The sequence below is a fragment of the Niveibacterium sp. 24ML genome, assembly GCF_026586805.1.
Lineage (GTDB): Bacteria > Pseudomonadota > Gammaproteobacteria > Burkholderiales > Rhodocyclaceae > Niveibacterium.
In genome coordinates, this window is record NZ_JAPFHA010000008.1 from 1 (window position 1) to 54,570 (window position 54,570).

The 54,570-nt window shown below is 66.4% G+C and carries 54 protein-coding genes and 1 tRNA gene (1 of these 55 only partly in view); 34 read left to right on the forward strand and 21 right to left on the reverse strand.

Going from position 1 to position 54,570, the window contains the following annotated elements; all coding sequences use genetic code 11:
* Positions 1-153: 153 nt before the first annotated feature.
* Together OPU71_RS08690 and OPU71_RS08695 are read right to left on the reverse strand one after the other, a co-directional pair.
* The gene (locus OPU71_RS08690; protein WP_267727391.1) at positions 154-1,065 is read right to left on the reverse strand and encodes a GNAT family N-acetyltransferase; all 912 of its coding nucleotides are present in this window, start codon (positions 1,063-1,065) and stop codon (positions 154-156) included.
* Positions 1,066-1,221: 156 nt separating this feature from the next.
* On the reverse strand, positions 1,222-2,199 hold the full coding sequence (locus OPU71_RS08695) for a class I SAM-dependent methyltransferase (protein WP_267727393.1): 978 nt from the start codon (positions 2,197-2,199) through the stop codon (positions 1,222-1,224).
* A 283-nt stretch (positions 2,200-2,482) separates the two neighbouring features.
* Here OPU71_RS08695 and OPU71_RS08700 point away from each other — a divergent pair, with 283 nt between their 5' ends.
* Positions 2,483-2,782: a hypothetical protein gene (locus OPU71_RS08700; protein WP_267727395.1), complete on the forward strand. Its 300-nt coding sequence runs from the start codon at positions 2,483-2,485 to the stop codon at positions 2,780-2,782.
* 10 nt (positions 2,783-2,792) lie between these two features.
* On the opposite strand, the gene OPU71_RS08705 is transcribed toward OPU71_RS08700, so the two are convergent.
* Positions 2,793-3,689, reverse strand: a complete 897-nt coding sequence (locus tag OPU71_RS08705) for a LysR family transcriptional regulator (protein WP_267727397.1) — start codon at positions 3,687-3,689, stop codon at positions 2,793-2,795.
* Positions 3,690-3,825: 136 nt separating this feature from the next.
* Between OPU71_RS08705 and OPU71_RS08710 the strand changes: the two genes are divergently transcribed.
* The 5 genes from OPU71_RS08710 to OPU71_RS08730 all read left to right on the forward strand — a co-directional run bounded on the left by OPU71_RS08710 (position 3,826) and on the right by OPU71_RS08730 (position 8,301).
* Positions 3,826-4,689 carry an SDR family oxidoreductase gene (locus OPU71_RS08710; protein ID WP_267727399.1) on the forward strand — a complete coding sequence of 288 codons (864 nt, stop codon included), beginning with the start codon at positions 3,826-3,828 and terminating at the stop codon, positions 4,687-4,689.
* Between the two features lie 184 nt (positions 4,690-4,873).
* Positions 4,874-5,314 carry a Fur family transcriptional regulator gene (locus OPU71_RS08715; protein WP_267727401.1) on the forward strand — a complete coding sequence of 147 codons (441 nt, stop codon included), beginning with the start codon at positions 4,874-4,876 and terminating at the stop codon, positions 5,312-5,314.
* The gene (locus tag OPU71_RS08720) at positions 5,311-5,715 is read left to right on the forward strand and encodes a MerC domain-containing protein (RefSeq protein WP_267727403.1); all 405 of its coding nucleotides are present in this window, start codon (positions 5,311-5,313) and stop codon (positions 5,713-5,715) included. Before OPU71_RS08715 ends, OPU71_RS08720 begins: the two co-directional genes overlap by 4 nt.
* A gap of 72 nt (positions 5,716-5,787) precedes the next feature.
* Positions 5,788-6,102, forward strand: a complete 315-nt coding sequence (locus OPU71_RS08725; RefSeq protein WP_267727407.1) for a hypothetical protein — start codon at positions 5,788-5,790, stop codon at positions 6,100-6,102.
* A 102-nt stretch (positions 6,103-6,204) separates the two neighbouring features.
* Entirely contained in the window at positions 6,205-8,301 is a 2,097-nt protein-coding gene (locus OPU71_RS08730) for a TonB-dependent receptor (protein ID WP_267727409.1), read from the forward strand.
* A 57-nt stretch (positions 8,302-8,358) separates the two neighbouring features.
* Here the strand turns inward: OPU71_RS08730 and OPU71_RS08735 are convergent, their stop codons facing one another.
* On the reverse strand, positions 8,359-8,691 hold the full coding sequence (locus OPU71_RS08735) for a hypothetical protein (protein ID WP_267727411.1): 333 nt from the start codon (positions 8,689-8,691) through the stop codon (positions 8,359-8,361).
* 200 nt (positions 8,692-8,891) lie between these two features.
* Here OPU71_RS08735 and OPU71_RS08740 point away from each other — a divergent pair, with 200 nt between their 5' ends.
* Positions 8,892-10,502 carry a sensor domain-containing diguanylate cyclase gene (locus tag OPU71_RS08740; protein ID WP_267727413.1) on the forward strand — a complete coding sequence of 537 codons (1,611 nt, stop codon included), beginning with the start codon at positions 8,892-8,894 and terminating at the stop codon, positions 10,500-10,502.
* Positions 10,503-10,512: 10 nt separating this feature from the next.
* On the opposite strand, the gene OPU71_RS08745 is transcribed toward OPU71_RS08740, so the two are convergent.
* From OPU71_RS08745 to OPU71_RS08755, 3 genes are all read right to left on the reverse strand, one after another.
* A complete protein-coding gene (locus tag OPU71_RS08745) occupies positions 10,513-11,730 on the reverse strand; it encodes a TCR/Tet family MFS transporter (protein WP_267727415.1) in 1,218 nt (405 codons plus the stop codon).
* A gap of 57 nt (positions 11,731-11,787) precedes the next feature.
* Positions 11,788-13,080 (reverse strand): ferric reductase-like transmembrane domain-containing protein, encoded by a 1,293-nt coding sequence (locus OPU71_RS08750; RefSeq protein ID WP_267727417.1) that lies wholly within the window; start codon positions 13,078-13,080, stop codon positions 11,788-11,790.
* A gap of 88 nt (positions 13,081-13,168) precedes the next feature.
* Positions 13,169-15,553 (reverse strand): fatty acid cis/trans isomerase, encoded by a 2,385-nt coding sequence (locus OPU71_RS08755; RefSeq protein ID WP_267727419.1) that lies wholly within the window; start codon positions 15,551-15,553, stop codon positions 13,169-13,171.
* 118 nt (positions 15,554-15,671) lie between these two features.
* On the opposite strand from OPU71_RS08755, the gene OPU71_RS08760 reads away from it, so the two are divergent.
* The 8 genes from OPU71_RS08760 (at position 15,672) to OPU71_RS08795 (ending at position 22,531) form a co-directional block, all read left to right on the forward strand.
* Positions 15,672-16,100: a DUF971 domain-containing protein gene (locus OPU71_RS08760; RefSeq protein WP_267727421.1), complete on the forward strand. Its 429-nt coding sequence runs from the start codon at positions 15,672-15,674 to the stop codon at positions 16,098-16,100.
* Between the two features lie 10 nt (positions 16,101-16,110).
* Positions 16,111-16,848: a bifunctional demethylmenaquinone methyltransferase/2-methoxy-6-polyprenyl-1,4-benzoquinol methylase UbiE gene (gene ubiE, locus OPU71_RS08765; RefSeq protein WP_267727423.1), complete on the forward strand. Its 738-nt coding sequence runs from the start codon at positions 16,111-16,113 to the stop codon at positions 16,846-16,848.
* A gap of 77 nt (positions 16,849-16,925) precedes the next feature.
* Entirely contained in the window at positions 16,926-17,843 is a 918-nt protein-coding gene (locus OPU71_RS08770; protein ID WP_267727426.1) for a Tim44 domain-containing protein, read from the forward strand.
* Between the two features lie 5 nt (positions 17,844-17,848).
* The gene (locus OPU71_RS08775) at positions 17,849-18,448 is read left to right on the forward strand and encodes a ubiquinone biosynthesis accessory factor UbiJ (RefSeq protein ID WP_267727428.1); all 600 of its coding nucleotides are present in this window, start codon (positions 17,849-17,851) and stop codon (positions 18,446-18,448) included.
* A gap of 261 nt (positions 18,449-18,709) precedes the next feature.
* The gene (locus OPU71_RS08780) at positions 18,710-19,561 is read left to right on the forward strand and encodes a M23 family metallopeptidase (protein WP_267727430.1); all 852 of its coding nucleotides are present in this window, start codon (positions 18,710-18,712) and stop codon (positions 19,559-19,561) included.
* Positions 19,562-19,576: 15 nt separating this feature from the next.
* A complete protein-coding gene (locus OPU71_RS08785) occupies positions 19,577-19,939 on the forward strand; it encodes a hypothetical protein (protein ID WP_267727431.1) in 363 nt (120 codons plus the stop codon).
* Positions 19,940-19,974: 35 nt separating this feature from the next.
* A complete protein-coding gene (locus OPU71_RS08790; RefSeq protein WP_267727433.1) occupies positions 19,975-20,430 on the forward strand; it encodes a bactofilin family protein in 456 nt (151 codons plus the stop codon).
* 145 nt (positions 20,431-20,575) lie between these two features.
* Positions 20,576-22,531: a S9 family peptidase gene (locus OPU71_RS08795; protein ID WP_267727435.1), complete on the forward strand. Its 1,956-nt coding sequence runs from the start codon at positions 20,576-20,578 to the stop codon at positions 22,529-22,531.
* A gap of 82 nt (positions 22,532-22,613) precedes the next feature.
* On the opposite strand, the gene OPU71_RS08800 is transcribed toward OPU71_RS08795, so the two are convergent.
* A complete protein-coding gene (locus OPU71_RS08800; RefSeq protein WP_267727437.1) occupies positions 22,614-23,537 on the reverse strand; it encodes a hydrogen peroxide-inducible genes activator in 924 nt (307 codons plus the stop codon).
* 173 nt (positions 23,538-23,710) lie between these two features.
* Here OPU71_RS08800 and OPU71_RS08805 point away from each other — a divergent pair, with 173 nt between their 5' ends.
* Entirely contained in the window at positions 23,711-25,216 is a 1,506-nt protein-coding gene (locus OPU71_RS08805; RefSeq protein WP_267727439.1) for a DegQ family serine endoprotease, read from the forward strand.
* 169 nt (positions 25,217-25,385) lie between these two features.
* Positions 25,386-25,766 carry a hypothetical protein gene (locus OPU71_RS08810; RefSeq protein ID WP_267727441.1) on the forward strand — a complete coding sequence of 127 codons (381 nt, stop codon included), beginning with the start codon at positions 25,386-25,388 and terminating at the stop codon, positions 25,764-25,766.
* Between the two features lie 90 nt (positions 25,767-25,856).
* Here OPU71_RS08810 and OPU71_RS08815 read toward each other — a convergent pair whose 3' ends face one another.
* Complete coding sequence (locus tag OPU71_RS08815; RefSeq protein ID WP_267727443.1) at positions 25,857-26,060, reverse strand: hypothetical protein; 204 nt, start codon at positions 26,058-26,060, stop codon at positions 25,857-25,859.
* Positions 26,061-26,610: 550 nt separating this feature from the next.
* Between OPU71_RS08815 and OPU71_RS08820 the strand changes: the two genes are divergently transcribed.
* Both OPU71_RS08820 and OPU71_RS08825 read left to right on the forward strand, forming a co-directional pair.
* A complete protein-coding gene (locus OPU71_RS08820; protein WP_267727444.1) occupies positions 26,611-27,762 on the forward strand; it encodes a DUF748 domain-containing protein in 1,152 nt (383 codons plus the stop codon).
* A gap of 339 nt (positions 27,763-28,101) precedes the next feature.
* Positions 28,102-28,779: a CAP domain-containing protein gene (locus OPU71_RS08825; RefSeq protein ID WP_267727446.1), complete on the forward strand. Its 678-nt coding sequence runs from the start codon at positions 28,102-28,104 to the stop codon at positions 28,777-28,779.
* A gap of 38 nt (positions 28,780-28,817) precedes the next feature.
* Here the strand turns inward: OPU71_RS08825 and OPU71_RS08830 are convergent, their stop codons facing one another.
* On the reverse strand, positions 28,818-29,318 hold the full coding sequence (locus OPU71_RS08830) for a flavin reductase family protein (protein WP_267727448.1): 501 nt from the start codon (positions 29,316-29,318) through the stop codon (positions 28,818-28,820).
* A gap of 337 nt (positions 29,319-29,655) precedes the next feature.
* On the opposite strand from OPU71_RS08830, the gene OPU71_RS08835 reads away from it, so the two are divergent.
* Positions 29,656-30,369 (forward strand): pirin family protein, encoded by a 714-nt coding sequence (locus OPU71_RS08835; RefSeq protein WP_267727450.1) that lies wholly within the window; start codon positions 29,656-29,658, stop codon positions 30,367-30,369.
* Positions 30,370-30,418: 49 nt separating this feature from the next.
* On the opposite strand, the gene OPU71_RS08840 is transcribed toward OPU71_RS08835, so the two are convergent.
* Both OPU71_RS08840 and OPU71_RS08845 read right to left on the reverse strand, forming a co-directional pair.
* Positions 30,419-30,847: a c-type cytochrome gene (locus OPU71_RS08840; protein ID WP_267727452.1), complete on the reverse strand. Its 429-nt coding sequence runs from the start codon at positions 30,845-30,847 to the stop codon at positions 30,419-30,421.
* A 116-nt stretch (positions 30,848-30,963) separates the two neighbouring features.
* Positions 30,964-33,180 (reverse strand): patatin-like phospholipase family protein, encoded by a 2,217-nt coding sequence (locus OPU71_RS08845; protein ID WP_267727455.1) that lies wholly within the window; start codon positions 33,178-33,180, stop codon positions 30,964-30,966.
* Between the two features lie 189 nt (positions 33,181-33,369).
* Between OPU71_RS08845 and OPU71_RS08850 the strand changes: the two genes are divergently transcribed.
* Positions 33,370-33,446, forward strand: a tRNA-Arg gene (locus tag OPU71_RS08850).
* Between the two features lie 63 nt (positions 33,447-33,509).
* Here OPU71_RS08850 and OPU71_RS08855 read toward each other — a convergent pair.
* On the reverse strand, positions 33,510-35,717 hold the full coding sequence (locus OPU71_RS08855; protein WP_267727457.1) for a putative bifunctional diguanylate cyclase/phosphodiesterase: 2,208 nt from the start codon (positions 35,715-35,717) through the stop codon (positions 33,510-33,512).
* Between the two features lie 276 nt (positions 35,718-35,993).
* On the opposite strand from OPU71_RS08855, the gene OPU71_RS08860 reads away from it, so the two are divergent.
* Positions 35,994-36,632: an MBL fold metallo-hydrolase gene (locus OPU71_RS08860; protein ID WP_267727459.1), complete on the forward strand. Its 639-nt coding sequence runs from the start codon at positions 35,994-35,996 to the stop codon at positions 36,630-36,632.
* A gap of 9 nt (positions 36,633-36,641) precedes the next feature.
* Complete coding sequence (locus OPU71_RS08865; protein WP_267727461.1) at positions 36,642-37,331, forward strand: response regulator transcription factor; 690 nt, start codon at positions 36,642-36,644, stop codon at positions 37,329-37,331.
* Positions 37,332-37,388: 57 nt separating this feature from the next.
* Here the strand turns inward: OPU71_RS08865 and mscL are convergent, their stop codons facing one another.
* Entirely contained in the window at positions 37,389-37,808 is a 420-nt protein-coding gene (mscL, locus tag OPU71_RS08870; protein WP_267727463.1) for a large conductance mechanosensitive channel protein MscL, read from the reverse strand.
* A gap of 84 nt (positions 37,809-37,892) precedes the next feature.
* Here mscL and OPU71_RS08875 point away from each other — a divergent pair, with 84 nt between their 5' ends.
* Together OPU71_RS08875 and OPU71_RS08880 are read left to right on the forward strand one after the other, a co-directional pair.
* The gene (locus OPU71_RS08875) at positions 37,893-38,837 is read left to right on the forward strand and encodes a sensor histidine kinase (protein WP_267727466.1); all 945 of its coding nucleotides are present in this window, start codon (positions 37,893-37,895) and stop codon (positions 38,835-38,837) included.
* A gap of 14 nt (positions 38,838-38,851) precedes the next feature.
* A complete protein-coding gene (locus OPU71_RS08880; RefSeq protein ID WP_267727468.1) occupies positions 38,852-41,044 on the forward strand; it encodes an AsmA family protein in 2,193 nt (730 codons plus the stop codon).
* Between the two features lie 5 nt (positions 41,045-41,049).
* Here OPU71_RS08880 and OPU71_RS08885 read toward each other — a convergent pair whose 3' ends face one another.
* Positions 41,050-42,789 (reverse strand): ABC transporter transmembrane domain-containing protein, encoded by a 1,740-nt coding sequence (locus OPU71_RS08885; protein ID WP_267727470.1) that lies wholly within the window; start codon positions 42,787-42,789, stop codon positions 41,050-41,052.
* A gap of 408 nt (positions 42,790-43,197) precedes the next feature.
* On the opposite strand from OPU71_RS08885, the gene OPU71_RS08890 reads away from it, so the two are divergent.
* Positions 43,198-44,472 (forward strand): hypothetical protein, encoded by a 1,275-nt coding sequence (locus OPU71_RS08890; RefSeq protein WP_267727472.1) that lies wholly within the window; start codon positions 43,198-43,200, stop codon positions 44,470-44,472.
* Between the two features lie 178 nt (positions 44,473-44,650).
* Here the strand turns inward: OPU71_RS08890 and OPU71_RS08895 are convergent, their stop codons facing one another.
* On the reverse strand, positions 44,651-45,175 hold the full coding sequence (locus OPU71_RS08895) for a hypothetical protein (RefSeq protein WP_267727474.1): 525 nt from the start codon (positions 45,173-45,175) through the stop codon (positions 44,651-44,653).
* Between the two features lie 125 nt (positions 45,176-45,300).
* Between OPU71_RS08895 and OPU71_RS08900 the strand changes: the two genes are divergently transcribed.
* The 5 genes from OPU71_RS08900 (at position 45,301) to OPU71_RS08920 (ending at position 50,149) form a co-directional block, all read left to right on the forward strand.
* Positions 45,301-46,803 carry a YifB family Mg chelatase-like AAA ATPase gene (locus tag OPU71_RS08900; RefSeq protein WP_267727475.1) on the forward strand — a complete coding sequence of 501 codons (1,503 nt, stop codon included), beginning with the start codon at positions 45,301-45,303 and terminating at the stop codon, positions 46,801-46,803.
* 47 nt (positions 46,804-46,850) lie between these two features.
* The gene (locus OPU71_RS08905; RefSeq protein WP_267727477.1) at positions 46,851-47,249 is read left to right on the forward strand and encodes a hypothetical protein; all 399 of its coding nucleotides are present in this window, start codon (positions 46,851-46,853) and stop codon (positions 47,247-47,249) included.
* An 88-nt stretch (positions 47,250-47,337) separates the two neighbouring features.
* On the forward strand, positions 47,338-47,958 hold the full coding sequence (locus OPU71_RS08910) for a DJ-1/PfpI family protein (protein ID WP_267727479.1): 621 nt from the start codon (positions 47,338-47,340) through the stop codon (positions 47,956-47,958).
* Positions 47,959-47,986: 28 nt separating this feature from the next.
* Positions 47,987-49,159 carry a class I SAM-dependent methyltransferase gene (locus OPU71_RS08915; protein ID WP_267727481.1) on the forward strand — a complete coding sequence of 391 codons (1,173 nt, stop codon included), beginning with the start codon at positions 47,987-47,989 and terminating at the stop codon, positions 49,157-49,159.
* Between the two features lie 9 nt (positions 49,160-49,168).
* Positions 49,169-50,149: a DUF2804 domain-containing protein gene (locus OPU71_RS08920; protein WP_267727483.1), complete on the forward strand. Its 981-nt coding sequence runs from the start codon at positions 49,169-49,171 to the stop codon at positions 50,147-50,149.
* A gap of 16 nt (positions 50,150-50,165) precedes the next feature.
* Here OPU71_RS08920 and OPU71_RS08925 read toward each other — a convergent pair whose 3' ends face one another.
* The 4 genes from OPU71_RS08925 to OPU71_RS08940 all read right to left on the reverse strand — a co-directional run bounded on the left by OPU71_RS08925 (position 50,166) and on the right by OPU71_RS08940 (position 52,444).
* Positions 50,166-50,513 (reverse strand): hypothetical protein, encoded by a 348-nt coding sequence (locus OPU71_RS08925; protein ID WP_267727485.1) that lies wholly within the window; start codon positions 50,511-50,513, stop codon positions 50,166-50,168.
* Between the two features lie 28 nt (positions 50,514-50,541).
* A complete protein-coding gene (locus tag OPU71_RS08930; protein ID WP_267727487.1) occupies positions 50,542-50,739 on the reverse strand; it encodes a hypothetical protein in 198 nt (65 codons plus the stop codon).
* 281 nt (positions 50,740-51,020) lie between these two features.
* Complete coding sequence (locus OPU71_RS08935; protein ID WP_267727489.1) at positions 51,021-51,827, reverse strand: alpha/beta hydrolase; 807 nt, start codon at positions 51,825-51,827, stop codon at positions 51,021-51,023.
* Positions 51,824-52,444, reverse strand: a complete 621-nt coding sequence (locus OPU71_RS08940; RefSeq protein ID WP_267727491.1) for a glutathione S-transferase family protein — start codon at positions 52,442-52,444, stop codon at positions 51,824-51,826. Before OPU71_RS08940 ends, OPU71_RS08935 begins: the two co-directional genes overlap by 4 nt.
* Before the next feature lie 81 nt (positions 52,445-52,525).
* On the opposite strand from OPU71_RS08940, the gene OPU71_RS08945 reads away from it, so the two are divergent.
* The 3 genes from OPU71_RS08945 (at position 52,526) to hemE (ending at position 54,282) form a co-directional block, all read left to right on the forward strand.
* Positions 52,526-52,720 (forward strand): DUF2905 family protein, encoded by a 195-nt coding sequence (locus OPU71_RS08945; protein WP_267727493.1) that lies wholly within the window; start codon positions 52,526-52,528, stop codon positions 52,718-52,720.
* Complete coding sequence (locus OPU71_RS08950) at positions 52,720-53,127, forward strand: STY0301 family protein (RefSeq protein ID WP_267727495.1); 408 nt, start codon at positions 52,720-52,722, stop codon at positions 53,125-53,127. The genes OPU71_RS08945 and OPU71_RS08950 overlap by 1 nt, the downstream gene beginning before the upstream one ends.
* Positions 53,128-53,214: 87 nt before the next feature.
* The gene (gene hemE, locus OPU71_RS08955; RefSeq protein ID WP_267727497.1) at positions 53,215-54,282 is read left to right on the forward strand and encodes a uroporphyrinogen decarboxylase; all 1,068 of its coding nucleotides are present in this window, start codon (positions 53,215-53,217) and stop codon (positions 54,280-54,282) included.
* A gap of 62 nt (positions 54,283-54,344) precedes the next feature.
* On the opposite strand, the gene OPU71_RS08960 is transcribed toward hemE, so the two are convergent.
* Positions 54,345-54,570, reverse strand: the 3' end of a protein-coding gene (locus tag OPU71_RS08960; RefSeq protein WP_267727499.1) for an FHA domain-containing protein. The gene runs 668 nt beyond the window's last position; 226 of the gene's 894 nt are visible here — the last part of the coding sequence; its start codon lies beyond the right edge, outside the window; the stop codon is at positions 54,345-54,347.

Consider the following 54,570-nt stretch of genomic DNA (forward strand, 5'->3'; position numbering starts at 1 on the left):
AATTGGGAATCCAATTCCGGGATTGAAGTCATGGCAAACCAAATCCAGGAGGCGAGGGCTGGCGCGGCTTCTCAGCGATTTGCATCGGCCTGCTAACGGTCGCTTGCACGCGGCGCATCGAGGTTACGGTTTTACCGATCAGCAGATCATCAATCACACAATGTCTATTTGCCATTTGCAAACCAACGGGTTAGGTAACTCCATCGGAAATGCCCGCTCAGCATTTGCGAAAGGACCGGCCTCGCCACCGGCCGGCAGCCGCAAATAGGGCAGATCGACGCTAGTCACAAAGCCGAGCTTCTGCGCGAGCTGCCATGAGCCGGTGTTCTGCTTGCGGCAGGACCAAACCGGGGCAAGACCGTTTAGCAGGCAGTGGTCGATCAGCGCGATGGCGGCGGTGAGGGCGTGGCCCTGGTGGCGGTGGTCGGGGTGGGTTTCGATGCCGATCTCGAGTTGGTCATCGAACACGAAGGATGCAAAGGCGCAGGCGGCGATTTGCCCGCCGGCGATGCTGCAGTAGCCGGTGCCTTCGCGCTGGAACTGTGCGGCATCGCGCCAGAAGCGGCGGGGTGCGACGCTGAAGTCGATGCGCTCGAACAGCGCTGCGTCGATTTCGACCACCGGATGCCGGGCGCAGAAGCCGGCACGTGCCTGGGCGTAGCGCGCGGCATCGAAGCGGAAGTTGGTGCGGGTGAATAGTTGCGGCGCAGCGCCCCCCGGTGCGGCGTTGCTGGGTGTGGGAGAGAGCCCCAGAGCGGCGACGAGGGCATCGGCCAGCGGCGGCGGGCTGCACTGCAGCCATTCGTCCTCCGACCGTGCGGCCCGTTCGCGCAGCATGGCTTGTAGTGCCTCTGGGCTGGCCTGCGCGGCGTCGCCAAACAGCAGCGACATGCCGTAGGGGTGGGCGACCCAGACTAGCGCGGGCGCGCCGCTGGCGTCGCGATGCACCCACGCGCGGCCCTCGACCTTGCGTTCGAGCACGCTGCGCGCGAACAGGTGGTTGATCGGCACTTGCTGCAGCATCGGCAGCAGGGCGGCGAATTGCGCGGGCTTCAGCGCTTCCATGGTTCTTCCATTTCGATGTTCTCGGTCAGGGGCGCCTGGCGCGGAGGACTTCGCCGATGCGCTGCACGCCCAGTTCGATGGTGGCTTCTTCCACTTGCGCGATCGAGAGGCGGAAGGCCGCGCCGGGTGGCAGCCTGAACAAGCTGGGGTAGCCGTCTATTTGGCTGTTGCGTGGAAGTAGCGCATGGACAGGGGGAACTCAATTCTTCCGTCGGCGGAACAATCGGAGCTGATCGACCCCAGCAGTTCGTCCTTCACCGCATCACGATCCTGCGGGCGGAGAAGGTACAGGTCGTACATGTCCGACAGCCACGACCATAACTCCTCGGGGGCGAGTCGCAACGGAAGATGCAAGTCTTCTACGACGACGTCGGAAAACTCCTCGGACAAGAAGTTGACCAGACCCTCGCGCGTGCGAAGGCGCGGTTCGCCGAGCTGAACGGTTTCCCACTGTGGGTCTCGCGCGCAGCGTGAGAGCGCTTGGAGGTAGCGAGAGCGAGTCGGCGATGGTGGAGGGCTTGCACCGACAACGCCGGCGAACTTGCCGCCGCTCTTCAGGGTCCGACGCACTTCGGAGCGCACTGCGGCTGGGTCATGCATGAGCATCAAGGCCATGTGACACAGGACAAGATCGAACTGGCTGGCGCGGTATGGAAGGCTTTGTGCCCTGCCAACAAGCAATGAGGCAGTTTTGCCGAGCCGAAGAGCCGCGAGTGCCAATTCCCCCGCGCTCATGTCCAGGCCGAAGAGAGCGAGATCCTGATTCACATGCGATCCAAGGCGGGCCAGCAGGAATCCGTCTCCGCAAGCCAAGTCGAGTGCGCTTTCGTTCTCGTTTGTCACCGCGCTTGCAAGGAGGTCGTAGGTGGATGCATACACCTGGCCGCGCAGGCTCAATGGACGTGACCCGAACGCTTTGGAGCTAAGTCCCGGCCGCGAGTTATGGAACTGCGTAAGGAAACCTTCGACACTGGGAGACGGTGTTGTCATGAACGTTTGAGGTAAGAGGTGGTGGTCGGCGTGCGAGCATTCCGTGGCGTGCGGGGCATCCACTCGACCGCATTGTTGGTCCTGATCGGTTCCTGTTGCCGCGCCAGCAGCATGGCTGTGAATTCCGGTGAAAGACGGGCTCATGCTGTCACAGGATTGGATTGGCTGGAGCATCCAAATCGGCTGCGTTCAGACCATCCAATTCAGCTCGCGCGATGGCGGCCTGTGCAGGGGGTGAAGCGCGTGGAATCCCCTTGCCACCATGGCCGTGGCTGAAGGCCCGAGTTGATCGAAACCGGTGCCCCCTTGCCGCGCCAGAGGCATATAGTGGGGTTGCGTGGCAGCGGGCGATGACGGCAGTTGGGCCGCCGCCCCCTGGCTGACGCAGGCGTGGTGGGCAGAACAGCACAAGCGGAAGGAGTCCGTCATGAGCATGTCCAGCAATGATCACGACCCCGGACCGGACAAAGGCCCGGAGAGCGAAGAGATCCGCATCGTCGAACGCGCCGACGGCTACTACTGGCTGGACCCGGGCACGCACGAGCACTTTGGCCCCTTCCCCAGCTACGAAGAGGCGCTTGCCAATTCCGACTACGCCGCGATGGATGACGACGAAGGCACCTCGCTGCGCGAGGCGGAAGACGCGCTGGGGCTTTCGGACTGGGTGGACCCGGACACCGGGCTGCCGGCCGAGGGCCATGTGCCGCACATTTCCGACGACTACTGAGCGCCTTGCGTCAGCCCAGCAGTTGTTTGAGTTCGGCTTCGAGAAAGTCGAGGAAGGCGGCCACTTTAGGGGTGAGCAGGCGGCGGCTGGGGTACACCGCCTGTAGCGGCACCGGGTCGGGGCGCCAGTCGGGCAACAGCCGGACAAGGCTGCCGCTGGCCAGCGCATCGCGGCATACGAAGCGCGGCAGCCGCGCGATGCCCAGCCCGGCGATGGCCGCTTCGCGTTGCACCGACAGGCTGCCCACCGCGAGGCGGCAGGTCAGTGTGGCGTCGATGCGGCCGGCGGGGCCATCGAGCGCCCAGCGCAGGGCCTGGCGCACGCTGCCGGGCCCGATGCCGTCGTGGCCCGCCAGCGCCGCCGGATCGGCGGGCTGCCCGCGCCGCGCAAGGTAGTCCGGCGCGGCCACCAGCACGCGGGGTGATTGGTCGAGCGGCCGAGCGACGAGGCCGGAATCGGCCAGCGACCCGGCGCGGATCGCCAGATCGAAACCATCTTCCACCAGATCGGCGTAGCGGCTTGAGAGGTCGATCTCGACCAGCACCCGCGGATGCTGTTGCATGAAGCGCGCAACGATGCCGCCGAGGAAGTAGGTGCCGATTTCGAGCGGCGCCGAAATCCGCAGCGTGCCGGCGGGCTCGGCCTTGAAGCCGGCGACAAAAGCCTCGGCATCTTCCAGTTCAGCGACGATGCGCTGGCAGCGCGCCAGGTAGGCGGCGCCGATTTCGGTGAGCGCCAGCCGCCGGGTGGTGCGCTCGATCAGCCGCGCGCCGAGCCGCGCTTCGAGCTGCTGCATGCGGTGGCTGACGGTGGACTTGGGCAGGCCCAGCGCGCGGGCGGCCCCGGCGAGGCTGCCGACGGCGGCGACGCGGGTGAAGATCAGCAGGTCGTTGAGGTCGGCGTTCATGCGATGGATTGTCCAACTTGTTGGACGCTGTAATCAATACGTGACGGCTAGTCCATTGAGGTGGCCGTGCGCAGAATGCACTCCATCGCGGACTCGACACCGGGCCGCGCAACGAACCCCGTTCAGGAGAGCACCCATGAAACCGATCCTCGTTACTGGCGCAACCGGTACCACCGGCGCCGAAGTCGTCCGCCAACTCGCCGCCCGTGGCGTGCCCGTCCGCGCCCTGGTGCGTGACCCGGCCAAGGCGGGTGCGCTGGCCGCGCTGCCCGGCGTTACGCTGGTCAAGGCCGATCTGGCCGAGCCGCAAACCCTGGCCGCCGCGCTGGATGGCGTTGAGCGCGCCTACCTTGTCACCAGCCCCGACCCGGCCCAGGTCGCGCTGCACAGCGCCTTCTTCAAAGCGGCGAAGGCGGCAGGCGTGAAGCACATCGTGCGGCATTCGGGCCTGGGCGCGGATGTGAACAGCCCGCTCGGCCTCGGCCGCTGGCATGGCGAATCGGAACGCGAGCTGGAGGCTTCCGGCATCGCCTGGACGCACCTGCAGCCGCACCTGTTCATGCAGTTCTTCCACAACCACGCCGCCTCGATCCGCGATCAGGGCGTGTTCTACGCACCGCTGGCCGACGGCGCGGTGAGCATGGTGGACGTGCGCGACATTGCGGCGGCGGCGGTCGTCGCGCTGACCGAACCGGGCCACGAAGGCCAGCGCTACGCGATCACCGGCCCGGCGGCGGTGAGCTTTGCGGAGGCCGCCGCCACGCTGTCGGCGGTGCTCGGCAAGCCGGTGCAGTACGTCGCGGTGACGCCGGATCAGGCGCGCGAGGCGATGCTGGGCAGCGGCATGCCCGAGTGGCTGGCGACCGATCTGGCCAATATGTTCGCGTTCTTCGCCACCGGGCAGGCGGCGTTCGTGAGCCCGCTGGTTGAACAGCTCACCGGCAAGCCGGGGCACAGCTTTGCGGACTTCGTGCGCGACCACGTCGCCGCGTTTCGCTGAGTCTTGTGGTGCGGTGATCGCCGGGCCGATCGGCGCGTGAGGCGCCGGCCTACCCGGTGTGCTTGCGCGGCAGCAGAGACAAGGCCGGCCCCTCAAGCGGGCCGGCTTCGTCATGCCGGGCCGGCGTGGTGTGCGTGCGCAGCAGACTTGCTCTTGCAATCCGGTTGCAAATACAATTGCGTTCATGACCGCATCCCAAGACATCTCCCGCCTGCTGCGCGAACGCGGTGCCCGCGTTACGCCGGCTCGCCTGCGCGTGCTCGCACTGCTGCGCGGTGCCGAGCGCGGACTCTCGCATCACGACGTGGAAAAAGCGCTCGACGACGGCACGCCGGTTGATCGCGTGACCTTGTACCGGGTGCTCGACTGGCTGGTGGAGCAAGGTCTGGCGCACAAGGTGGCCGACGAAAACCGCGTCTTCCGCTTTTCGGCCGCGACGGCCGACGGCGAGCCGCATCTGGCCCATGCGCATTTTGTTTGCGACGACTGCGGCAAGGTGTTCTGCCTGCAAGACACGCCCCGCACCCCGCCGCGCCTGCCGGCCGGCTTTGCGAGCACCCAGGTCGAATTCGAAGTGCACGGCCACTGTGCCGCCTGCAACGTGCCGGCGGAGGCTGCACGATGAGTGCGATGCATCGCCATGGCGTGTGGGACAAACTCGGCATTGCCGCGTCGTTTGCCTGCCTCGTGCATTGCCTTGCAATGCCTCTGCTGATCCCCTTGCTGCCGATGTTGCTGGTGGTGCCGCATACCGACATCCACAGCCTGCTGCTGGTGCCGGTGATCCTGCTGACCGGCCTTGGCATCGTGCCCGGCTTCCTGCATCACCGTGCGCGCTGGGTGCTGTTCACCGCGCTGGCGGGGGTGATGCTGTGCTCGCTGGCCATCGTTGCCGAGGCGGTGTTCCATGTGCACGACCTGGACATGCCGCTGACCGTCAGCGGCGGCCTGCTGCTGATCAGCGCGCACATCGGCAACCTGCGCCTGCGCCGCAGCGTGCGCTGCGACGACACCTGCGCCGCGTGAGCCTGCACGGCTGACATCGCCCTGCAACACCGCCGTGTTGTGATGCCTGCCCACACCGAATCTGCCTGCTCAATGAACCGCTTGCTGCTGACCCTGTTGATGGCCCTGATGGCGTGGCTTCCGCTCGCCGGGGCGATTCACGGGGCGCATTCGCATTCGAGCATCACGCAGTGCACCAGTGCCGATTCGGCCGATGCGAATTGCCCGGCCAGCAGTTGCGCGCTCTGCGTTGCGTTTGCGGCACTGGGCGCCGCGCTTGCGCCGTCGAAAGCCGCCCCGCCCCTGATTGCCGCCCGCCCGCCGCAGCTTGCTGCCGTGCTGCTGGCTGCGCGCGCGTCGGATTGGCTGGCCCCCTCAAGCCGCGATCCACCGCCTCTGTCCGCCTGACCCGCCCTTTCATTCGCACCGCGTAGCGCCCGGCTGGGTGCGCGCGGCATCGGCTGCGCTGCGCAGCCGGGACTGGCCCGACATTCAGAGAGCTGCCTCACCATGAAACACCGCATGACCTTGCGGCCCGCCCCCGTGCGCGCCGCCCACCGCATTCGTCCCTTGATCCTTTCGCTCGCCGCACTGGGCGCAGCGGCCCACGCAGACGGCCCGCACAGCCAGGCAGACCGGGTGATCGTCACCGGCAACCCGCTGCGCAGCGAGAGCTTTGAACTGGCGCCGGCCATCTCGGTGCTGAGCGGGCGCGAACTCGGGCTCAAGCGCGAAGCCACGCTGGGCGAAACCGTCGCCGGCCTGCCGGGCGTGAGTTCCAGCTACTTCGGCCCCAACGCCAGCCGCCCGATCATCCGTGGCCTCGATGGCGACCGCGTGCGCCTGCTGGAAGACGGCATCGGCGCCACCGACGCATCGAGCCTGTCCTACGACCACGCCACCACCGTCGAACCTTTGCTGGTCGACCGGGTGGAAGTGATGCGCGGCCCGGCGGCGCTGATGTACGGCGGCAACGCGATCGGCGGCGTCGTCAATTCGATCGACCACCGCATCCCGACTGAATCGCCGCAGGGCATCAGCGGCCGTGCCGAAGTGCGCCTGGGTGGCGCGGCCGAAGAGGCCGGCGGCGCGGCGATGGTGGATGTGGGCAACGAAAGCTTCGCGCTGCATGTGGATGCCTTCAGCCGCGATACCAACAACCTGAAGATCCCCGGCGCGGCGGTGTCAGACCGACTGCGCGCGCAGATCGATGCCGGTGAGGCCGAGGTGTCCGATGCGCTGCTGGAAGCGAACGGCAGCCTGCCCAACTCGGCCGCCACCACCAACGGTGGCGCCGTGGGCGCATCGTGGCTGGGCGAGCAGGGCTACCTGGGGATCTCGTGGGGCCACTACCACACGCTGTACGGCACCGTGGCCGAGCCGGAAGTGACGATCGACATGAAGTCCGACCGCTTCGACATCGCCGGCGAACTGCGCCAGCCGGTGCAGGGCATCAGCAACCTCAAGGGCAAGCTGCGCAGCACCGACTACGAACACACCGAACTGGATGCCGGCATGCCGGCCACCGTGTTCCGCAACAAGGGCTGGGAAGCGCGCGTCGATGCCACCCACGACACCCTGGGCGGGCTGACCGGCGCCTTCGGCGTGCAGGCGAGCAACAACGACTTTTCGGCCCTCGGCGACGAAGCCTTCGTGCCCTCGACCAACACCACCTCGATCGCCGCCTTCCTCTTCGAGGAGGCCGTGCTGGGCCCGGTGCGCCTGAGCGCCGGCGGGCGCTTCGAGAACAACGAAGTCAGCAGCGAGGGCGGCGACCGCTGGGGCAATGCGGATTCGCGCAGCTTCAAGCTGCTCTCGGGTGCGCTCGGCGCGGTGTGGACGCTTGCGCCGGGCTGGGCGCTGGCGGCGAACTTCGCGCACAGCGACCGCGCGCCCACCTTCTACGAGCTGTTCGCCGACGGCCCCCACGCCGCCACGGGCGCCTACGAGGTCGGCAATCGCGACTTCGACAACGAGGACTCGAACGCGCTCGACCTCTTCCTGCGCTACAAGTCCACCGGCGTGTCGGCCAGCGTGGGCGGCTTCTACACCCGCTTCGGCAACTACATCGGCCTGCTGCCGAGCGGCCAGTTGCGCGGTGAGGACGGCGCCTACAACCCCGACCCGGCGGTCGACGAAGTGCTGCCCGAATACGTCTACACCCAGGTGCCGGCCGAATTCACCGGCCTTGAGGCCGAGGCCAACCTGCTGCTCTCCGAAGGCGAGGCAGGCCGCTTCGATCTGGCCCTGCGTGCCGACATGGTGCGCGCCAAGCGCACCGACACCGGCGACTGGTTGCCGCGCATCGCACCGGGCCGCCTCGGCGCCACGCTCGACTGGGAACGCGGCATCTGGGGTGCGCAGTTGCAGTGGCAGTACATCGCCGAGCAAACGCGTACCGCACCGAACGAGTTGCCGACCGATGGCTATAACCTGATCCATGCGGCCCTCACCGCCCGCATCAAGACTGAGGGCGTGACCTGGGACGCCTGGCTCAAGGGCAACAACCTCACCAACGCCGAAGCGCGCAACCACGCATCCTTCCTCAAGGATGTGGCGCCGATGGCGGGCCGTGGCGTGCTGGCCGGGCTGCGCGCCAGCTTCTGAGGCCAGCCGGGGCGGTGCCCGCGTTCGCGGGTGTCTGCCCCGCGCGGGCGCGGCGGCTCAACAGCCGAAGTCGTGCCCGCAGCGGGCCCACACCCCGAGGGTCAGCCCCAGCACCAGCACAAGGTTCAGGGCCGGCAGCAAGGCAATGCGCACGGCGTGGCGCCGCGATCGCCCGTTGTCGAGCGCTTCATGGCTCCACGCCAGGGCGCCGATGTAGGTCAGCGGGTAAGCCCAGCTGAACAGCAGCATCAGGGTGAGGATCGGATGTCGCGGTGCGCTGGCGCCGCTGAACAGATCCAGCGAAAACACCGCCAAGAACGGCCAGCCCAGCAACATCAGCCCGAAGATCAGATTGAGCGCCAGTACGCGCTCGCGCTTCATGCTCGCCATCGAATGCCTCCTTGCCGATGCGTGCGATGCCCACGGCGCGTGTTTTGCAAGTGCTGTGCCATCGCCGGCCGCGCGGGGGGCGGCGCCGGCATGGCTGGTCGCCGCGCCGGTTCAAGTGCAAGATGCAGGGGCCGCTAACTGGCTATGTGCCCGCGCCACAACCCTGCGCGGGCGAACCCTTGCTAACCGGTTCTTGCCCGATGCCGCTGATCGCGCGCCTGATCATTGCCGTTGTTGCCCTGCTCGCCGCGGCCACCTTGCTGGCCTCCGGAATGCTGCAAAGCGGCATCGGCGCGAGCTATGCGCAGATCGAACGCGACGCCGCGCAACGCGAGGCGCGCCGGCTGGTCAATGCGCTCGAGATCGAGGCGCGCTCGCTTGGGCAACTGCTGCTGGGCTGGGCGCACTGGAGCGAGATGTACGCCTACGCCGGCGCGCCCACCGAGGCCTTCCGCAATGAAAACCTCACGCCCGCGGTGCTGCTGCCTTCCGATCTGGCCTGGGTGCTGGTGATTGCCGCCGATGGCCGTCTGCTGGATGCGGTGGCTGCACCATCAACCAGCAGCCCCGCACCCGATCTGGGCAGCCTGCAGGCACCGGCCAACCCGCTCTTCAGGGCCCTGACCGGCCCGATCAAGCCGGCTGAAAGCCATTGCGGCGTGGCGCGGCTGGGTGCGGAAAGCTACCTGGTTTGCCGCCGCCCGATCCGCGATACCCGCGCCGAGCAGGCGCCGCGCGGCCTTGTCGTGCTGGCGCGCCGGTTTGACGCCACGCTGATGCGCCGCGTGCAGGCGGAAAGCCATGTCAGCTTCGTGCTGGTGCCGCACGCTGCCGCAGCCAACCCTGAACTTGCCGGCGCGCCGATCGATTCAGCGGTGTTCGGCAGCAACCGCCCGCTGTTTCGATCGAGCGAGGCCACGCTGGAGGTTCGCCAGCCGGTGAGCGATCTGGGTGGCGAGGTGTTCGGCGATCTGGTCATGCAATTGCCGCGCGAGATCAGCGCGCTGGGGCAAAGCAGCCTGGAGCGCGTGCGGCTCAAGCTCTTCGGCATTGCCGCCTTGCTCGCGGCCTTGCTGGTGTTCGCGATCGACCGTGTGCTGGTGTATCGCCTGCGCAGGCTCTCGCGCGAGATCGACACGATCCGTGACAAGCAGGACTGGTCGATGCGTGTCAGCGAAAGCCGGCACGACGAGATCGGCCGCCTGGCCACCCATGCCAACGCGCTGCTTGGCGTGCTGGAAACCAACATGAAGGATCTTGAAGCGCTCGCCACCACCGATGCGCTCACCGGCGTGGCCAATCGCCGAGCCTTCAACGACCGCCTCGCGCTGGCCTTGCGCCGCCAGCAACGCAGCGGTGCCGGCCTGGCACTGGTGATGCTGGACATCGACTTGTTCAAGCCATTTAACGACCGCTACGGCCACGCCGCCGGCGACCACGCGCTGGAGAAGGTGGCCGCGGTGATGCGCTCGGCCGCCGCGCGCGCCACCGACCTGTGCGCGCGGCTCGGCGGCGAGGAATTCGCGATCCTGCTTGAAGACGCCGATGCCGCCGCCGCCATGAACGTGGCCAAGCACATCCGCTTCACGATCGAAGGCCTTGGTATTCCGCACAAGACCTCGCCCTTCGGGCGGCTGACGGTGAGCCTGGGGGTGGCGATCCACCAGGACGGCGAGGACGGCGAAACTTTCTACATGCGCGCCGACACCGCGCTTTACGCGGCCAAGGAGGGCGGCCGCAACCGCATCGAATGCGCCCGCGACGGCCTGGCGGTATTGATCGAGTCGCCCGGCACCAACCGCCAGGTCTGAGCGGCGCGCCCTAGCCGTGTGGCGCCCGCGTGACCCGCGCCGCCAGCACGATCGCCACCAGCATCACCGCAGCGGCCATCAGCATCGGCGCGCCCGGCAACTGCCAGCCGATTGCCGGGTCGATCGACCACGCAAAGACAAAGCTGAAACTGCCCGGTGCCAGCAGGCCCACGACCGCCGCCGCGCTGCTGTTGGCGCCTTGCAACTGGCCTTGTTCCTGCGGGCTGACATGGCGCGTCATCAGCGCTTGCAAGGCGGGGCCGAAGAGGCCGATCAAGGCGAACACCGGCAGCCCGGCCCAGAACCACTCGCCGCTGGGCGCCATGCCGTAGAGGCAAAAGCCCGCCATGCCGGCGGCCAGCCCCAGCAGCAGTGCCGCCCGCTCGCCGATCCGCGCAACCACCCGGCTCACCAGCCAGGCCTGCACGAACACGTTGCAGATGCCCACCGCCGCCAGCGTCAGCCCCACCGTTTGCGCATCCCAGCCATAGCGATGGCCGGTGTAGAGCACAAAGGTGGCCGGCAGCGCGTAGTGCGCGAACCAGTACAAGGCGTTCACGCCGGCCAGGCCGAACAGTTCGCGGTGCGAGCGCAGCAGCGTGAGTGAGCCGAGCGGGTTGGCGCGCTTCCACGAAAAAGGCGCGCGGCGGTCGCGCGGCAACGATTCAGGCAGCACGAAAAGGCCATAGCCGAAGTTCGCCAGCGCCAGCGCGCCGGCGACCCAGAAGGGCAGGCGCGGGTCGATGCCGCCGAGCAGGCCGCCGACCGCCGGGCCGACGACGAAGCCCAGGCCCCAGGCAGCGCCGATCATGCCGAAGGCGGCCGCGCGTTTTTCCTGCGGCGTGACGTCGGCGATGTAGGCGCCGGCCGTAGAGAAACTCGCCGCCGTGATGCCGGAAATCACCCGCCCGATGAAGAGCCACCACAGCGTGGGGGCAACCGCCATCAGGATGTAGTCGAGCCCGAGGCCAAGGCAGGAAATCAGGATCACCGGCCGGCGGCCGTAGCGGTCGGACAGTGCACCGAGGATCGGTGCGAAGACGAACTGCATCAGCGCCCAGGCGGTCGAGAAGCCGCCGTTGATCTCGGCCGCGCGGGCGGTGTCGCCGCCCATGAAGTCTTCGATCAGCTTGGGCAGCACCGGGATCACGACGCCCAGCGCGAGCACGTCGAGCACCACGGTGATGAAGATGAAAACAACGGTGGCGGTGCGCGGGGCGGTGCTCACGGCGGGCTCGGAAGCGGAAAGCGCCGATTGTGGCAGAGGCCCCGCGCAGCCGGTGGCTCAGCGCATCGCAAAGCGTTCGCTGTGGAAAGCGTCGGACCTGAGGCCTAGCGCTTGCAGCCCGCCGCGCAGATGCTGGGCGAAGCCGCTGGGGCCGCAGAACCACACCCTTGCCCCGGCCAGCGGCCCGACCACGCGCGCCACGCCATCTGCCGAGAGCAGCCCGGCGCAATCGGCCGGCATCCGGTGCAGACGCACGCCCGCCCGTTCGCAGCGGCTTGCCAGATCCGCCGGGAAGGCGCCTTCGGCCTGGTGCTGGGTGCAGTACCAGAAGTCCACCGGCCGCTTGCTGCCGCCCTGCGCGATCAGGGTGTCGAGCCGGGCGAGGAAAGGCGTGACGCCGATGCCGCCGGCGACCCAGATCTCGCGTGTGCCATCGGCCGAGAAGTCGAAGCAGCCGTAAGGGCCTTCGAGCTCCACCGCCTGCCCTGCGGCGAGTTTGGCGCCAAGCGTAGCGGTGTAGTCACCGAGCGGCTTGATCACGAAGCGCGGGCGGCAGGGGTCGTCGGCCGAGGCGATCGTGAAGGGGTGCGGGCCTTCGAGCGCATCGAACTTGAGGAAGGCGAACTGACCCGCGCGATACAGCAGGCCCGGCGCGGGCAAGGCGAGGCGCAGGTCGATCAGGCCGCTGGGCGATACCGCGACCGATTCGATCCGGCCCTGATGGGTGCGCGCCTTGCCGATCCGCCCGGCAAGCGACCACAGCGCACCGGCGCTGCCGACCGCCGCCGCGAGGATCACGATCCAGCCAGCCGGGGCGGACCACCAGCGATCGGGCATCAGCACCACCGAGTGGAAAGCGCCGAACAGGAACACCACCGCCAGTGCCTTGTGCACCCAGCGGAAGTAGCGGTACGGAATGCGCTGGATCAGTGCCACCAGCACCAGGGTGATCAGCGCGTAGAAGGCCCATTCGCCGCTGTCCTTGGCGAAGTCGATCAGCACGTTCTCCGGGCCATGCGGGCCGCCGCGCGCGCGGCGCATCACCAAGCCGAGCTGCACCAGCCACTTCGCGCCGTTCTCGGCGAACCAGTGCAGGCCCAGGGTCACGCCGGCCGCGATGCCGAGCGACTTGTGCAGGCCGTAGGCCTTGTCGAGCCCATCGAGCCGCTTTTCAAGCCAGCGAGGCCGGGTCGCAAGCAGGATCGCCGCGCTCATCGTGACAAGGCCGAGCAGGCCGGTCAGCAGGATGGCCTCGCGGCGCCAGGCCCAGAAGCCGGCGCCGTTGGCGCTCGGGCTCATCAGCCAGGCGCCGGCCACGAGGGCAAGCAGGCCATACAGGTAACGGTTCATGACGTATCTCCGGGAGGAAAGATGCCGCCAGTGTCGGACTCCAAGCTTAAGCAGGCATTAATCCGGCGGCCCTTCACCTCAAATTGGTTCAGCGATTCTCCAGCCGGTTGTAGTCGAACAGGCCGCCATCGGGGCGCCCGACTTGCCGTGCGGCGGCATGCAGCGCGTCGCTGAAGGCCCAGAAATCCGGGTTCGTGCGACGCAGCGCAAAGCGATCGGCAAGGCGGCGGTAGTCCGCCTCGGATTTGAGTGTGGCGATGGCGGCGCTGAACTCCGGCACTTCGTCGGCCTTGAGCCGGTAGAACGCATTCGGGTAGGCGCCGATGAAGCCGGGGGCTACGGTCAGCGCGTTCTCGTCGGGCGCCAGCTCGTTCTTCTCGCGGAGCATGCGTGTCACGTTCAAGTGCCCGGTATCGCGCAGCAGCGTGAAATATCGCAGCGCACCGGACTTGTCGCGGATCTCGAGGAAGCTCGATTCCGGCAACCACGCGAGGCTTGCGCCCCGCACGCGGGCAAGCTGCGAGAGCGCTTCGCGCAAGGTGGCATCCGCTTCGTTGGCGAGTGCGTAGCGGGTGTCGAGCGCGGGCGAGATGCGGCCGTCCTTGCTCGCCCCGATGCGCTTGGCGAGCATGCTGAACAGTTGGGTCTGCGGGTCGCCGCTGCGGTAGCGGATGCCAGTCTCGACCGGGTTGTCGAGCACCAGGGTCTTCATCTGCGCAATCGAATCGTCACGCGCATCGCGATACCAGTTGGCCACGGTGCCCGGGCGCGCTGCCTTGGGCAGCAAGGCGATGAAGTTCGCCTCGCCTTCCATGCGCAGAAAGTCCATGTAGAGCCGGCTGTGCAACTGGTGGGCGAGGCTGCCGTACACATCGAAGCCGGCTGAGAGCAAATAGAAGACGCGTTCGAACAGGGGGTAGGTCATCACCCACGCGGTCTTGGGCGGCTCGCCGACCAGGCCGGTGACCACGGTTGCGCTGTCGAAGTGGCGGAAGATCGTCAAACTGGCGTTCGGGTTGTTGCCGTCGCCATCCCACACGTATTCGAGCTTGGGCCCGCCGCGCTGTTTGGCCGCCTTGCGCTGGAAATCGGCACGTGCCTTCTGGTGCTGCGCTTCCTGTTTGGCGTAGGCGCGCCAGGGGCCGATGATGCCGGGCTCACTGCCCCAGGCGGCCGGCAAGGGCGCGAGCGCCGCTTCACGCGCGGCAATTTCGACGGCATCGGCGCTGATGCCGGTTTCGGGGTCGGCGAAGAAGACCCAGAAGCGATCCCTGATCACGTTCAGCGCCAGTTGGCCACGGCAAACCGGCCCCTTGATGAAGTTCATGACGAAGAACTGCGCGTCGTCGAGCAGGAAGCGGTAGCGCGAGTCGGTCGGCAGGTCGTGAAAAGTCGCCAGCGCATTCGAAGCGGTGTCAGGCGCGTAAGAGGGCAGCGCTGCGACCTTATAGGCAGGTGCGAGGAAGAGTTCGCGGTAGCGCGCCATGCGTGCCGCATCGAAGCGGTAGGGCATGTGGGTCTTGGCGACGATCGGTTCCAGATCGCGTTGCAGGCGGTAGTACGGCCGCATCACCTGCGGATCGTCGAAGGGCCGGCGTGTTGCGATCAGCTTCAGCGGCTGGCCCGGCGGTGTGCTGCTGCGCACCAGCTTGTAGGCGTTGCCGCGGCCGTCGCTGCTCAGGTAGAGATGGCCGAGGAAAAGGTGTTCGTAGAGGTAGCGGCTCATCAGGCGCGACTTGAGCGAGTCTTCGTTGAGGAAGCGCTCCCAGGCCTCAAGCTGGCTTTGCTCCTGCGCCGGGGCGGGCGCCGGGCCGTCGTCCGGCGCGCCCTGTTCGAGCCACTGCGCAATCAGCGCGAACTCGGCGTCGCTGATGCCGGGAAGGCCGTAAGGCATGCCGGCGAGCGGATTGCGCGCAGCGTACTGGTCGTAGGTTTCGATGCGCGGGCAGCTCTGCTCGCGATCGAGGCCGAAATCGAAGGCCTTGGGCAGTACATCGACCTGTGGCAGCGGATGCTGCTGCTTGAGTTCGAGCGCACGGTACAAGAGGCTGGCCGAACGGTTGTTGGCGGGGCTGTCCGCATATTCGTTGAGCACCGGCGCAAAGCCCTTCTCGCGCCATTCCGACGCCCGCAGCGCATCGGTGAACAAGCGCGTGGTGGGCGCTTCGGTGAGTCGCGTGCCGTCGTACACCAGCGCCGGGCTGGCGCCCCGCGCAATGCCTTCCCAACTGCCCAGCTTGAGCTGGCAGGGCGCGTCGTAGCAGGCATGGCACACGACACAGCGGCTTTCGAAGATCGGCTTGATCTTCTGCTGATAGCTCAACTTGCCCTGCGCAGGCGGCGACTGATCGTAGCGGGTCGGGTCGCTCGTGCCGTACTCGCGCTCGAAGCCCTGCTTCGCCACGACGGCGCAACCCGCCAGCAACATGAGCATCAGCACACATACCAGGTGGCGCAGGGGGGTGATCGGCATCGCTGACTCCGGCGTTGATTTGGAAGAACCGGCCCGATGGTACGCCTGCGGTGCTGCCGATTCACGGGCCTGCGGTAAACTGCCGCGCTGGCCCGAACGATCGGGCGCGGAGACTCCCATGCCTGGCCTCGACCCCGATACCCCGATCCCGACCGATATCCGCCTGCACCAGCGTTCGCGCATGCTCGAAGTCCACTTCGCCGATGGCGAGCGTTTCGAACTGCCCTGCGAATACCTGCGGGTGTATTCGCCCTCGGCCGAAGTACGCGGGCACGGCGAGGGGCAGGAAGTGCTGCAGAGCGGCAAGCGCGAGGTGAACATCAGCGCGATCGAGCCGGTCGGCCACTACGCGGTCAAGCTCGTCTTTACCGACGGGCACGACAGCGGCCTGTACTCATGGGATTACCTTTACCAACTGGGCGTGCGCTACGAGCCGCTGTGGGCCGAGTACCTGCGCCGCCTGGAAGACGCTGGCGCCAGCCGCGACACCGCAAGCCCACCCGTGCCCAAGGGCGGCTGTGGCTCGGGCGCTTGCGGCAGCCACTGAGGATCTGATGATGAACGACAAGACCACCCACTTCGGCTACGAGACGGTTGCCGAGAGCGAGAAGGCCAAGAAGGTTGCCGGCGTGTTCACCTCGGTGGCGCAGAAGTACGACGTGATGAACGACCTCATGTCGATGGGCATGCACCGGCTGTGGAAGAAGTTCACGATCGAGATTGCCAACGTGCGCCCCGGCGAGCGGGTGCTCGATGTCGCGGGCGGCACCGCCGATCTTTCGCTGGCGTTCGCCAAGCGCGTTGGCGACACCGGCCAGGTCTGGCTCACCGACATCAACCACGCGATGCTGGCGGTGGGCCGCGACCGCGTGCTCGACCGCGGCTTCAACCTGCCGACCGCGCAGTGCGACGCCGAAAAGCTGCCCTTCGCATCGGACAGTTTTGACCTGGTCACCGTGGCTTTCGGCCTGCGCAACATGACGCACAAGGATGTCGCGCTGGCCGAAATGCGCCGCGTGCTGCGCCCCGGCGGCCGCCTGCTGGTGCTCGAATTCTCGAAGATCTGGAAGCCGCTCGCGCCGGTGTACGACGCCTACTCCTTCAAGCTGCTGCCGTGGATGGGCAAGAAGGTCGCCAACGACGCCGACAGCTACCGCTACCTCGCCGAATCGATCCGCATGCACCCGGATCAGGATTCACTGGCCGAAATCATGCGCGGCGCCGGGCTCGAACGCGTGCAGTACTTCAACCTCGCGGCCGGCGCGGTGGCGCTGCACCGGGGCTACAAGCTCTGAGCCCGGCGCCCGCTTGAACTTATCCACGACGCACACATCTAAGAGCACGACCTCATTCCGACGAAGGAAAGCAGCAGATGAAACAACTCATGATTGCAGTGTTCGCCGTGTTCATTGGCAGCGCCGGCATGGTGACTGACGCGGAAGCGAAGCGCCTGGGCGGCAGCAAGTCGATCGGCATGCAGCGCACGCCTGCGACCACCCCTGCGAAACCCGCAACACCGCCGCAGAATGCCGCAGCCCAACCGACTTCGCCGGCCGCAGCCGCCAAGCCGGGCGCCACGCCGCCGGCCGCGCAGCCTTCGGGCTGGCGCAAGTGGGCGGCCCCGCTCGCTGGCCTTGCCGCAGGTCTTGGCATTGCCGCGCTGCTCTCGCACCTGGGTGTCGGTGCCGAGTTCGCCGGCATCCTGCTGGCCGTGCTCGCGGCTGGTGTGGCCTTCATGCTGATCCGCCGCTTCATGGGCAACAAGAGCGCGCCGCAGGCTGCGCCGATGCAGTACGCCGGTGCGGGCGCGCCCTTCAAGCCGGAGCAGGGTGGCGACAACCGCCCGCTGGTGAGCACGATCGGCGGCGGTGCCGCGCCGCTCTCCGCCGTGCCTGCGAACGAACCGGCCAACACCTTGCCGGCCGGCTTTGATGCGGTGGGTTTCGCGCGCAACGCCAAGGTTCAGTTCGTTCGCCTGCAGGCCGCGAACGACGCCGGCAACCTGGACGACATCCGCGAGTTCACCACGCCGGAAATGTTCGCCGAGTTCAAGCTCGATATCGACGAGCGCCGCGGCGCTGCAAACCAGACCGACGTGGTGCAGCTCGACGCCGATGTGCTTGAAGTGGCCGAGGAGTCCGGCCGCTACATCGCGAGCGTGCGTTTCCACGGCTTGATCAGTGAGGCCAAGGATGAGTCGCCGGTGGCTTTCAATGAAGTGTGGCACCTGACCAAGCCGGTCAGCGGCAACGGTGGCTGGGTGCTGGCGGGCATCCAGCAGATCTCCTGAACGCGATGAGCGACGCCGCACGCCCGGCATTGCCCAGCAGCGCCCTGGCGCGCGTGCTGGGCCATTTGCTGGCCCGCAATGACTGGGCGCGCGAGAAGCTGGCGCCCTTTGCCGGGCGTCGGGCGCATCTTGCGCTCGGCTCGCTGGCCGCTGACTTCGTGGTGGGCGACGACGGCCAGATTGCCGCCTGCGTGGCGGCGGACGACGCGGATGTGCGCCTGGTGCTTCCCGCCGATGCCTTGACCCAACTGCCACAGGGACCGGACGCCTTGTTCCGCCAGGCGCGCATCTCTGGTGACGCGCACTTCGCCGAAACGCTTGGTTTCGTGCTGCGGAATCTGGAATGGGATGCCGAGGAAGACCTGGCGCGGGTGGTCGGCGATCCGCTGGCGCACCGCTTGCACCAGGGCGCCGTGCAGCTGGGCAACTGGGGCAGGCAGGCGGCGCAGAACCTGGTCGAGAACCTGCGCGAGTACGCCATCGAAGAAGCGCGGATCACGCCCCCCAAGCCCGAGCTCGAAGCCTTCGGGCGCGACGTCGCCGCGCTGCGGGACGATCTGGCGCGGCTCGGAAAGCGGCTTGAGCGGCTTGAGCGCAGCGCCTGATCCGACCTGCCGGGCAGACTGAACGCCTCCTGAAAACGGAGGCGTTTTTACAACGAGAAGACGCAATCGTTTGATCGTGCTCGAAAAAGCACTTGACGTCGGCATTGCGCGTCGGTGGGTTTTACACTTAAAGTCCGGTTTTTCCACCCGCTCGCCCAATTTGGTGCGTACCCACGCCAGGTCGTACCAGGCCGCGAGCCGCAACCGCGCACACCCGGTTGCGAGACATCAAAAGTAGATCCACGGGACGGAGACTGAACCATGGCGTTTGTCATGCTATCGACGGGTGGGCTGAGTTCATCGGGGGTTCGCACGCTGTCGGTCCGCACCGTGCTGCTGGCCGGTGCCGGCCTCGCCATGCTCTTGCTGGTGCTGGGCGCCCTGCTCGGTTACCTGCTCGCTGGCGGCTCGCCGGCGGCGCTGCCCAAGATCCCGATGTTGCGGCAGAACCCTTACACCGTCGAACAGCTCGGCGCCATCTCGGGTCGGGTCTTCAAGCTTGAGAACGAAGCCGCACACCTGGGCCGCAAGATCGGTGTGATGGACGAATACGAATCCAAGGCGGTCAACAAGGCCGGCAAGGGTGGCCCGATGCTGCCGCCGCGCGTGCTCGACAGCCATGACCCGCTGGCCGAGCTGGATGCGGCGCTGGCGCGTGTCGAAGGGCGCCTGAACGAAATCGGCGAAGCCACCGCGCAACGCAATCTCGCGCACATGATGTTCCCCAGCCGTCTGCCGGTCGAAGGTGCTGAGATCGGTTCGGCCTTCGGTAACCGGATGGATCCATTCAATCGCCGTCTGGCATTTCACGCCGGTCTTGATTTCACCGTGGATCCCGGCACGCCGATTCGCGCGTCCGCAGGTGGCATCGTGGCCTTTGCGGGCTGGAATCACGATTTCGGCTGGGTGGTCGAGCTCGATCACGGCAACGGCCTGATGACCCGCTATGCCCACGCCTCGAAGCTGCTGGTCAAAACCGGCAACGTGGTCGCGCCGGGGCAGGAAATCGCGCGGGTCGGTTCATCGGGCCGCTCGACGGGCGCACACCTGCACTTCGAAGTGATGCGCGACGGTCAGTACGTCGATCCGGCCGACTACTTGGCCGGGCTTTGAGCCCCCGCGCAGCGCATGGCGATCCCTTTCCGCGTGACCCGCACCCGCCAGCTGACCCACGCTGGCCTCGTCCTGTCGCGCCGCAAGCGGCATAGCCCCTTTTTGTGGGCCCTTGCCGGCGGCCTTGCCGCCGCTGCCCTGGCGACTACCGGCTTCATGGCTTTTGCGCGCGAAGGTGAAAGCGTGCGCGAACTGGCCCATGCGCGCAGCGAACTGCACACGCTGAACAAGGCGCTCAACGAAAGTCAGTTGCAGGCGCGCATGACCGAAGCACGCGCAAAAGAACTGGAACGCCAGGTCGACGGCCTGAACCAGCGACTGCGCGAGATGGAAGACGAGCTGGCCTTTTTCCGCAAGGCCCAGGACAGCAAGCGCTGACACGCAAGCCGCGTGCAGCCGGATGGAGACCCCCGATGTTCGGAAAACACAAGAAGACCCACCTGATCGAAGAGAGCAAGCTCTCAAGCCTGATTGCCGAAGACGTCGAAATTTCGGGCGATGTGGTGTTCAGCGCCGGCCTGCGGATCGACGGCACGCTCAAGGGCAGCGCCATCGGCAAGAATGGCGAAGGCAAGAAGGAGAAAAGCCTGCTGGTGCTGTCTGACAAAGGCCGCATTGAGGGCAGCGTGCGCTGCTACGACGCGGTGATCAACGGCACGGTAGTGGGTGATCTGGAAGTCGAGCACTTCCTGGAGCTGCAATCGAAGGCGCTGGTGTCCGGCACGATCCGCTATCACAAGCTGCAGATGGAAGTGGGTGCCGGCGTGCAGGGCACGATCGAGCAGGTCGGCGGCGAACGGCAGGCGGACAACGTGGTTGAACTGGCGGCCGAGAAAGCCGAAAAAGCCGACAAGACCCGCAGCGCCTGAACCATTTGCTGCAGTCGCAATCAGACACGACGGGGCACGGGTGTGCCCCGTTTGCTTTATGGCAGCTGCAATCGCCGTACAATTCCTGCGCGCAAACCCGCGCAGCACGCCACTCCCCGGCACAACCGCTCGGAGCCCTAACCTGATGTCAGCTTGCAATCCGTTTGCGCGCGCGCTCGGCGCCGCACTTATTCTTGTCAGCAGTGCCGCAATCGCGCAGACCGACTATGCCGGACACGGCGCCGAATCGGTCAGTGCGGCCACGCTGGAGAAGTTCCGTCCCAAGCCCCTGCCGGCGGATGTTTCGCGCCGCATCCAGTCGATGCTCGACCTGCGCGCGCCGGGCAGCGGCATGCTCTCGCCCGATGGCAAGCGCCTCTACTTCGGCTGGCGGGTCAGCGGCAGCGACCAGATCTGGCGCCTCGACGGGCCGGACCGATTCCCGCAGCAGATGACGGGCGGTGAGGATCGCACCACGCTTGCCGCGATCACGCCTGACGGTAAATGGCTGGTGGTGTCGCGCGATCGCAAGGGCGAAGAGAACCCCGGCCTGTATCTGCAGCCGGCCAGCGGCGGCGCCCTCAAGCTGGTGCAGCACCTGCCCAAGGTGCAAACCCGCTTCGGCTTCGTTTCGCGCGACAGCCGCTTCATCTACTTCACCTCCAACGACCAGAAGCCCGACAGCTACGCGATCTACCGTTATGAGATCGCCAGCGGCGAGAAAACCCTTGTCTACAGCGAGCCGGGCTTGTGGGGCATTGCCGACCATCACGCCGACGGCAGCCTGCTGCTGGTGAAGTACACCGGCTCCCAGTCGCGCGAGTACGGCATCCTGAGTCCCGATCGCGTCTTCAAGCCACTTTTCGGCCAGGGCGAAACGCAGAACTACGAGGCCCAGTTCGGCCGCAGCACGAGCGAGTTGCTGGTCTCCACCAACAAGTTCGGCAACTTCCAGCGACTGTATCGCTGGAAGGCAGGCCAGTTCACGCCGATCACCGCTGAGGCGAAGTGGGATATCGAGTTCTTCGGTACCGACGAAGCGCGTCAGCGCCTGTACTACACGATCAACGAGGCCGGCTATAGCCGCAGCCACGCGATCGACCTTGCCAGTGGCAAGCCGCTGCCCCTGCCCTGGCCGGCCGGAGCCGACCACCAGCTGGTGGGTAACAGCACGCCCGACGGCCGCTTTGTCACGCTTTCGGTTGCCACGCCGAAGGCGCCGCGGCAAAGCTATGTGTGGGACTGGAAGACGCGCAAGCTGACGCGCTGGGTGGTGCCCTCGACGCCCGAGGAAGACAGCTCGCGCTTTGTCGCCGCCAAGCTGGAGAGCTACCCGGCGCGTGATGGCACGCCGATCCCGATGTTCGTGCGCCGCCCGCCGCAGTGCGAGGGTGCCAAGGCGCCGGTGTGCCCGGTGCTGGTGCACTTCCATGGCGGGCCAGAAGCGCAGTCGCGCCCCGGCTTCTCGCCCTTGTGGCAGATGTTCGTTGACGCCGGCTTCATCGTCGTCGACCCGAATGTGCGCGGCTCGGACGGTTACGGCCGCACCTGGCTGGATGCCGACAACGGCGCCAAGCGTCTCGAAGTGGTCACCGATATCGAAGACGCCGCCCTGTACCTGCGCAAGGCCTGGGCGAAGAACGGCGTGGCGCCGAAGATCGGGGTCTTCGGTGGCAGCTATGGCGGCTACGCCACGCTGACCGCGATGACCATGTTCGCCGGCGCCTACGACGCTGGCGCTTCGGCGGTGGGCATCGCCAACCTGCTCACCTTCCTGCAGAACACTGCGCCTTACCGCCGCACGCTGCGCATCTCTGAGTACGGTGATCCGGAGAAGGATCGCGAGGTGCTGATCAAGCTCTCGCCCACCACCTACATCGACCGCCTCAAGGCGCCGCTGCTGATCAGCCAGGGCGCCTCGGACCCGCGCGTGCCGGTGGGCGAGGCGGTGCTGATGTATGAAGCGGCCAAGGCCAAGGGCGCGGAAGTCGAACTGATGATCTTCGCCGACGAGGGCCATGGTGCCGCCAAGCGCGAAAACCAGGCGCTCGAATGGGGTCACATCCTGCGCTTCTTCCAGCAGCACCTCTTGCCACGCTGAACCAGCCGCGCAAGCGCAACGGCCCCCACAGCATTGGCTGGCGGGGGCCGTTTTCTTTGGTGGGTTGGACGTGCTTCTGGCTTCAGCGGATCGGGCGCGTGCCCGGCAAAGCGGTGTCGAGCATCGCGCGGCGCAGCACGTCGATGACGCCATTGCGCGGGTAGGTCACACGCCAGGCTAGCGCCACGGTGCGTGAGGGTTGCGGTGCGGCGAAGGGGCGCACCTCAACCTGCCCCTGTGCCGGGCTCAGCCCATCGGCCGCCGCACTGGGCAGCACGGTGACGCCGACCCCGGTGGCGACCATGTGGCGGATGGTTTCGAGCGAACTGCCTTCGAGCGTCTTCTGCAGGCTGCTGCCGCCGGCCGGGTTGGCGCAGCGCGGGCAGGCCTCCAGCACCTGATCGCGGAAGCAGTTTCCGGCGCCCAGCAGCAGCAGCGGTTCTTCCATCAATTTGGCGGCGGGTAGCTCGGGCAAGGCGGCCCAGGGGTGCTCGGGCGGCATCACGACGCGGAAGGGCTCTTCGTACACCGCCTGCGCAACGATGCCTGTTTCGACAAAGGGCAGCGCAATCACGATCACATCGAGCTCGCCGCGCTTGAGCGCATCGGCCAGTTTGGCGGTGTAGTTCTCCTGGATCAGCAGCGGCACCTTCGGCGCCCGCTCACGCAGCAGCGGGATCAGGCGTGGCAGCAGGTAGGGCGCAATCGTGTAGATCACCCCCAGACGCAGCGGGCCGGCAAGCGGATCCTTGCCCGATTCGGCAATCTCCCGCACCTGCTGCGCTTCGAGCAGCACCCGCTCGGCCTGCGCAACGATCTTGGCGCCGATCTCGGTGAGCTTGACGTCGGCAGCGCTGCGCTCGAACAGGATCACGCCCAGCTGGTCTTCGAGCTTCTTGACGGCCACCGACAGCGTCGGCTGGCTGACATGGCACTTCTCTGCCGCACGCCCGAAGTGGCGCTCGCGCGCCAGCGAGACGATGTAGCGCAAATCGGTTAGCGTCACGGGTAGCAGCTCCGAAGCCTGTGAACGGGGGCTGCAATTGTAGCGCCGACGCTTGCGCCGCTTGAAAATTGAAACAGAGATCCCCAGTTTGTAATTCCATGTAAGGCGCATGGACTCAGCGCTTTCATGCCCGTCGATAATCGCCACTTCCAATCGAATATGGAGATTTCCAGATGAAAATGACGCTACCCCGTTCGCTCGCGCTTGCCAGTGTGGCTGCGGTGGCGTTTGCCGGCTGCCTGCAGGAAGGGAGTGGGCTGTCTGCTTCGCAAGCCAACGCCGCCCCGGCTGCCGCTGCGCCGCTTGCTTCGGCCGCGGCGACTGCTACCGCCGCTACGCCCACCATGCGCGCCGGGCTGCCCGACTTCTCGACCCTGGTTGAACAGGTCGGGCCGGCGGTCGTGAATATTTCGGTGTCCAGCGTGCGCGGCAGTGGCGGCGAAACCGCCGGTGAGAATCCGTTCGCCGACGACCCCTTCTACGACTTCCTGCGCCGCTTCGGCATCCCCGGCCCGGGGCTCCCCGGTGGCCAGGGCGGCCAGCCGCGCGTTCAGCAGGGCGTGGGCTCCGGCTTCATCGTCAGCGCCGAAGGCCATGTCCTCACCAACGCGCATGTGGTCGATGGCGCCACCGAAGTGACGGTGCGCCTGACCGACAAACGCGAGTTCAAGGCCAAGGTGATCGGCTCGGACAAGCGCACCGACGTGGCGCTGCTGAAGATCGACGCCAAGGGCCTGCCGACGGTGAAGATCGGCGACGCCGAGCGCGCTAAGGTGGGCGAGTGGGTGGTGGCGGTGGGTTCGCCCTTCGGCTTCGATAACACCGTGACGGCCGGCATCATCTCGGCCAAGGCGCGCCGCCTGCCGGACGAAACCTTCGTGCCCTTCATCCAGACCGATGTGGCGATCAACCCGGGCAATTCAGGCGGCCCGCTGTTCAACCTGAACGGCGAAGTGATCGGCATCAACTCGCAGATCTACTCACGCTCGGGCGGCTTCATGGGCATCTCGTTCGCGATCCCGATCGATACCGCGATGAAGGTGCGCGATCAGTTGCAGAAGTACGGCAAGGTGCAGCGTGGCCGCCTCGGCGTGGTGATCCAGGGCATGGACGACGATCTCGCGCAGACCTTCGGGCTGGACAAGGCCAAGGGCGCGCTGGTCTCCCAGGTCGAGAACGATGGCCCGGCCGCCAAGGCCGGTGTTGAGCCGGGTGACGTGATCCTTGCGGTCAACGGCAAGGAAGTGAAGGAATCGGGTGATCTGCCGCGCCTGATCGGCGACGAGAAGCCGGGCGACAAGGTCAGGCTGCAGCTGTGGCGCAACAAGGCTTCACGCGAAGTCACCGCAACCCTGGCCGAAATGCCGGGCGAGGGCGCCAAGCCGGTGGCCGGCAAGGGGGGTGACAAGCCCAGCGGCAAGGTGGGCCTGGCGCTGCGCCAGCTCGACGCCCGCGAAGCCAGCCGTGCCGGCGTGCCGGGCGGCCTGCTGGTTGAGGATGTCACCGGCCCGGCCGCCAAGGCAGGCGTGCGTCAGGGCGACGTGATCATCGCGGTCAACAACCGCCGCGTCACGACGATGGCCGAGATGACCGCCTTGCTTGACGCCTCGGGCGACCGCTTCGCGCTGCTGGTACTGCGCGGCAACCAGCGCCTGTTCATCCCGGTGCGTTTGAAGTAAGCCGCCGGATTGCAGGCGTGGGGGCGACGCGGGTGACCGCGTCGCCCTTGTCCTTTGTGGGGCATGCCGGCAGACCTTGCGTTGCAGCAAATCCGCTGCTGCTTTTGCCGCCCCGCCGATCGCGGCTGATTAGACTTGCGGTTTCGCTCGCTTTGCCCACGCATTCCTCATGCCTGTCACGCGTTATCTGCTGGTTCTGCTCATTGCGGCGAGCGGAACGCTGTTCCTTTCCGAGGCTGCGTGCTGGTTCAGCGAATGCCGCCCGATCGAGACGATGCATGCATTCGCTGCCGTGGGGGTGCCGATGCTGATGCTCTACGCGATCCTGACCCTCGGGCTCCTGTATCGCCTCGCGATCGTGCTGGAGCCGCGCCATGGTCGCGCCTGTGCCGCGCTGTATCCCTCTGCAGTGCTGTCAACGGCCGTGGCTCTGGGCTTCACCGACAACCGCCACCCGCTTTCCGGCGATACGCTGGAGCTGGTGCTTTGCCTCTTCCTGCCCTGGTTTGCGGCGGCGATCGGTGGCCTGACGCTGCGCGCACGCGGCTGAGCCTCGACCCGGTTTGCGCAAGGGCCCCGCGTGGGGGCGAGGCCGCCGCCGCTATCAGGATGAGCCCATGCGCACTCGTCCGGCCCGGCCTTAGTCGCGCAGCTTTGAACTGATGAATAGCATCAGCGCCAGGCCGATCACGACCTCTTCGCCGTAAGGGATGCGCTCGAAGGAAACGAGCGCAACGATGAAGGTCGGGATCGAGATCAGGAACAGGTGCGGGTAGCGCAGGCCGACGCAGAACGCGCGCAGCTTGGCGGGCAGGTACTTGGCGACAACGGGGGACAGGGCCATCAGTGCAGCAACTCCGGAATCAGGTTTGGGCGGGCTCGCCCGCGGGCCCGAGAGCTTAACGCGAGACGCCTGCGCGGGCGAGCCAAAGAAAAACCCCGCGGTGCATCGCACGGCGGGGCTAACAGGCACTAGTGGAGACGCGCCCTCAAGCGGCTTGCGCGGATCCAGGGTACGACTCGATTCTGCGGGGCTTGGCGCGCCGGAACCATGTCCGCGCGGGGCACTCGCTTGTCCCGGAAAACCGGCGCCGCACATCACCTCCGGCGCTGAATGCAGGCGAACAAACGGATAGAAACCGCGCAAAAATGTGCCCCGCAAGACCGCATCCGGCCTTGCGGGGCAAAGGGCTGCGGCACACGAACCGCGTCATGGCCCACTCCCCATGGGCGCGATGACGGTTCCATTGTGTCGGGATGCCGTGCCGCGCTCCATGGCTGACCGCGCCAATGAGTTGACCGGCGGGCCATGCTGCGGGCCGTCCCCGTACCCGATCGGGCGCGTAGAATCCGCGCTTCTGCCGTGATCACCTGGCTTTTTTCGCTTGTATCGTATGCTCCCCTTGCTCCGCCGCCGCCTTGTCGTCGGCACGCTTGCCGTGCTGGCCGCCCTGCTGGTGCTCTTGCCACTGGCCTATCACATTGCGCTCAAGCGCCTCACGGTCGAGCTGGAATCGGTCCTCGGTGAACGTAGCCGGGTGGGCGCGATCGAACTGGGCTGGAACGCCCTGGTGCTGCGCGATGTCGTGGTCAGCGCAACGCCGGCCTGGCCGGTGAAGGAGGAACTGCGCGCGGCCAGCGTGCGGGTTAAGCCCGCGCTGCTGAGCCTGTTTTCACGCGATGTACTGATCCGCGAAGTGGTGCTTGAAGAGGCCTACCTCTCGATGCTGCGCACCCGCAAGGGCCAGCTGCGCATTCTGCCGGCGGTGCTAGAGGCGGACACCGCCAAGCCGGATACGCCGCAGCCCGGCCCCCAGTCGCCGGCGGCCGATAGCGAGGCCGCCCCCGAGCTACCGACCGAGCCTGCGCGCAAGCTGACGATTGCGGCGATCACCCTGATCAACGGGGCGATCGACTATTGCGATGGCAGCGTCGCACGCACGCCCCACTGCATCGCATTGCGCGATCTCGACGGCCAATTCACGTCCCTGAGCTTGCCCACGCTCGACGCGCAGAGCAGCCTGACACTGGCCGGCACGGTGGAAGGCAAGCAAGGCCAGGGCCGGCTGAATCTGGATGGCACCATCACCCTGCTCAACCGTGACATGGATCTGCGCCTGAACCTTGCCAGCGTTGATCTGCACACCTTCGAGCCTTACCTGATCAAGAGCGTCGATACCAGCGTGCGGCGTGGCAGGCTCGATCTGAACCTGCATGCCAAAGTCAGCAAACGGCGCCTGAATGCGCCTGGCCAGCTGACCTTGAGCGAGCTTGAACTGAACGAACGCAGCGGCAGCTTCATGGGCATGCCGCGCGGCCTGGTTGTGGAGTCGCTCAAGGGCAAGGACGGCCGCATCCAGGTGGATTTCACCCTGCAAGGCAATCTCGACGATCCCAAGTTCTCGCTCAATGAGGTAATGAGTACCCGGCTTGCCGCATCGCTGGCCAAAGGGCTGGGCATCAGCCTGCAAGGTGTGGTCGGCGGGGTTGGCGGTGCCACCAGTGGTATCGGCGAAGGTCTTAAGCGCCTCTTCGGGGGCGACTAAGCCGGCGGCTGGCTCGCCCTTGCGTGCTGGCCAGCCCCTTCGTTGCCGGGTTGCCAGGCCATCACCCCCAGCTTGTCGACGCGTGTGCGTATGTCGTCGATTGCCCACGGCTTAGGCAGGCTCATCGACGAAGAGGATGCCGACCACCTCGCGCGGCCGACTCGAGGGACGGGGCGCGCTGCCCGGGCTGTCCAGTCTTGCGGACTTGTGCAGGCAGTGACGAAGGGCAAGCTGGGCATGACGGGTGGCCCGCCTTGTCATGCACGATGCAAATATCATGCGGGCGCAGCCGTGCCCCGCCCGGTGCGCGCCCTTTCAAGCCAGACACGAGTGATCCAGATGAAACTGCAATTCCCCCGCCGCCCCGCACCCGCACGCTACTCACCCCCGGCGCCGACCCTGCTCGCCCTGGCTGCTAGCGCGTTGATGCTGGCGGCCTGCGGTGGCAGTGGCGAGGCCCCGGCGCCGGACCTGCCAAGCGGCGGCAATGGCAACGGCGGCGCCGTGACCCCTGGCCCGGCGCCAACGCCCACTCCTGCACCGACGCCCACGCCCACGCCGACACCGCCGGTTGAGCAGGCCACTTGCGGGGACCCCGCCTTCGTCAGCAGCGCCTTGGCTGCCGTGAACGCCTACCGTGCGGCGGGCGCCGTATGCGGAACGACCAAGTATCCGGCGGCACCGGCGCTCAGCTGGAACGCTGCGTTGAATGCGGCCGCGCAGGCGCATTCGGCCGACATGGCGGCACGCAACTACTTTTCACACAACAGCCTGGACGGCACCAGCCCCTGGCAGCGGATGGCGGCTGCCGGCTATACCGGAAGCGGCGTCGGCGAGAACATCGCAGCGGGTCAGTCAAGCGTGAGTGGTGTGCTGGCGGGCTGGATGGCGAGCCCCGGGCACTGCGCCAACATCATGAATGCGTCGGCGAACGAGCTTGGGCTGGCCTGTGCCCCCGGTGGCCAAGGCAGTGATTACTCGACCTACTGGACGATGGGCACCGGCCGCTCGCGCTGAAGGCACACCCTCTCAGCCCGCGGCACGGCGAGCTGGCTTCACTCCACCGACAGATAGCGGTAGCGGCCGCCGTGATAGATCAGCGGCTCCCCGTCGCCCTGTGCGAAACGTTCGACCTGCCCCAGGAAAATCAGGTGGTCACCCCCATCGTGGCGGATTGCGTTGCGGCATTCAAACCAGGCAAGGCAACCGGGCAGCAGGGGCACGCCCCCGATGCCGGTGTTAACGTCCAAGTCGTCGAACTTGTCATCGGCGCGGCTGGCAAAGCGGCGTGAAAGCGGCATCTGATGTGACGCGAGCACGTTGATCGCATAGCGCTCACACTGTTCGAAAGCCGCCAGCAGGGGCAGGTGGCGCGCCAGGCTCCATACCACCAGCGGCGGCGCCAAGGAGACCGAGTTGAACGAATTGACGGTGAGGCCGATCGGCTTGCCCGCGGCATTCAGGGCGGTCACCACCGTAATGCCGGTCGCGAACATGCCCAGCGCGCGGCGAAATGCCAGCGTATCGAAGTCGGGCAGGTGGTCGGGGTCAGACATGCGGGCATCTCGGTACAAACAGGAAGGGGCGGATTATGCGGCCCGCGGCATCGGGCGTCGACCCGCAACCCAGCAGGGTTATTGCGGGTGACGATTTCCCGTTCAAGCCTTTCGTTCTGCGGCCGTAATCAATCCTGCGGGCGGCCACACGGTGGCGAGTCTCGGCGGCGAACCAGCTTGCCACCGTAGCCTTGTGCCGCTCGCACCTTCCTTGGCCTGAAGTGAACACGATTCACCAAAGCCGCCAGAAACGATCGCTTTTGGCCTGCGGCGCGCCCACCTATCCTTGTTCAAACAGTTGATCCGACTTGATGGATCGCTGCAGCAGGGGCCCGCCATGATCCAGATCCGATCCGCCGCCGAGCGCGGACACACCAAGCACGGTTGGCTTGAAAGCCACCACAGTTTCTCTTTTGCCGACTACTACGATCCGGCCCACATGGGCTGGGGCGTGCTGCGCGTCATCAACGATGACCGCGTTGCGCCCGGCATGGGCTTTGGCACCCATGGCCATCGCGACATGGAGATCGTCAGCTATGTGCTCAGTGGCACCCTGCAGCATCGCGACAACCTGGGCAATGGCACGCTGATCCAGCCCGGCGATGTACAGCGGATGAGCGCCGGGCGCGGGGTGCTGCACAGCGAGTTCAACCCGTCGCAGACCGAAGGCGTGCACTTCCTGCAGATCTGGATCCTGCCTGCGCGCCGCGGCATCGACCCTGGCTACGAACAGATCCGCTTCAACGACAGTGACAAGCGCGGCCGTCTGCGCCTGGTGGCCTCGCCCGATGGCCGCGATGGCAGCGTCACGGTGCATCAGGATGCCAGCATCCATGCCGGGCTCTTCAATGCCGGTGAGGCAGCCACCTATGCGCTTGCGCCCGGGCGGCTGGGCTACCTGCATGTTGCGCGCGGCAGCGTCACGCTCAACGGCGAGGCCATGCAGGCGGGGGATGGCGCACGGATCAGCGATGAGGCGGCGCTGCAGATTGCCGGCCTCGAGGGCGGCGAAGTCTTGCTGTTTGATCTGCCGCCGGAAGCAGCCTGGTAAATGGAAATGGGCTGCCCTTGGGCAGCCCATTTGCCAGCGTGCGGAAGGCTTACTTGACCTCGGGTTCCTTGAACGAGGCGCCCGACTTGTTGGCCATGAAGGCAATCGCGCGGGCGATTTCCTCATCGGTCAGGTCAGGGTTACCACCCCGTGCGGGCATCGCGTTCTTGCCGGCGATGGCGGACTTGGTCAGCCCATCGAGCCCCAGCGCAAGGCGCGGCGCCCAGGCGGCGTTGTCACCGATCTTCGGCGCGTTGAGCGCGCCGGAGCTGTGGCAGGCGGCGCAGGCCGCCGTGACAACTTGTTCACCGGTACGGCTCCCCTTCGCAGCGCCGGCATCGGCGGCGCCCAGGGCCACCTTGGCGACCGGCTGGATCAGCGTTGCGGTCTCTTCCTCATTGACGGGTTGCGACTGGTTGCAGCCGGCAAGCAAAGTGGCCGAAAGAAGTGCGAGCGGTAGCGCGGAACGGATCGACATGATGGCCTACGGTGTGTTTTCTGGATTGGAGAACGCGGCCCCCTGCCGCGCAAGCCCCTGATTATAGCGGGAGTATTCGCCGCGCTGGCGCATCGGCTTGATGCGCCAGCGCGCCTTCAGTAGGGCACGCCGAGGTAGAGGTAGCCCGCCTTGCGGCCGCCTTCGCCCTGCCCGTAGGCGAGGTAGAGCGGACCGAGCAAGGTATCAAGCCCAACGAAGGCTGAACCGGCATAGATCAGGCCAGTGCTGCGCTCCTCCAGATAAACGCGGTCGACGCGGCCAAACTCGGCTGAACTGCCCAGGTACAGGCCGGTTCCCAACTGCGGTACGAATTGCGCCAACTGCCGATACACCATCAGGCGGCCGAACATCGTGCGGGCACCGACGAACTCCTGGTCCTGGTAGCCCGATAGCTTCAGGAAGCCGCCCAGCCCGCTTGGGCTCAGGCTCTGTGGTCCGTCCGTGAGGTTGCCGGCGTACTCCAGCGTGAGCCGGCCTGTGTTGCGCAGCAGCGTGCCTACGATTTCGCCGGTGAATGATCCGAGCGTGGCATCGCGCGTGACGTCCGCTTCGTTTCGAGCCCGCACCTTCGACAAATCGGCCTTGAGGTAATAGCCGTTGCGGGGAAAACGTGGATTGTCGAGTTGGTCTATCACCACTTGTCCGTGCACCCCGGCGAGCCTGAGCCGCTGGCCTTCCACCGGTGAAACCGGCCCGATGATGCTCTCACCGCGCACCGTCGATCGCTCGTAGCTCAGGCGTGCTTCGCCCAGGCTGCCCAAGGAATAGCCGAAGCCCGCCCCGAGCGTGCTGCTGTAGATTGCGAACTCGCCTTTTTCCCGCCCATCCTCGTCGTAAATGCCGAACTTGTCGCGGCCATAGGTGAGGCGGCCGGAGAGAAACCATGGCGAAAGGGCAATCGGCTGGAACAACTCCGTATCCAGGCTCTGGTTGTTGCCCAGTTGCAGGTTGTTGCGCCACTGCGCACCCCACCGGTTCAGCCAGGTCATCTGCAGGTTCGCCAGCAAGCCCAGTTCCGCGTTGTTGTATGAATCGATCTTGAAATCGAGCCCGAAACGCAGGTAGTTGGGCCCCACCGCACGCTCAACCGGCATCACGTCGGCGATGCGTTTTCCGTCTTCGGTGCGCACGGCATAGCTGACGCGATCGAAGTCACCGGTCTGGTAGAGGCGCTCGGTGGTGGCCAGCAGCGCCTCGCGCGGCATCGGGCCCGCTTGCTTGCCCTGCACGATCCCGCGCACATGCGATTCGGGAACGAAGCGCGTCTCCTCGACCTTGACCACGTCATAGGTGCTGGGCTGCGCCGCCAGTCGTGCCGCCAGCGCGCGCTTCCAGGCCTCGTACTCGGCCGGGCTGACGCTGAAGGCAGCGAGCTTGTCCTCGTTTGCAATCGCCGCTTCGCGGCCTTTCTTGATGAGTTCGGGTGCGAGCGCGAAGTCGGCTGGCGAATAGCCCTTGAGCTTGGGCTCGATCAGTACATCGCCCGGTCCCATCCTGGCGAGCTGTTCGGATACGTTGCGGCGAACGAAAATGTTCGATTGCTGCGCGCTGATATCAAGCAGGGTCTTGATTTCGTCGATCGGTGTCAGCGGCGTGCCGACGTCCACCACGATCACCGTGTCGGCACAACGGCCCTTGACGTTCTGGACCGGTACGTTGCGCACCAGCATGCCATCCACCAGCAGGCGCCCGTTCTCGCGGATCGGATCGAACACGCCCGGCACCGCCATGGATGAGCGCATTGCGATCATCAAGTCGCCGGAGCGGAATTCCACCGCATCACCACTGGCAAGATCCGTCGCCAGCGCGGTGAAGGGAATCGGCAGGGTGTCGAAGTCCGCCACCGATGTGTCGCGCGTGAGCTTGCGCAGGAAGGTCTCGATCTGTTGCGTGCTCACCGCCGCGCGGGGCAGCACGAGACCATTGGCGTCGAGACCAAGCGTCACATCCAGCAGGTTGCTCCGGTCGTCCTTTTTGCGAACGTAAGGGCGGTCCTTGCGTTCTGGCACGCCGGCCAGCAGTTTGTCCCAGTCGGCATGGGTGACCTCGCGCTCCATTTCCTCGACCGAAAGCCCACTGGCGTAGGAGCCGCCGACCAGCGCGCCGGCGCTGGTGCCGGCGATGCAGGAGATCGGTATGCGCAAGCGTTCGAGTTCGGCAATCACGCCCAGGTGCGCCAGGCCGCGCGCACCGCCGCCGCCGAGCACGAGGCCGACGCCTTGCGGCAGCTTGGGTGGTGCATCGGCCGCAGTGGCCGCGAATGAAATGGCAAGCAGACAGATTGATAACGAACGCATCAGGTCAGCACGCATGGCGGAGTCCGATCAGTCAGTAATGAGTCGCGTGACCCGCACGTCACGAGACGAATCCATGCCCCTACTCTAGCCGACTTCGGTTGGCCGCCTCCCCGACCCTGATCAGCCCGCGATCGCTCCGGATTGCCTTGCAGGCCAGGCTTTCATGGACGTTCAAGGGCCAATGCGCTATGATCCACCGGCTGTGCGACCGTAGCTCAGCTGGATAGAGTACTGGCCTCCGAAGCCAGGGGTCGTGGGTTCGAATCCCGCCGGTCGCACCACCCACCCGCCTTTTTGCCCGCACGGGCTCCCGCCTCTTCTCTCGCAGACCTGACGCACCGGCGTCAAAGGTAGTCGTGCTCGCGTTCGCCGAGCAGCACTTCCGCCGGTGTGACCTCGCTCGCCAGCCAGGCCGTCAGCGCGGCCTCGGGCATCGGGCGGGCAACCAGATAGCCCTGCACATAGTCGCAACCGGCGCGGCGCAACTGATTCAACTGCGCGCTGGTTTCCACGCCTTCGGCAACCACCTTGTGCCGCAGGGCGTGCGAGAGCGCGACGATGGATTCGACGATGGTTCTTGCGTTCGGGTCTTCGTCCGATCGCAGCACGAATGCGCGGTCGATCTTGACCAGATCGATCGGCATCCGCGAGAGGTAGGACAAGCTTGAATACCCAGTCCCGAAATCGTCCAGTGCGATGGAAACGCCCAGCTCCTTGAGCCGCGCCATTTCGCGCAAGGCGGTATCGGCGTCGCGAACGATCACGCTCTCGGTCAGTTCAAGTTCGATCATCGCGGCCGGCAGGTCGAAATCGCTGAGCGCGCGCACTACCGTTTCGCAGAAATCTCGGCTCTCGAACTGTGGCGCGGCAATATTGACGGCCACCCGAGGCGGCTTGAGGCCGGCTGCGCGCCAGCGTGCGACGGTCGCGCAGGCGCTGCGCAAGACCTTTTCGCCAATCGTCACGATCAGGCCGGTTTCTTCTGCTACCGGAATGAAGCGTGCGGGCGAGATGACCGTGCCTTCGGGTGTGCGCCACCGCAGCAATGCTTCGGCGGATATCAGGCGACCGCTGGCGATCTCGACCTGCGGCTGGAATTCGAGGAACAACTCGTCGTCATTCTCGAGCGCGCGGCGCAGGCCGTTCTCGATCGTCAAGCGGTCCATCGCGCGCTGATTCAGATCGGGCGTGTAGAAGCGATAGCCGCCACGGCCGGCTTCCTTGCTGGCGTACATCGCCAGATCGGCGTTCTTGAGCAGGGTCGCGGCATCGTTGCCGTGGTCGGGGCACATGCTGATGCCGACGGAACAGCCGATCTTGAGACTGTGCCCCACCAGTTCAATCGGATCGAGGAAGGCATTGAGCACGCGGCGGGCAATGCGGCTGATCTGCTCGGTATTGCGTACATCACGCGCGAGGATCACGAATTCGTCGCCACCGAGTCGTGCAACCAGATCGCCGTCGCGCAGGGCGCGGCGGAGCTTGTCTGCAATCTGCTGCAGGAGTTGATCGCCGGATTCATGCCCGAGCGTGTCGTTGATCCGCTTGAACTGGTCAAGATCAAGGAAGAGCACGGCAATGCGCTCACCGCTGCCGGCGTGGGCGGCCAAAGCCAGCTCAAGCATCTCGGTGAAATGCGCGCGATTGGGCAGGCCTGTCAGCGTATCGCGCTGCGCCAGATCGAGCGCCTGCGCGGTGGCCGACTCAAGTTCGCGCGTGCGCGCCTGCACCCGGGCTTCAAGCAGATTCTGGTACTCGATCACCCGCGCACGTGAAGCGCCAAGGCTATCAACCATGTGCTGGAAGGCGCGCCCCAGATCGGCCAGCTCGTCGGTGGTCGAGATCTGAACCGTCTGGCCCAGGCGGCCATCGGCAACCTCGCGTGCGGCGCGGGATAGATCTCGCAGGGGTTGCACCAGGCGACGGGTGAACAGCGTCGTCAGAACAATCGCCAGCGCCGTCACGACAATCGCAAAACGCGCGGTTTCATTGACGAACGCCAGCGCTTCACGACGCGCGCGCTCGCTCGACAGGCCCAGCTGCACATAGCCGAGCACACCGACGCTCGCGCTCTCGGGCGAGGCGGCACGCGCGTTGCTGTAGCTGCCTTCCGGGCTGCGCACGACCGCGAGGAACTCGATGACATCCTTGCCTGATCGGCGGCTGCTGAGGCGATCCGACGGCCAATCCGACGGCAACACGCGTGCCGGCTTCTGGCTGCGGAACTGGCGCTCGACCAGCAATTTGCCGTCGGTGCCGTAGAAGGCCGCGTAGGTGACGTCATCATTGCTCGACAGGCCGGCGAGCAGTTGCGACAGCGCCTCCTGGTTGCCACTGTAGAGCGGGAACTCGCTGCTTTCCGACAGCATGGCAACCACCGCTTCGCCGTGCGCCTGCAAGGCCGCATACGAGAGCCGGGACTGCGTGCGGATCACCGCGACGCCAATCGCCAGGGATGTCAGCAGGATGGTCGACACTGCCAGCAAACTGAGTTTGGCGGCAATGCCCATCGGGCGGACCATCAGGAAAGCGCGGCGTTCAGGTTCGGCCATTTCGCGATTGTGGCTCAGCGCAAGGATTTCGTGGCAGTCCGCCGCTGCGCTGGCGATCGGGCGTCATCGCGCCGACCCGAACTTGCAGATCGAGAACGGCCAGGCAAGGTGACTGTCCTGAAGACGGCATCCGGTCGGTGAAGAGCGATATGACATGCCTCGACTAACGGCGCGAAGGGCCGCGGACTTGAGCGGGCGACCAACCCTGTGGCGTGAAACGGATCATGAGCAGCACGGGCGCCGGGCGCTAGAATGGGTGGTTTGGAGGCAAGCGACTTGAAATACCGGATTCTTCCCGTAACGCCGTTCCAGCAGAACTGCAGCCTGATCTGGTGTCCGCAGACACGCATGGCCGCCCTGGTTGATCCTGGCGGTGAGGTTGATCGCCTGCTTGCCGCGGTTGAAGCCGAGGGGCTGACGCTTGAGAAAATCCTGCTGACCCATGGCCACATCGACCATGCAGGCGGCACCGCGGAGCTGGCGCGCCGGGCCGCTGTCCCGATCGAAGGCCCGCAACTGGAAGAGCGGTTCTGGCTCGAAGCCTTGCCGCAACAGTCGCGCATGTTCGGCTTTCCGCAAGTTGAACAGTTCGAGCCGACGCGCTGGCTCGAAGACGGTGATACCGTCACGGTTGGCGAGCAACAGCTGCAGGTGCTGCACACGCCGGGCCACACGCCGGGTCATGTGGTGTTCTTCCATGCCCAGACCCAACTCGCTCTGGTCGGCGACGTCATCTTTGCCGGTTCGATCGGCCGCACCGACTTCCCGCGCGGCGATTTCAACACCCTGGTCAATTCAATTCGCAGCAAACTGTGGGCCTTGGGGGATGATGTCAGCTTCATTCCCGGCCATGGCCCGATGTCCACCATCGGCCGTGAGCGCCGTACCAACCCCTTCGTAGCCGAAGGTCTTTGAGGAACCGACATGCGTCTGGCCATGCTCGAAGATGATCGCGATCAATCCGGCACTCTTGCTGCCTGGCTGCAGGATGCCGGACACGATGTGCACGCCTTCTCGCACGCGCGCGAACTGATGAAGGTAGCCGGCCGCGAGAGCTTCGACTTGTTCCTGATCGACTGGATGCTGCCCGAGATCACCGGGGCTGAGGTGCTGCGCTGGTTGCGGGTGGATCGCGAAGATCCGACTCCGGTGATCTTCGTCACCGCGCGCGATGCCGAAGAAGACATCGTCGCAGCCCTGGGTGCCGGCGCTGACGACTACATCGTCAAGCCGGTCAGGCGGCTTGAACTGATTTCGCGCATCAGCGCCGTGTTGCGCCGGGTACGCCCGAAAGAGCCGGAGCGCGAACTGCGGGTGCCCCCCTACCGTTTCGACCTCACGCAGAAGGCCTGCAGCCTCGGCGAAACGAAGATCGACCTGACCGACAAGGAATTCGAACTCGCGGTCTTCCTCTTCCGCAACCTCGGGCGCTTGCTCTCGCGCGGGCATCTGCTTGAAGCGGTGTGGGGCCGCAATCCCAACGTCGCCACCCGCACCATCGATACCCATGTGTCGCGGCTGCGCACCAAGCTCGCGCTGCGCCCCGAAAACGGCTACCGCCTGACGCCAACCTACAACTACGGCTATCGGCTCGAACGCGCGACCGAGGAATGAAAACGGCCGCCGGGCTTGGCGCGGCGGCCGCTGGATCTTGCCTTGGCAGGCGCGGGCTTACTTCTTCAGTGAATCGCGGATCTCGCGCAACAGCAAGATGTCTTCCGGTGTTGCCGGGGCTGCGGCCGGTGCGGCGGGTTGTTCGCGCTTAAGCTTGTTGATGAGCTTCATGGCCATGAAGATCGCGAATGCAATGATCAGGAAGTCGACGGCAGAATTGATGAAGGCGCCATACTTCACCAGCGGGGCACCGGCCTTCTCGGCAGCTTCAAGCGTCTCGAAGGTCTTGTCGCCCAGGTTGATGTACAGATGCTTGAAGTCGACGCCGCCGACCAGGCGCCCGATCACCGGCATGACGACGTCCTTGACCAGCGAATCGACGATCTTGCCGAAGGCACCGCCAATGATCACGCCGACTGCAAGGTCGACAACATTGCCCTTCAGCGCGAATTCCTTGAATTCAGAAAAAAAGCTCATGACCCGATCTCCTGGTTGGTCGCCGTTCTTTGCAAAGGTCCATGCCTCGGCCTGGCTGGCGGGCAGGTGCGCCGCGAAGTGTCCATGATGCAAGCCTCGCCGTGCAAGACAATCTCGCTCCCGCTGGCCGCATTGGAATCGCTTGTCGCCGGGCTCATTCTCGAAGCGGCCGACGGCAGCATCGCTTACGCCTCGCCGCGCGCCCTGGCGCTGCTTGGCGATCAGTCACCCGAGGCGCTGATCCGCGGACTGGGCGGCGCAGCGCCCGCCGTGGTCGATACCGATCACGGGTGCCGGCTTGCTTTGCGTGCCTGCCCCTTGGTCGATGAGGGCCTCACCCTCTGGGTGCTTGAAGACCTGACCCCGGCAACCCGCGCCGCCGTCCTGCGCGACGATGCCTTGCGCGCCATGTCGCATGACTTGCGCGCGCCGATCGGCACGCTGCTCACACTCGCCGAGGGTGCGGCCGATGGCACGCTGGCCGCCAACGCGGAAACCTTCGCCCGCGTGGCGCACTTCGCCGGGCTTGCCCTGGCACGCGCCGACAGCGTGCTGCGCATGCTGCGCGCCGACGCGGCCACGGCCGAACGATTCGAGCTGTTCGATCTGCAGCAGATTGCTTGGGAAGCGGCCGACGAATGCTGGCAGGATGCGCGCCGCCGGCAGATTGAAATCGTCGTCGAGGTGCCCGATGGCGAAACCCTGGTGCGGGGCGACCTCGACATGTTGCGGCAAGCGCTCACGCACCTGCTGCGCAACGCCGTGCTGCATGGCCCGGCCGGCCAGCGCGTCAGCATCACTGTTGCCGCGCAGGCTCAGGCCGGGTACTCGGTGACGGTACGCGACCATGGCGGCGGGCTTGATGCCGTGCAGGCTTCGGTGCTGCTCGCCGCAACGCCGCTGGCGCCGGTGCGCGGGCTCGGGCTGGCTACGGTTCGCCGCATCTGCGATGCCCACGGCGCCCGCCTGCAGTATCGCCATGACGCCGATGGCGCCAGCGTGACCCTGCACTTGCCAGCCGCCAGCTGACGATGCACGCCGCAATGTCGCGTTTGCCCAAGATCCTCGGTTTCCTGCTCGGTGCCGTCAGTGCGCTGTGCGTGGTCCTGGCGCTTTACCTGCTCGCCACCTGGGACGGCAACGCGGTGCGGCGCGACCTGGCTCGCGAGGTGCGCGAGCGCTGCGGCCGGCCGCTGGCGATGGAATCGGCGCCGCGTCTGCGTTTTCGCCCGATGCCGACGATCGTGATCGATGGCCTGGCGCTGGGCGAACGCGGAGTCCCTGGCATCGCCGCGCGCGCCGGCCGGGTCGAGGCAGGCATTGCCCTGCTGCCGGCACTGCGCGGGCGGCTAGAAGTGCGCAGCCTCGCGGTGCACGACCTGAGCCTGCAACTTGAGCGCAAGCAGGGCGACTGGAGCCTTAACGATGTGCTGCGCGGCATGCGGATGGAGTCGAAATCGCAGCTTGCGGTCAAGCTCGAAGCGCTGACGCTTGAACGCGCCCGCCTGCGGTTGCATGACGATTCGCTCGGACACGCGCTCACCTTTGAGCGGATTCACCTGAAAACCGGCGCGCTGCAGCCCGGCTCGCGCGGCCGCATCATCGGCGAAGCCACCCTCACCGAAGGGCCGGGCGCGGCGTCGGGCGGGCTGAGTATCGACGTTGCTTATCTGCTCGATGCCCAGGGCTACGACATCGAATCGGCCAGTTTGGCCTTCCGGGGTGACGCCTGGGGCGCGACCGGGCTGGAGGGCGAATTGCTGGCGCGATCCGGCCGCGGCGACCACCACAGCACGCTCGCCCTGCAGGGGCTTTCTTTGCGCGCCAAGGGGCGCATCGGTACCGGGCGGCTGCAACTGAACGCCAGCGCGGAGCGGCTGGCGCGCCAGGAAGACGCACTGGCCCTGCAGGCGATCAAGGCGCGCATGCTGGTCAACGACGGCGCCGAGCGGACCGATGTGAGCTTTGAGACCGCATCGATCGCACCCCGCACCGCAAGCTTTCCGGGCGAGCCGCTACATGCCGCCTTCCGCAGCGAAGGCGGCAAACGCGTGAGCAGCGGGCAATTGAGCGCGCGCATCGCCTACCGGCCCGACCACGCCAAGATCGAGCTTGATGCGCTCGACGCGCGCTGGCGCAGCAGCCCGGCCGGCAGCCCGGAAGGCGAATGGCTCGCGCACATCACGGGCCGCGCCAACACCTCGCTCCTGGGGGGCCGCGTTGAACTCGATCTGGGCGCCCGCGTTGGCAAGTCGGCCCTGCGGATGAAGGCCGACTACGAACAGGCGCGTCCGATTCCGTGGAGTTTCCTGCTCAGCGGCGATCAGCTCGATGCCAACCGCGTGCGTGCCAGTCTGGCGCTGGAAGGGCCGGGTGATCTGCTCGCGCCGCTGCTGCGCCTGAACGGATCGGGCCGCCTGCAGTTGGGCAAGTTTTCGCTCGGTGCGCTGCATGCCAGCGATCTGGCGGGCGAGCTGGAAACCGGCAATGGCAGCGCCAGCTTGAAGAACGCGCGCCTGAGCGCTTTTGGCGGGCAGTTCGAGGGTTCGGTGCGCTACACCCGTGCCGATCACCGCCTTGCGCTGGACAACCGCTTCAGCGGGATCGATCTCGCTGCCATGCAGAAGGCGCTGCGCCGCAACTGGCCGATCAGCGGCACCCTCAGTGGCCAGTGGACGATCGAAGCCGCCGGCCTGAACTGGCCAGACATCGCACGCAGCCTCAGTGGCGAGGCGCGTTTCACGCTCAGCCCGGCGTATTGGCGCGGCGGCAGCATCGAAAACCTGCTCACCGCGGTGCGGCCGGCGCTCAAGGATCGAAGCCCGGCACAACGGGCGGCCTTGCCAACCGAACAGCAGGCCTTCACGGCGCTGGGCGCGCGCTGCAGTCTGGCAGCCGGGCGCGCCGATTGCAGCGAGTTCTTCGCCCAGACGCCCTGGACGCGCCTGGGCGGCGAGGGCAGCCTCTCGCTTGCCGACGGCTCGCTCGACTGGCTGACGCGCATCGCCGTGCAGTCGCGCGGCCCCACGCCACGCGCACTGACGGGCTTGCGCGGTGTCACAGTGCCGCTGCGCCTGAACGGGCCGGTCGGCAGCGCGGGCTATGCGCTGGATTGGCGCAGCGCGCCGCCGCGCCCGGCGCCGGTGAAGGCCGCGCCGCGCCCGGCTGAACCCGAAACGGCACCGGACTCAAGCCCTGAAAACGCTGCGCAGACGGTGCCGAGCGCCGCTGGCTAAACCCTTCAGCCGGCAAACTGCAGGCGCGCCAGATGGGCGTAGAGACCGTCGGCCTCGACCAGTTGCGCATGGGTGCCGGCTTCAACGATGCGGCCGTGCTCCATCACCACGATGCGGTCGGCTTCCTGCACGGTAGCAAGGCGATGCGCAATCACCAGCGTGGTGCGGCCGCGCATCAGGTATTCCAGCGCGGCCTGCACCACGCGCTCGCTTTCGGCATCCAGCGCCGAGGTCGCTTCGTCGAGCAGCAGGATCGGGCGGTCTGCCAGGATTGCGCGGGCGATCGCGATGCGCTGGCGTTGCCCGCCTGAAAGCTTGACGCCGCGCTCGCCCAGATCGGTGTCGTAGCCCTGCGGCAGGTTCTTCACGAACTCGTCGGCATACGCCGCTTCGCAGGCCGCTCTCACCTCGGCCAGTGTGGCCTGCGGACGCGCGTAACGCACGTTTTCCAGCACGCTCATCGCGAAGATCACCGGCTCTTGCGGCACTAGGGCGATCCGTTCGCGCACCGCCCGCGGATCGGCCTGGTGCAAGGGCACGCCGTCAATCGTGATGATGCCGCTGGCCGGGTCGTAAAAGCGCAACAGCATCTGGAATACGGTGGTCTTGCCGGCGCCCGAGGGGCCCACCAGCGCCACCGTCTCACCCGGCGACACGGCAAGCGAGAAGTCATCGAGCGCTGCCGTATCGGGGCGCGAGGGATAGCGGAAGTTCACCTGCTCGAAGCGCACTTCGCCGCGCGGCGGCGGCAGGCTTTGCGGGTTGGCCGGCGGCGCGATGTCGGGCACGGTGGCGAGCAGTTCCATCAGGCGTTCGGTCGCGCCGCGCGCGCGCTGCAAATCGCCCCACACTTCCGACAGCGCGCCCACGCTGCCGGCCACCATGGCAGCGTAGAACACGAAGGCCGACAACTCGCCCGCCGTCAGCCGCCCGGCCAGCACATCGTGCCCTCCGATCCACAGGATGAACGCGATCGCCCCGAACACCAGCACCATCACCGCCACGATCAGCGCCGAGCGCGCGGTGATGCGCCGGCGCGCGGTAAGGAAGCCGCGTTCAACACGCTCGGCGAAGTCGGCGCGGTCGGCGCCCTCGTGGCCGTAAGCCTGCACGATGCGGATCTCGTGAATGGTCTCGTCGATACGATTGCCCAGATCCGCCACCCGGTCCTGGCTCTCACGCGCCAGCGCGCGCACGCGGCGCCCGAACAGCACGATCGGCACCACCACCAGCGGCACCCCGGCAATCACCAGCAGGGTCAGTTTGGTGCTGGTGGTGAACAGCATCGCGAGCCCGCCGATCAACAGCAGCGCATTGCGCAGCGCGATCGAAACGCTCGAGCCGATCACGTTCTCAAGCTGGGTGGTGTCGGAGGTCAGGCGCGAGATCACGTCGCCGGTGCGCCCGCTCTCGAACCACGAGGGCGGCAGCGAGAGCAGGTGGTCGAACACGCGCCGTCGCAAATCGGCGGTGACCCGCTCGCCGAGCCACGACACGTTGTAGAAGCGCAGCCAGGTTGCCGCCGCCAGCAGCGCGATGACGCCGAACATGGCGGCCAGCGCGCGGTCCAGCCAGGCCGGATCGCCGGCCGAAAAGCCCTTGTCGATCACCGCCCGCAGACCCTGGCCAACCCCGAGCATGGCGCCCGCAGCGAGTACCAGCGCGATCGCGGCAATCAGGATCCGGGCACGGTAGGGGCGCAGCAGTTCAGTGAGGATGCTGCGAACACTGGGTGGCTGGGGCATGGCGGCAGTCCTGGCAGGCCGGCGTTGCCGGCAACGGCCGATATCCTCTCATGCGTTGATTGGGGCCGCATGTCGGGCAGACGGGGCCTCTGATCGCGGGCGTGAGCCGGTTGATTGCGCACCCGGGCATGAGCATGTACGGCGCTGCAGATTGAAAGGTGCCGCGCCGCACGACCATCAGCTTGGCCAAATCTGTTCTACATCAAGCAAGGCGTTCGAGCCCCTGAGTTCCGGATCAATCCGGACCGCCGACGCCTTGCCGTGGATGGTGTCGGGCACGTACTGTCCGGCAGGTCGGGAGCACGGGGATGCCGCCTTGGCAATTCAACTGATGGCGTCCGGGGCTCCGCGCATTTCGCTCGAACACCTCAAACCAGGGTGAAAGTTATGCAAGGCAGACAAGTCTTGTTGGGAGCGCTGGTCACGACAGCGCTGCTCGTCATCGCGTTTGCGGTCTGGTGGATTGCAACCCCGTCCTTGAGATCGGAAGCGCCCGCTCGCGGCCCGGTTTCATCTTTGTTCCGGTCCATGATCCCGAAGGCCCTTGCCAACAACTTTGGCATTCCCGGGGATGAAGTGACGATTTCGTCTGAAGGCGCCGATGCGCAGGCACGGCTTGTCGACGCGCTATTGCACGGTCGGTTTGAAGAGGCGGACCGTATCGCGAAAGCGATCATTGAAAACGGGCAGTTCGGGAATCACGAAAAACAGGCGGTATTCCATGCAGCGCTTGAAGGCCTGAAGGGGCGGGGCAAGGAACAGGCACGGATTCTGGATTATCTGTCGATGCTGGCACCGAGTTCGCTCACCAATGACCTGGTGGGCGAACTGCTGAACGCATTTGGCAGTTCTGAATTGAGGGCAGCGGCGGCCAGAACGCTTGGCGCCGCATTCATAGATCCGAGCCCGGATGGCGCCGATCAGACGCCGATGGCCCGAGCCAGAAACGCCGCGATTCTGGACGCGCTTCGGGCAGGAATCGCGAGTTCCGATCAGAACGTGGCAGTCAGTTCGCTGATGACCTTCAGTCGGATCGGGCCGACGGAAGAGGTGACCGCGGCACTTCTGAAAATCCAGGCACGCAACTGGATCGACCGTACCGCTGCCGTGAGGGAGTTGCTGATCCAGATGCCCGCTGCAAATAGCGCAAAGGAGCAAGTGAGCCTCGCAAAGACCATTGTTCGTTTGAGCGAGGGAGCAACTCCTGGAGAACTCCGCCCCGACGAACTCGTTTTTACTACGTCTCAGAGCATTTCAGGGTCTGACATTGTGATCGCACGCATCTCCCCGGATGCGCGGCAGATCATTGCAGCGCATATGATCAAGCTTGAGCCGCCAATCGCCGATGCTTCAGGAACCGTGACGCCTGCGAACGCACGTGGGTATGCGGAGTGGCTCAAGCTGACGACCGAGCTCACATCAAGCGGAATCGCGGAAGCGAACAAACGGGCTTTCGCGGCACTTCAAGCCGCCGACGATCCACGGCGCGTTGTCGCCGTCCTCGCCGCCATCAGCGGGCCAGGCTTTGCCGGCGCAGTCAGTCCGGACGAACTGAAATGGCTGCGAGGGCAGGTCGAACGAGCGGCACGGGAAAGCCACGCGGCGCCGCTGCAAGCGGGCATGGTTCAAACCGCCACCGAGGCGATTGCCGCAGCTGAGCGGGAAAGGCACTTGCAACCTTAGCGGCAGTGTCCTGCAACCGGGTCGCAATCCAGTGTGGATGCTGCGCCCCCCGGGCGGCCAGGGCATGGCGCGTGTTCTGGCAGGCCGGGCTCGCCGGCGGCAGCCGGCATTCTTTTGTGCGCGGTTCAAGCCTGCGCCGCAGGCGCGCGTGCCGGCCCGGCCGGTTCCGTGAGTCCGCCTAGAAGCGCAAGCGCGTCCCGAAGCTCACGCGACCCTGCTCAACCGGATCGAAGCGCAGTTCGTCGCCCTCGCGGTACAGGCGGTAAGCGGCCGATACGGACCACGCGGGCGAAAAGTCGTAGGAGAGGCGCATCCCGGCGTTCAGCGTGCGCCCTTGGCTGCCGCCCAGCGCGTCGATGTCACCACCGATGCGGAAGCTGCGCCAGAAACGGTACTCGCCAAACGCATGCAGCAAGGGCACGTAGCTGCGTCCGGTGAACAGCTGGGTCGCCGCGCGCGCAGGGTCCCAGTTGCTCAGCCCCACGCCGGCCGTGACATCGGGCTGGTCGAGCAGCGCATAGCGCAGCCGGCTGCGCCCGATGGTCGTGAGATCACCCTCTTCGGCGCCTTGCGCGTTGTGTGATGGATAGTCGGGCGAGGCGACGCCGAAAGCGCTCACCGGCACTCGCAGTCCCGCAGCGCTGGCGGGCAGGCCCAGCACGAGGCCGAAAACAGCAAGGCCCAAAGCGCAGATCCGGCTCATGTCGCACCCCCCGTCAAGAACGCTCGCGATGCCGCAGCGTGACTGGTGACGCGCGGCGCGAATTTTCATTATGGACGCTGAGGCGCAGATCGCTAGACTCAGGCCATTGTCATTGCGGAACGATCATGAGCCTTGCCTGCGTTGTCAGTCGCGCCCTCGACGGGATCGCCGCGCCCGAAGTGGTGGCCGAGGTGCATCTCGCCAACGGCTTGCCCGGCTTTTCGCTGGTTGGCCTGCCCGAAGCCGAGGTCCGCGAAGCGCGCGACCGGGTGCGCGCCGCGCTGCAGACCTGCCAGTTTGAATTTCCGCAGCGGCGCATCACCGCCAACCTGGCGCCGGCCGACCTGCCCAAGGAAGGCGGGCGTTTCGATCTGCCGATCGCGCTCGGCATTCTTGCGGCGTCGGGTCAGATCCGCAGCGGTGCGCATGAGGGCATCGAGTTCGCTGGCGAGTTGTCGCTCGATGGCCGCCTGCGGCCGGTGCGCGGCGCGCTGGCGATGGCCTTGGCGGCTACGCGTGAAGGGCGTCGCCTGGTGCTGCCCGCAGCCAATGCCGCCGAAGCCGCACTGGTGGCCAATGCGGGCGTATTCGCCGCCCGCAGCCTGCTTGAAGTGGTGGCACACCTGAACGGACAAAGCCTGCTCGATCCGGTGGTGGCGGACCCGTGTGCCCGCGAGGCGCCGCGCTATCCCGACCTGGCGGACGTGCGCGGCCAGCAAAGCGCAAAGCGCGCGCTTGAGATCGCCGCCGCCGGGCGCCATTCACTGTTGCTTTACGGCCCGCCCGGCAGCGGCAAGTCGATGCTGGCACAGCGCCTGCCTGGCCTGCTGCCCGCTATGTCCGAGGCCGAAGCACTTGAAGCCGCGGCGGTGCAGTCGATCGACGGCGGCTTTGACCCGGCCCGCTGGGGCGTGCGGCCGGTGCGCAGCCCGCACCATTCGGCTTCGGCCGCTGCGCTGGTGGGCGGCGGGGCATCGCCGCGCCCGGGCGAGATTTCCTTGGCCCATCATGGCGTGCTGTTTCTCGATGAGCTGCCGGAGTTCGATCGCCGGGTGCTCGAAAGCCTGCGGGAGCCGCTCGAAACCGGGCACATCACCGTATCGCGGTCGGCGCGGCGGGCCGACTTCCCCGCGCGCTTCCAGCTTGTTGCGGCGATGAACCCCTGCCCCTGCGGGCATCATGGCGACGCCAGCGGGCGTTGCCGCTGCACGCCGGATCAGGTGGCGCGCTACCGCGGGCGCTTGTCCGGCCCGCTGCTCGACCGTATCGACATGGTGATGGAAGTGGCCGCCGTGCCCGCCGCAGACTTGCAGGCGGCAGCGCCGGGCGAGGCCAGTGCCGCAGTGCGGCAGCGGGTGGAGGCGGCTGATGCCGTGCAACAGGCACGCCAGGGCAAACCGAACGCGGCGCTGGAAGCCGCCGCGGTGGAGCGCTTCTGCACCCCCGACGAGGCGGGTGCGCGCCTGCTGGCGAGTGCCATCGCCCGCCTGGGCTTGTCGGCGCGTGGTACCCATCGCCTGCTGCGTGTGGCGCGCACGATCGCCGATCTGGCTGGCGCCGAGGGGCTTGGGGTCAGCCATGTGGCCGAGGCAGTCCAATTGCGTCGTAACCTGCCCATGCCCGCCTGAGGCGAGCCTGCTATCCTCTGCAAACCTTTCAGACTGCCAGAAAATCCATGGACACCTCCAAGCTGCCGACCCGTGATGCCGCGCTGCGCGCAACCAAGAAATGGATCCTCATCCTGCTGGTCGCGACAATCGGCCTTGCAGGGCTCTACACCTATGGCTCGCTGCACTACGCCTACTCAAGCGGCGAGCGCGCCGGCTTCGTGCTCAAGCTCTCGCGCAAGGGCTGGCTGTGCAAGACCTGGGAAGGTGAGTTGAACATGCTGGCCATTCCCGGCTCCTTGCCGGAAAAATTCGCCTTCACTGTGCCGGACGATGCAGTAGCCGAGAAGATCAACCAGGCGCTGGGCAAACAGGTGACACTGCACTACGACGAACACAAGGGCATTCCTTCGACCTGTTTCGGCGACACCCCGTACTTCGTCACCGGGGTCGAAATCATCAAGTAGGCGGGCGGCTGCGATCCGGATGCCGCATCGCAGCAAAACCTGCCACAATCGCGCTCGCCGCAGCCCCCCGCATGCGGATGGAGAGTGAATGATGACGCTGTGCATCGGGCTCTACCTTTTCGACGAAGTCGAGATCCTCGACTTCGCCGGCCCGCTGGAAGTCTTTTCCACCGCCAGCCGCGTTTTCCAGCGTCTTCACCCAGGCTCGCCGCCGCCATTCGCGCCCGTTCTGATTGCACGCCAGCCGCAGATCCGCACCCGCGGCGGCATGCAGGTGAGCGTGCCCCACCCGATCCACGACCATCCGCCCCTTGATCTGCTGATCGTGCCCGGCGGCGTGGTCGACGCCGAGCTTGAACGTCCGGAAGTCGTTTCCTGGGTGGCGGCCCAGGCGGCGCACGCGGGGCGTATCGCCTCGGTGTGCACCGGCGCCTTCCTGCTTGGCGAAGCCGGTTTGCTGGATCGCCGCCGCTGCACCACGCACTGGGAAGACGTCGCTGCCTTGCGCACCCGCTACCCGGATGCCCATGTTTCAGCGGACGCGCGCTTCATCGACGACGGGCCGCTCATCACTTCGGCCGGCATCTCTGCCGGTATCGACATGAGCCTCTACCTGGTCGCACGTCTGGTCGACCGCGCGCTGGCCGTGCGCACCGCACGGCAGATGGACTACGCCTGGCAGGGCGCGCCCGAGCCGGCAAGTCAGTAGGCCCGGCGGCGGGCGGTAGAATCGGCGCATGACTGCCGAACGCCCAGACGAGCTACCGCCGCCCTCGCCCGACGCCCTTGAGGCGAGCGCCGCGCTGCTCACCCGCATCCGCTCCGCCATCGATCAGGCCGGCGGCTGGATTCCATTTTCCGACTACATGGCACTGGCGCTCTACAGCCCCGGCCTGGGCTACTACAGCGGGGGGGCACGCAAGTTCGGCCCCGGCGGCGACTTCATCACTGCGCCGGAACTCACACCCCTGTTCGGGCAAGCCCTCGCCCGGCAGATTGCCGACCTGCTGCCGCTGACCGCTGCCGAAGTGCTCGAAGTCGGCGCCGGCACCGGCTTGCTCGCTGCCGATTTGCTCGCCGCGCTCGACAAGGCAGCCTGCTTGCCCGAGCGCTACCGCATTCTTGAACTCTCCGGTGAACTGCGCGCGCGTCAGCGCGAAACCCTGCAAGAAAAGGTGCCGGCGCTACTGCCGCGGGTGGAGTGGATTGACACCCTGCCCGACCAGTTCGACGGCGTCGTGATTGCCAACGAAGTGCTCGACGTGATGCCGGTTGAACTGGCGGTCTGGCGCGATGGCGCGGTGTTCCAGCGCGGCGTCTGCTGGCAGGACGGCTTGCGCTGGTCAGACCGCCCCGCGGACGGTGCGCTGGCAAGCGCGGCCGCCGCCCTGCCAGCGCCGATGCCCGCGCAAGGCGAGTACGTCAGCGAGATCTGCCTGGCCGCGCGCGCCTGGATCACTGAATGGTCGCGCCGCATCGGCCGCGGCGTGATGCTGCTGATCGACTATGGCTATCCGCAGCGCGAGTACTACCTGGCCTCACGCAGTACCGGTACCTTGATCTGTTACTACCGCCACCGCGCCCACCCCGATCCCTTCCTGTGGCCGGGCCTTACCGACATCACCAGTTTCGTCGACTTCACGGCGGCGGCCGACGCTGGCTTCGCAGCGGGGCTGGATGTGCACGGCTACATCGACCAGGCCAACTTTCTGATCAACTGTGGCTTGCTTGATTGCCTCGCCGAACGCGGCCCGACCGACACGGCGGACTACATCCGCGCCGCGCGTGCCGCACAGCGCCTGATTGCGCCGCACGAGATGGGCGAGCTGTTCAAGGTGCTCGCGCTCGGCCGCGGCGTGGCGGGGCCGCTGCGCGGGTTTTCGCGCGGCGATCGTCTGCACACGCTGTAGGGGGGCGCCATGAGCGCGCTGGCGCCGCTGCCGCCCGGCTTGCTCGATACAGGGGGAGCGACCCGCTTTGGCGCCTGGGCGGGTGCGCTGGACCGGGTCGACTGGCAGGGGCTGATCTGGCCGCGCCGCCCCGGCTGGCTTGAAGGCTGGCTGCGGCACAAGCGCTGGCAATACGTAGCCATCGCACATCCGCAGGTTTTCGTCGGCATCGCGGTGGTGGACCTGGGCTGGGCCGCGCATGCGTTTGCCTACGCCTTTCTGCGCGTGCCCCGGCAACTGGTATCGCTGTCGCGCGACGGCCTTCCCGGCGCATGCCGGGTCGATACCCGCCCGTTCGCCGATGCTGCCGCGACGCTGCCGGGCCTGCGTATCGAGATGCAGGCCGCGCCGCGCGGGTTGCGGGTGATCGCCCGGCATCGTCGCTTGCAACTCGATGCATGCCTCGATCTGGGCGCCATGCCGCCGCCGGCCTGCATCGTGGCACCCGCCAACCTGATCGCGCATTGCACCCACAAGAGCGGTGCTGTCCCGCTGGCTGGGCAGTTGCAGGTGGCGGGATGCAGCATCGATCTCGCAGGCGCTGTTGCAAGCCTTGACCATTCGGACGGATTCCTTGCCCATGACACGCGCTGGCAATGGGCCTCGGCGCATGCAACGGGCTTCGGTTTCAATCTGCAGGCCGGCTACATGGATGCGGCTGAAAACGTGATCTGGCTTGCTGGCGTGCCGCACAAACTGGGCGCGGTGCGTTTCGAACACGATCGCGCTGATCCGCTGGCACCATGGCAGATGCGTTCGGATTGCGGCAGCACGCATTTGCGCTTCCAGCCCGAGGGCTTGCACCAGGGCAGCAAGAATCTGGGTTTCGCTTCAAGCCGCTTCGTGCAGGCGATCGGCACGTATTCAGGCAGGCTTGGCGTGCCGGGCGAGGCAGGCAGGGATGTCAGCGGGCTGTTGGGCGTGAGCGAGGATCACGCATCACGCTGGTGACGCGCGGCGCAGGCTGTTAGCCGCGCAGGGCGGCCACGCGCGCTTCGCGTTCGGCGTCGAGCAGGCTGGGTTTGCCGCTCACCGGATCAGCCACAACATAGGTCAGGATTGCGCGCACGGCAGGTCGCGGGTCGGCCACCTGGCCAAGATAAGCAGTCACCCTCAAGCCGGCTCGGCCCGATTCGGTCACCGACCAATGCAGCTGCGGCGTGATGCCGGCCGGCAGGCTGTGTTCGATCTGTACTTGCAGGTCGCCCAGGCGCAGCACATCCGGCGCGATGGCCGCATGCAAGGGCCCCAGCGCGCCTTCAATCACGGCGAGCAGGCTGGTCGCCTCGCCGCGCGGGGAGGCACGCTCGCTCAAGCGAGCCCCCCGGCCCGGCGTGTGCTACTCATTCCTGGAAGCGATAGACCTGCTGCAGGAAGGAATCCGGATCGCCCGGCGGCATGGCCGCATGGCGCCGGGAGGTGGTTTCAACTTGCTGCAGACCGAGTTGCTCGACCAACGCGTGCGGCAAGCCCCCCGCGTTCAGCACTTCTTCAGCGAATTGTCCGAACTCGTCGAACGTGTTGCCCGTTGCCATATCCATGATCATCACCGTCGTCGCCCTCTGTTTTGGGTTGTCCCCAAATGCGCCGGATCATCCCCGCTCCGGCGCTTCCTGCCCCCTCATGGCTTCTTTGCGAAGCTCATGCCTCTAGTGAACGTGCAAATCCGGAAAAAGTTGAGGGCCAATGTTGCATCGACGCGAAATTTCTCACGAAGTTCATTCGTGCATGCGGCGGGAAGCCAATAAAAACATGGCTTGTAAGACAAAATGATGACGTTGCAGAAAAGATACAATCGCCCGCACAACATGGGCGTGACGGCTCAATCCACCGGCAGCGTATCGAGCCAGTCGGCAATTGGGTCGGCGGCGGCGCGCCAGCCGGCTTCGAGCATCATGCCGTGGCCGATGTCCGGCACGATCAAGGCCTCCACGCCCCACAGAGCGGCGGTTTGCCTTACGCCCGCCACCGGGATCAGCGCGTCGGCTTCGCCCCCCATGACCAGCACCTGAGCGCAATGCTCGCGGCAGACGCGCGGCAGCGCAAAGCCCAGCATGTCCCAGATCGCGCGCTGCGATTCGCCATGCATCTTGAGGAAGTAGCGCTCGAGCAGTTCATGCGGCATTGGCTGGTGGAACATGGCTTCGACCAGTGCGTGAACGCCGATCGCGCCGCCGCCGGCGAGCCGGTTCAGATCGAAGAGCAAGCCGGGGCGACGCAGGGCAAGCCCGAATGCCGACGACCACATGCCGCCCGGCGGCACCGCACACATCAAGACGGCCGCCGGTGCGCTTTGTTCTTCGAGCAGGCGTTGCACGACAAAGCCGCCCATCGAATGGCCGATCAGCACCGGCGGTGCGGGCAGCGTCGCGATCACCGATTTCAGGTCATTCACATAGTCGTTGATCGACAGCGCATCCCGGTACTCGTGCCCGGGGCTGCCGGCGTGCCCCGAGAACGACAGCGCGTGCGATGCCCAGCCGCGCGCCGCGAAGAAGGGCAGAAAGTGCTCCTGCCAGCACCAGGCGCCGGCATGGGCGCCATGCACGAAGACCAGCGGTGTGTGGCGGGCTTGACCTTGCGGCAAGGCACTGAGGACTTCAACCGACAGCGTTTCGCGGGCGTTCATTTGGGCACCTTCAGGCCACGCTGGACCGCGGGCCTTGCGGCAATGCGGTCGAACCAGGCTTGTACGTTCGGATAGTGAGCAAGATCGATCTGCTGGTATTCGTGGCAGGCGATCCAGGGGAAGGCGGCGATATCGGCGATCGTGTAGAGGTCGGCGGCGATCCACTCGCGCCCCTCAAGACGGGTTTCAAGCACGCGGTAAAGGCGGCGGGCCTCGTCGCCGTAGCGTTTCATTGCGTAAGGCACCGCTTCCGGGGCAAAGCGCAGGAAGTGGTGTGCCTGGCCCAGCATCGGGCCCAGGCTGGCCATCTGGAACATCAACCACTGCAGCGTTTCGTAACGGCCGTGCGCCGATGCGGGCAGGAACTGGCCGCACTTGCCGGCCAGGTAGACCAGAATCGCGCCCGATTCGAACAAGGTGATCGGCGAACCATCGGGGCCTTCGTCGTCTTGCAGCAGCGGAATCTTGTTGTTCGGGTTCAGCGCGAGGAAGTCTGGGTCGAATTGCTCGCCCGCGCCAAGATCGATCGGCTTGACCGAGTAGCGCAGCCCGCACTCTTCGAGCATGATCGAAACCTTCTGGCCGTTCGGCGTTCCCCAAGTGAATAGCGTGAGCATTCAAGATCCCCCTGTTGCAGTCGCACATCATCCCACCGTTCGGGGTGCCGAACTATCGTTCGGACGGCGAACCAAGTCACGATGATCAAATGGCTGCTGGTGATCGTGCTGCTTGCGCTGTGCTCCGGCGTGCTCGACGCATGGCTGCGCGCACGCTTCAAGCGCGGGCTGCCTGGCGATCTGAAGCTGCGCGTCGGTGGTCGAGAGGTCCGCATCGCGCTGGGCATGACGGTGCTGCTGTCAGTGCTGGCGACCTTGTTGCTCAGGCGGCTGTGATGCGTGTGATGCTATGGCTGGCGATCGCGCTGCTTGCCGGCAAGGGGATGGCGGCGCCGGTGTGCCCCGCCAGCATTGATTCGCAGGAAACCCTGCCGCAGGTGCCTGCGCCCTGGTCGCTGAGCCCCGAACGCATGCCGCAGCGCTTGCGGGCGATCCGCCTGTTTGACGGACCGCCGCACGAGGGTGCCACGCTCAGGCCCGAGGAATCGGCCGGTGGCCGGCGTCTGGTATGGCGTTTCGACGCGCCGGATTCAAGCGGCATCTGGCTCGGCTGCGTCTATGAAGGCAGCCGCCTGATGCTCAGCCAGCGCATCGAACCGACGCCGCGCGTCTGCGAAGCGATCATCGCGGGTCCGAATCCGGTCACCGACTTCGCGACCCAGCTGCGCCTCAGCTGCCGTTGAGCGGCCGCGCGGACGGTCTGCCGCCGAGTGCGCCCTCGCCCGGGTGCGGCGCGCTAGAATCGCCGTCTTTCCATCCCAGGTAGCGCCATGTCCCGCCCTCGCAACGATACCTTCCTGCGCGCACTGCTCCGCCAGCCAACGGACTACACGCCGATCTGGCTGATGCGCCAGGCCGGCCGCTACCTGCCGGAGTACTGCGAAACGCGGCGCCGCGCAGGCAACTTCCTTGCCCTCTGCAAGAGCCCGCAACTGGCCTGCGAAGTGACCTTGCAGCCGCTGGCGCGCTTCCCGCTCGATGCCGCGATCCTGTTCTCCGACATCCTGACGGTGCCGGACGCGATGGGGCTCGGACTGTATTTCGCAGAAGGCGAGGGCCCCCGCTTTGAGCGCCCCCTGCGCGAAGAGTGGGCGATTCGCGACCTCAGCGTGCCGGACCCCCACGACAAGCTGCGCTACGTCATCGACGCGGTGGCGGAGATCCGCCGCGCGCTCGACAACAGCGTGCCCTTGATCGGCTTTTCCGGCAGCCCCTTCACGCTCGCTTGCTACATGGTCGAGGGCAGCGGTTCGAGCGACTACCGCCACCTCAAGAGCATGCTCTACGCGCGGCCGGATCTGCTGCACCACATCCTGGGCGTGACCGCCGACGCGGTGACGCAGTACCTGAACGCGCAGATCGAGGCCGGCGCGCAGGCGGTGCAGATCTTCGATACCTGGGGCGGCACGCTCACGCCGCACGCCTATCGCGAATTCTCGCTTGCCTACATGCAGCGGGTGATTGCCGGACTCAAGCGCGAGCACGATGGCGAGAAGGTGCCGGTGATTGTCTTCACCAAGGGGGGCGGCCAGTGGCTGGAAGAAATCGCCGCGATCGGTTGCGATGCAGTGGGACTGGACTGGACAACCGACATTGGCCAAGCGCGGGCGCGTGTTGGCGATCGGGTGGCACTGCAGGGGAATCTGGATCCGTCTTCCCTGTTCGGTACGCCGGAGTCAGTGTCGAAGGAGGCCAGGCGGGTGCTCGACAGCTTCGGCAAGCACCCAGGCCATGTTTTCAATCTTGGTCACGGCATTTCGCAGTTCACCAACCCAGACAATGTCACCGCCCTGGCGGAAACCGTGCGCAGCCATAGCCGGGCGCTCAGAGGCGCCTGACCGGCTCGCCCCAAGCAAAAGGGCCGCAAGCGCGGCCCTTTTTTCTGAATGCCAAGTCCGCCTCAGCCCTGACGGATCTCGAACGAGACCATCTCGCCCTGGCTGTCTTCTTCGCAGGAGAAGCCGCAACCGACCCGCCCAAGCGTCGGCAGCGCGCACTCTTCGCGCTTGAGCATGATCTCGGCCTCGTCTTCCGGCGCGACAAAGGTGCCGTTGGAGCTCTGGTCGATGACGTAGAAATGGCCGTGGCGCCACTCGATCCGGGCATGGTGGCGCGAGGCACGGCGA

Excerpts from the sequence above, each read along its gene's own strand:
- OPU71_RS08690 (WP_267727391.1), bottom strand. The coding sequence starts at position 1,065 with ATGGAAGCGCTGAAGCCCGCGCAATTCGCCGCCCTGCTGCCGATGCTG.
- OPU71_RS08695 (WP_267727393.1), bottom strand. The coding sequence starts at position 2,199 with ATGAGCCCGTCTTTCACCGGAATTCACAGCCATGCTGCTGGCGCGGCA.
- OPU71_RS08700 (WP_267727395.1), top strand. The coding sequence starts at position 2,483 with ATGAGCATGTCCAGCAATGATCACGACCCCGGACCGGACAAAGGCCCG.
- OPU71_RS08705 (WP_267727397.1), bottom strand. The coding sequence starts at position 3,689 with ATGAACGCCGACCTCAACGACCTGCTGATCTTCACCCGCGTCGCCGCC.
- OPU71_RS08710 (WP_267727399.1), top strand. The coding sequence starts at position 3,826 with ATGAAACCGATCCTCGTTACTGGCGCAACCGGTACCACCGGCGCCGAA.
- OPU71_RS08715 (WP_267727401.1), top strand. The coding sequence starts at position 4,874 with ATGACCGCATCCCAAGACATCTCCCGCCTGCTGCGCGAACGCGGTGCC.
- OPU71_RS08720 (WP_267727403.1), top strand. The coding sequence starts at position 5,311 with ATGAGTGCGATGCATCGCCATGGCGTGTGGGACAAACTCGGCATTGCC.
- OPU71_RS08725 (WP_267727407.1), top strand. The coding sequence starts at position 5,788 with ATGAACCGCTTGCTGCTGACCCTGTTGATGGCCCTGATGGCGTGGCTT.
- OPU71_RS08730 (WP_267727409.1), top strand. The coding sequence starts at position 6,205 with ATGAAACACCGCATGACCTTGCGGCCCGCCCCCGTGCGCGCCGCCCAC.
- OPU71_RS08735 (WP_267727411.1), bottom strand. The coding sequence starts at position 8,691 with ATGGCGAGCATGAAGCGCGAGCGCGTACTGGCGCTCAATCTGATCTTC.
- OPU71_RS08740 (WP_267727413.1), top strand. The coding sequence starts at position 8,892 with ATGCCGCTGATCGCGCGCCTGATCATTGCCGTTGTTGCCCTGCTCGCC.
- OPU71_RS08750 (WP_267727417.1), bottom strand. The coding sequence starts at position 13,080 with ATGAACCGTTACCTGTATGGCCTGCTTGCCCTCGTGGCCGGCGCCTGG.
- OPU71_RS08755 (WP_267727419.1), bottom strand. The coding sequence starts at position 15,553 with ATGCCGATCACCCCCCTGCGCCACCTGGTATGTGTGCTGATGCTCATG.
- OPU71_RS08760 (WP_267727421.1), top strand. The coding sequence starts at position 15,672 with ATGCCTGGCCTCGACCCCGATACCCCGATCCCGACCGATATCCGCCTG.
- ubiE (WP_267727423.1), top strand. The coding sequence starts at position 16,111 with ATGAACGACAAGACCACCCACTTCGGCTACGAGACGGTTGCCGAGAGC.
- OPU71_RS08770 (WP_267727426.1), top strand. The coding sequence starts at position 16,926 with ATGAAACAACTCATGATTGCAGTGTTCGCCGTGTTCATTGGCAGCGCC.
- OPU71_RS08775 (WP_267727428.1), top strand. The coding sequence starts at position 17,849 with ATGAGCGACGCCGCACGCCCGGCATTGCCCAGCAGCGCCCTGGCGCGC.
- OPU71_RS08780 (WP_267727430.1), top strand. The coding sequence starts at position 18,710 with ATGGCGTTTGTCATGCTATCGACGGGTGGGCTGAGTTCATCGGGGGTT.
- OPU71_RS08785 (WP_267727431.1), top strand. The coding sequence starts at position 19,577 with ATGGCGATCCCTTTCCGCGTGACCCGCACCCGCCAGCTGACCCACGCT.
- OPU71_RS08790 (WP_267727433.1), top strand. The coding sequence starts at position 19,975 with ATGTTCGGAAAACACAAGAAGACCCACCTGATCGAAGAGAGCAAGCTC.
- OPU71_RS08795 (WP_267727435.1), top strand. The coding sequence starts at position 20,576 with ATGTCAGCTTGCAATCCGTTTGCGCGCGCGCTCGGCGCCGCACTTATT.
- OPU71_RS08805 (WP_267727439.1), top strand. The coding sequence starts at position 23,711 with ATGAAAATGACGCTACCCCGTTCGCTCGCGCTTGCCAGTGTGGCTGCG.
- OPU71_RS08810 (WP_267727441.1), top strand. The coding sequence starts at position 25,386 with ATGCCTGTCACGCGTTATCTGCTGGTTCTGCTCATTGCGGCGAGCGGA.
- OPU71_RS08815 (WP_267727443.1), bottom strand. The coding sequence starts at position 26,060 with ATGGCCCTGTCCCCCGTTGTCGCCAAGTACCTGCCCGCCAAGCTGCGC.
- OPU71_RS08820 (WP_267727444.1), top strand. The coding sequence starts at position 26,611 with ATGCTCCCCTTGCTCCGCCGCCGCCTTGTCGTCGGCACGCTTGCCGTG.
- OPU71_RS08825 (WP_267727446.1), top strand. The coding sequence starts at position 28,102 with ATGAAACTGCAATTCCCCCGCCGCCCCGCACCCGCACGCTACTCACCC.
- OPU71_RS08830 (WP_267727448.1), bottom strand. The coding sequence starts at position 29,318 with ATGTCTGACCCCGACCACCTGCCCGACTTCGATACGCTGGCATTTCGC.
- OPU71_RS08835 (WP_267727450.1), top strand. The coding sequence starts at position 29,656 with ATGATCCAGATCCGATCCGCCGCCGAGCGCGGACACACCAAGCACGGT.
- OPU71_RS08840 (WP_267727452.1), bottom strand. The coding sequence starts at position 30,847 with ATGTCGATCCGTTCCGCGCTACCGCTCGCACTTCTTTCGGCCACTTTG.
- OPU71_RS08845 (WP_267727455.1), bottom strand. The coding sequence starts at position 33,180 with ATGCGTGCTGACCTGATGCGTTCGTTATCAATCTGTCTGCTTGCCATT.
- OPU71_RS08855 (WP_267727457.1), bottom strand. The coding sequence starts at position 35,717 with ATGGCCGAACCTGAACGCCGCGCTTTCCTGATGGTCCGCCCGATGGGC.
- OPU71_RS08865 (WP_267727461.1), top strand. The coding sequence starts at position 36,642 with ATGCGTCTGGCCATGCTCGAAGATGATCGCGATCAATCCGGCACTCTT.
- mscL (WP_267727463.1), bottom strand. The coding sequence starts at position 37,808 with ATGAGCTTTTTTTCTGAATTCAAGGAATTCGCGCTGAAGGGCAATGTT.
- OPU71_RS08875 (WP_267727466.1), top strand. The coding sequence starts at position 37,893 with ATGATGCAAGCCTCGCCGTGCAAGACAATCTCGCTCCCGCTGGCCGCA.
- OPU71_RS08880 (WP_267727468.1), top strand. The coding sequence starts at position 38,852 with ATGTCGCGTTTGCCCAAGATCCTCGGTTTCCTGCTCGGTGCCGTCAGT.
- OPU71_RS08885 (WP_267727470.1), bottom strand. The coding sequence starts at position 42,789 with ATGCCCCAGCCACCCAGTGTTCGCAGCATCCTCACTGAACTGCTGCGC.
- OPU71_RS08895 (WP_267727474.1), bottom strand. The coding sequence starts at position 45,175 with ATGAGCCGGATCTGCGCTTTGGGCCTTGCTGTTTTCGGCCTCGTGCTG.
- OPU71_RS08900 (WP_267727475.1), top strand. The coding sequence starts at position 45,301 with ATGAGCCTTGCCTGCGTTGTCAGTCGCGCCCTCGACGGGATCGCCGCG.
- OPU71_RS08905 (WP_267727477.1), top strand. The coding sequence starts at position 46,851 with ATGGACACCTCCAAGCTGCCGACCCGTGATGCCGCGCTGCGCGCAACC.
- OPU71_RS08910 (WP_267727479.1), top strand. The coding sequence starts at position 47,338 with ATGATGACGCTGTGCATCGGGCTCTACCTTTTCGACGAAGTCGAGATC.
- OPU71_RS08915 (WP_267727481.1), top strand. The coding sequence starts at position 47,987 with ATGACTGCCGAACGCCCAGACGAGCTACCGCCGCCCTCGCCCGACGCC.
- OPU71_RS08920 (WP_267727483.1), top strand. The coding sequence starts at position 49,169 with ATGAGCGCGCTGGCGCCGCTGCCGCCCGGCTTGCTCGATACAGGGGGA.
- OPU71_RS08930 (WP_267727487.1), bottom strand. The coding sequence starts at position 50,739 with ATGGATATGGCAACGGGCAACACGTTCGACGAGTTCGGACAATTCGCT.
- OPU71_RS08935 (WP_267727489.1), bottom strand. The coding sequence starts at position 51,827 with ATGAACGCCCGCGAAACGCTGTCGGTTGAAGTCCTCAGTGCCTTGCCG.
- OPU71_RS08940 (WP_267727491.1), bottom strand. The coding sequence starts at position 52,444 with ATGCTCACGCTATTCACTTGGGGAACGCCGAACGGCCAGAAGGTTTCG.
- OPU71_RS08945 (WP_267727493.1), top strand. The coding sequence starts at position 52,526 with ATGATCAAATGGCTGCTGGTGATCGTGCTGCTTGCGCTGTGCTCCGGC.
- OPU71_RS08950 (WP_267727495.1), top strand. The coding sequence starts at position 52,720 with ATGCGTGTGATGCTATGGCTGGCGATCGCGCTGCTTGCCGGCAAGGGG.
- hemE (WP_267727497.1), top strand. The coding sequence starts at position 53,215 with ATGTCCCGCCCTCGCAACGATACCTTCCTGCGCGCACTGCTCCGCCAG.